Raw genomic sequence first — 57,671 nt, forward strand, 5'->3', positions numbered from 1 at the left:
TCCTCATTTTATGTATGATGTTTCTAGGTGGCGTCCAGTTGAGGAGGCAAAATCACGAAAAGAGCCTTTACTAATTCTGCAAGGTGCACGCGATTATCAAGTAACAGTAAAAGATGAGTTTACAAGATGGCAAGAAGGACTTTCAAACCGCAGGAATGTTCAGTTCAAAGAATACCCGAAATTGAATCATTTCTTCACGGAGGGTGACGGAGAATTAAGTCGTCCTAGTGAATACGAAATCCCTGCTAATGTTCCCGAGTACGTCATCCAGGACATTATTACATGGGTCAACGAGACAAAAAAATAAGAAAACATCAAAATCCTTCATGCAATCATCATTGCGTGAAGGATTTTTTGAAAATTCAACAATTTTATTATCATTTTACAAAATAGTTTCCCTGATTTGTACTCTATTTTTTCTCCTGGAAACCCTAGAACGATATTTTTTCCATAAAAAAATCGAACGATAAGCTTGGCCGCAAACTTATCGTCCGATTCAAATTATTTGCTTTCATTTGTGTATAAAAAACAATGTAAACACAAATAAATCAAACAAAGTATGAGTTATAAATGATATTAATATATTCCTAGTATAAATATATACGGCTATTTGCCAAATACAAGGAATTCCGATTATCAAAACACAATGTAATAAATTCCAGTTATACGCTAGTAGATGTAGTAGACCAAAAATTATTCCTGTGGATACAAGAGCAAAAGATACATATATCAACGAATTTTTGATTAATATTTTAAGTGAGGCTAATGAAAACAAAAATGTTCCAATAAGTATCATCTGTTCGCCGAGTAATTGAAGTGGAATGATTACTAATACTATAGGGCTTGAAAATTGAGAAGTAACATTATTGCTAGATAGATTTAAACCTAATGTTTCTAATACGTACAAAAAAATAATGCTGTTTATAATCTCTATACCAACAAAAATAAAACAAATTCTTATATCACCCTTTTTAATACCTCTAAATATAATTAAGCATATAAATAAAATTAGATTTTGGCTGGAATTATCATATTCCCGGTTTTTTTAAAAAAACTTATATTTTAGTATTATAATATTCATGGTAAATAATATGTTGAAATTAAGGAGATATTATAGAAACGAAATCACGGAAAATCATTTTAGCTGGCACCATATGCTATACGATTTTAGTTTTATTTTTTATGTTCTTTGCGTTTAACAGGCTCGATAGTGTAACCAGTGTAGAACGGTACACCTTTATCCTTGTTCCAGAAGGAGTACCACTTAAATTTCCAGAACTAAATTATTCATGGATTGTTGATTTTGGAAACATTGCTGCTTTTATCCCTTTTGGAATACTATTTCCTCTATTGTATCGTGTCAGATTTGGGAAGTTCATATCCTTGTTTGTTTTAGTGATTCTCGTTCTAGAAACCATTCAGGCTTTAACATATCTTGGTAGCCATTTTTTATACATCCCTATCCTGGCGCGGGTTCCAGGGTTCCCGTTTGTTACTGGATTAGCCGGAAAACTGTATAAAATCTTGCATACTCTTAGCGTGGGTTTTTTCCAAAATGCTGGCGTTACCCCACCCCATCGCTATCAAGCTAAAAAGAACGAGTTACCTCAAAGCATACTACACAAAATTTTCGTTTTGGGGTATTTCAAAATCTTAAGTTGATGGGCATGTAAGGTGACCCCTAATAAGAAAAAAACGAAGTTAGTAGCAATTCGGTTTATCTTTTTTATAAACGGTATAATTTTCTTTTAAATCTACATCATAACAGTCACAATAACTCCTCCTATATTGTCCCCTGAAATCTCGTAATGCTTATTCACTGGAACATTCACGTTAATATTCTCTGAAACTTTATAATAAGAAATCGTATATTTTTCACCTTCAATATACGTTGAAATTTCTTTTTTCTCTTTTAAGAAATCCAAATATTCCTCTAAAGTAAAATTATTTTTTTGCATAACAGCACTATGAGGTAAACCGACATAACGTATATGCCATGGCTCATATTGAATTCCTGTAATATTACTTTTATTTTTCGGATAGCGTAAAACAAATCCGTATTTCCATACATTTTCCTCAATCCATTTTCCTTCAGGAGCTTTCTCCATTTTCATTTGAGTAGACCCAACATCAAGTGATAACCCTAAATTATGTTCACTATATCCTGCTGGAAGTGCGTAATCAGAGCCCAGTTTCTCATATAGCTTCCTTTGTTCTTTAAAATCTCGATAACCGCTATTCATCAAAAAATGCTGTACTCCTTCTTTTTCCGCTGCATCTACAATCTTCAAAAATTTTTTCACAATATCCATTGATAAGCGAAGGTTTCTATCAAATATCACATACCCTCTTACTAATTCAGCATTTTGAAATACATTTATAATATCAGACCTTATACTATCTTTCTTAATAGGGTAATCTTTATTAACTAGTAATAAATCCCCTTTATGAATTTGTTCCTTTGTAATCTCTTTCTTTTCAGTATTCACAGTATTTACTTTATCATCTTTTTCTACGATTTTAACATCTATCCCCTTTTGAAATAACGGTGCTATATAAATCCCAACACATACTGTGCACAATATAAAAAGAGAAATAAATACCCACTTCTTCATTCTTAGTTCCTCCTTTATCTAACATACGTATAGGATAGAAAAAACTATTAAAATAAAAAGTGGGGTAAACTTAAAATTTTTATTAAATTCTCGAGCTATCTTCTTTTGGCAATCTCACTTCAAATATTGTTCTTATTACATTACTTTCAGCAGAGATCGTCCCATTATGCTGTTCCACAATATTTTTTGCAATAAATAAACCAAGGCCTGTACCGTCTTGTTGCTCCGTTCTAGCTTTATCACCTGTATAAAACATATCAAAAAGATATGGCAAATCTTCTTCTGGAATGCTATCTCCGTAATTAATAATTTGTACGACAACTTCTCCATTATCAATATATCCATTCATATCAACAAATTGCCCATCATATCCGTAGCGAATAGCATTCGTTAAAAGGTTTTCAAATACTCTAGCTAACGATTTTCCGTCACCATTAATAAGTAAATGCGAATCAACATTCAATCTAGCTTCTAAATTTCGCTTCTCTAATAACGGATATAATTCCTCATCTAACTGTAGAAGTAACTCACTTATATCAATTGTTTTTTTTTCTAACTTTAGTATGCCATAATTCATTCGCGTAATTTCAAATAACTCATCAATTAAACTTTCAAGTCGTTGCGATTTCGTAAATGCAATCGTAGAAAAATGTTTAATCTGTTCCTTTGTCAAATTTTCATCTTTAAGAATTAAATCTAGATAACCTAAAATAGATGTTAATGGCGTTCTTAAATCATGAGCTAAGTTAACAACTAGCTGATCTTTACTACTTTCCGCAAAGTCTCCTCTTTCAACCGCTTCTTTTAACTTTTCGCTCGCTAAGTTAATCTCACGCGCAATATTTCCGAATTCATCATTTGATGAAATATGAACTTTATTTGTAAAATCACCGTTAGCGAGATAATGAATTCCGTTAGAAATTTCATTAAAATACTTTAAGTATGGTTTTGTTAAAAAGAAAAAGAATAAAATAGATAATGGGATAAAGAAAATCAAAAAGAAATTAATATCTCCAAACTCTCTTACTATTGACCTAAATTGAGCTAGAGGATCTTCATAGCGCACCATCGTTTTATAATAGAACTGTAATCCTTTATAAATCATATATGTTACGCCAGCTGCTAATACCATACTTAACATAAACAAGGCGATCATTTTAAAACGAAAGCTTCTCATCATTTTAGCCATTGAAAGTATAGCCTACCCCCCATATCGTTTTTATTAACTTATTCTTCCTTTTATCCTCCCCAAGTTTTTTTCGTAAAGTACGAATATGTACCATAACTGTATTTCCACCTTCGTAATAATCATCTGCCCATACTTGCTGAAAGATATTTTCAACACTATATACTTTCTTCGGATGACTAGCTAATAAATATAAAATATCAAACTCTTTTGGGGTTAATTCAATTTGCTCTCCGTATACATTTACCGTTCGTTGCTCTGGATCAATAATAACTCCACCTACTTCTAAAACGGATTTATTCTCCTCTACTTTCGGCTGATTTAACATAAGAAATCGGCGTAGTTGTGCATTTACACGCGCAACTAATTCAATTGGTGTGAAAGGCTTCGTCATATAATCATCCGCGCCTAGTACAAGACCTGTCACCTTATCAAAATCAGATGTTTTCGCACTTAAGAAAATGATAGGCATATGATGTTTCATACGAATTTGTCGTGTTACTTCATAACCGTCCATTTTGGGCATCATAATATCTAAAACAACTAGATCGATTGGTTGTGATTGAATGATACGAACTGCTTCTTCTCCATCAGTAGCTTTCACAACATGATAACCTTCTTTTTCTAAATGTATCCCAATTAATTCAGCAATTTCCACCTCATCATCAGCTATTAAAATTGAAATACGCTTCATTTTATTCCCCCTCCTTTTTAAGAAAGCTTGCTTTTTCTAAGCTGTATTCGTATTCTTTGACTCTCCTATAAAATGTATTACTCTTCATTCCTACTCTTTGCATTGGTTCTGCAAAATTACCATAAGTTTCTATCATTATATAAAAAGTCAAAATCATCACTTCCTGTTATTTTTTAGGTTTGGCTTGATATGATTTCATTCCAGCTTATTCTACCATATTGTTTAACAACAAGAACTTGTAGAAATCACTACAAGTTCTTTCTATTAAAATGTTAACAAGGCAAACTATTCTTTTATTTTTTCCTCATGTTGTTTAGCGAGCTTATAAAAAGAAGAACGTTTGATGCCATACTTTTTCATAGCTCCTACCGCTGTAATTGAACCAGATTTCCATTCCTTGTAAGCATCCGTAAATTCTTCTGTTATTTCGACAGGAGGACATCCTAAACGTTTACCTTGCTTTCTGGCAAGAGCAATTCCTTCAGCTTGACGTTGTTTAATATCAATGCGCTCTTTTTCTGCAAAGGCAGATAATATTGTCAGTGTTGCTTTTTGAATTGCGCTCTGAATGACATCATTTGTACTTTCCCCAGTGTAATTGACGTTAATGTATGGTTCCTTTATAAATTGTAAATTTACTTTATGTTTTTCGTAATATCTAAATTCTTCTAATGTATCATTTATATTTCTTCCGAGTCTTGTCAAGGAATCAAACACAATGGTATCTCCTGTACGAACAAGACGTTTTAGCATTTGATAATTATCTCACTCCATATTTTTCTAGACTCTTTATCTATGAAAATATCCCGTTCTTCTATCCCTAAATTCTTCATATTCTGAATTTGTCGTTCTTCGTTTTGATCTTTACTCGAAACTCGCACATATCCAAATTTTTTATGTTTCATATGCTACACCTCATTGATAATGATAACAATTATGTCTGTAAAGATATATAAAATAAACGGATGTCTGTAAAGGTAGAAATGAACATTTATAGATGTGGTTTTTTATAGTTTTCTATATATCTGTAAAGGTATACTTTTACAGATGAATTGAGAGATTCACTTAACACTTAATACATGAAAGTAAAAAATGTATCTAAAGGTTCATGCCCATCAACTATGACCATTTGTAACTGCTTATAAATTTCCTGAGTATATGGCGTGCTTTTCGCCTGTTTATGCTCTCGTTTTACTGTCACTTCATTATTCTCTACTAGCATTTCCTCTGCATTTTTTGACGGTACTTGTGAATGTTCAAGTATTGCAACAGAACCATAGACACGTTCTAAGAATCCGTATTAACATCAAACAAATCTCTTCTTTACTCTTACAATACATCGTTAAAATTTTCTAAACGTAAAATAGTTTTGTTCTTTTATTAACAGTCATAAAAATGATCCGTTTGTTTTTATTGATAATACATAAACATTATTATAAACTGTCTGTATATATGCAAACGAAATCATTTTATGTTTACTCATATTTTAAATTGATAGGGGATATTAATAACAATAAAAGAATAGGTATTCCACCAACAAAGTGCTGCAAAATAATGGAACCAGTACGGAAAAGATGCTTTCAAAATTGATATACTAAAAATCGAAAACGAAGCATTATTAGCCCTTGAAGAAAGTATCAACCATACGAGGAACGAGATTATAATCAAAAATAGTTTTAAAAAGGGGATAAAATTATGGGACAAAGAAAGTATCCAGTAACACCTCAAGATCGAATGAATTATATATTAGGTCTTTATTCTGCAAATCAACAAATTAATGCCGTTCTTTATTTTTCTAAAGGTATATCAATGAAAATACTTGAACAATCAGTAAGGATAACGTTACAATTACAGCCAGTTTTGAACAGCCGTTTTGTAGAAAGTGATATTCCTTACTGGAAGGAACATACATCTAGTACTAAATCAACGACTTGTTTTTTTTGCAGAAGGAAATGATCAAGAACTTGAAATGATGGCGATAGATTTTATTAAGGAACCTGAAAATCATATTCAGGGGCCAATGGTTCAAACAAAATTATTACAAGGCACTACAACAAATATGTTAATTGTTAAATTATCACATCTTTGTTCAGATGGTGCAGGAGTCAAGGAATATATTAATTTGCTGGGAGCAATTTATACTCAGCTTTTCCTAGGACAGTCTAAGGATCAAATTATAAAGGGATTTTGTGCGGGGAATGAGGGGTTTCGCGATCAATCACCTGTTTTCAAATATGCTGGAATACCAGACGTAAAAAGTGCGTATCGTCCTAGCCAAGCACAACAGGCAGCGTTATGGTCTTTTCCTTCTCAACCTAACAAAAATTCATACCCAAAAATGTCCGTGCGGCGGTTGAGCTATGAACAAACTCTACGTCTAATCCAATGGACAAAAGCACAACAGGCTACCTTGAATGATGTCATCATGACTGCATACTTCCAATCTTTATCACATTTCACTGTGTATGCAGAACCTCGCACTGCAGAAAAAATGATCGGTTTAACAATTGATTTACGCCGATATCTTCCCAATCATACAACTGGTGCTATTTGCAATTTATCCGGTATGGAAATGCCAGTGATTAAAATGGAAGATAATGAATTATTTAATCAGACTCTAGTTCGAGTCAAACAATCAATGGATAAAATAAAATCTCAAAATCCAGGTCTCTCTTCAGCCGCAGGAATGGAGCTACTGGCAGGTCTAAAGCTATCTGAGGTGAAAGAAATGTATAAGCAGCAATACGAACAGGCTTTACAAATGGGCATGGCGTTGCCGTTACTTACAAATTTCGGGGTGATAGCAGATGAACCTATTAAGTTTGGTGAAGTTCTAGCCGATGACGGGTATATGACATCACCTATTATGTATGCCCCATTCTTTACAATGGGGGTAAGCTCTTATAATGGAAGACTTACATTTACGATTGGTTATCATACGCCGGATACATCAAAAGAAAAAGTAGAGCAATTTTTAGAAAGTGTGGTCAGTCAACTAACATACTTGTAAATGGAGGCTTTTGGTTTGTTGCTAAACCAAAGTTTGATCAGAATTATTGCATCAATAGATTCATACAAAAATACCATCATTTCTGTATATTTCTACAAAAAGAATAGCATTTTTTGTTTATGTGAGTACAAATTTATCTTAGCTGGATAGATATGTGGCCGTATCTCATTGCTATCCAGCTAAGTTCACACAACGTCAATCATAGTAGAGGTTGCTTCTTTTTTCTAAAGGCTACGTGTAGGGAATTTAAAGATTTGCATACGAAATAAACCCTAACGAGTTTCATTTTTTTGAATTAAGCCGATTGATTAAATCGTTGATTCAATCCCTCAGGACTGATGAGCACTTCTGTTGATGCTTCCAAACAGCTAGATAATTGAGTTAAAGAAGTCGTAGCGATATTTTGGTTCATCCATACACATAAAGCGACTAAATCTTTTGCTTGGTATTTACTGGTTCGTTGCACGAAACCAACATCTCTAGCAAGATCTCATAAGATATTTGGAGATAAAAAGCTTTGAATTTCTTGAGCAAATAGTTGTAATTCATCAGATATAGAAATAGACATACAAAAAACGCCATCCTTTCCTATGATTCTACAGAAAGAATAACGTATTTTTTCATTTTGGGAGCTTTATAAAATTCTTAAGTTGATGGATGTGTGTATCTCCTCCCTTCCAAGATATCATTTCCCTCATGAAAGTGTATGTTTGCACCTATTAACATTTGAGAATTAAGTGTAACTAATCGCTTATCAACAACCTTTTCAGAGAAGGTAAAATACTCCTGTTCTATCAGTTAAAAAATATTCATTGGTAATCAGCCCTTTAAAAATGATAGCAGTGCCTCATTAAATTCTTTGGCATGTGTTGCATTGAACCCATGTGGACCACCCTTTATTAAAGCTACCCTAGAATTAGGAATTGCTTCATGTGTCAGTTTTCCACTATATTCAAATGGAACAGTTGCATCTGAATCACCATGAATAACAAGGGTAGGTATATTAAACTTGGCTAAATCTCCTCTGAAGTCCGTTTTGCTGAAAGCAGCGATACAATCTAGTGTTCCTTTAGGCGATGCACCCGCTGCAATATCCCTATTGTAAAGTCGGAACGGTTCACTGACTAAGTCAGTTCGATCTCCAGCAGCAAAAAATCCTCTCGTAAACTCATCAAGAAATGCTAGACGATCATTTTTTACTCCATTTTCAAATCCTTGAATTGCTGCATCATCTAATACTCCCTCAGGATGATCTGCTGACTTGTAAAGGAATGGTGGTACAGCTCCCGCAAATACAGCCTTCTCTACTCTATTTGTTCCGTAGGTTCCAATATAGCGAGCTACTTCTCCACCCCCCATTGAAAATCCGACCAGTGTCGCATTTTGGAGATCCAAATGCTCTAGTAACAGATGTAAATCAGTAGCGAATGTATCATAATCGTAACCGTTCCATGGCTGAGAAGAGTTCCCGAACCCTCGACGGTCATAAGTTATGACTCTATATCCAGCCTCAACGAGAGCAGGAACTTGGTATTCCCAAGATCGACCACTTAATGGCCAACCGTGAATGAATACTACTGGCTTTCCTGTACCATGATCCTCATAATATAGTTCAATGGGTATTTGATTTTCGGTTCCTACAGTAATTTTCGCCATTCTTCTACCTCCAAGAAATATTCTGATATATATCCTTTTCTCCAATAATCCGGATGAATCTCGTAACCTATTTATGCACGTCTATGTTGTGGACTCTAAGCATGAAACTCTATTGTTCCGCTGAATTCATTTTCTGTTTTTGTAACAATTCCCCATCTAATACCTTTTTCATCATGAAATAATTGCTGAACATTCCTCATATTCAATTCTAATAACAAAAATAGGTGACTATCAATATTGTTCTATCTATAGAATGTATAGGTAAAACCAATCAATTTTATGGTGAAAATAACTATAGTTACCATCTATGTAAATTATAGATAATTTAGAATTGATTAACGAATTGGTTTTCAAATACTATAAATTTGTATAGCGCTTCATGTTCTGTGAATGCTGCTATAACTAATATAACGAAACTAGGAATTTATGATAATGTTCCACTGTTTAAACTTTCTTCGATTACTTAATTTTAGGAGGAATACATAATGTCTGATCTCTATTCTCGTATTAACAAAGATGATGCTGTCGTTCTTTTAGTGGATCATCAAACTGGCCTTATGTCCGGACTAGTACGTGACTATGGTGTTGATGAATTCAAGAACAATGTTTTAGCTCTTGCTCACACTGCTAAGTTTTTTGATTTACCAGTTATTTTAACAACAAGCTTTGAACACGGACCTAACGGACCTTTAATGCAAGAATTGGTTGATCTATTTCCTCACGCACCAAAAATAGCTCGACCTGGACAAATTAACGCATGGGATAATGATGATTTTGTAAAAGCAATCGAAGAAACTGAAAAAAAACAACTTATCATCGCGGGCGTAGTTACGGATGTTTGCGTTGCTTTCCCGGCACTTTCCGCTATAAAAGCTGGGTATGAAGTATTTGCTGTTACTGATGCTTCAGGAACTTTGAGTAAACAAGTTGCAGATGCTGCCAATACGCGTATGGCACATAGTGGCGTGCAACTTATGAACTGGTTTAGCGTAGCGTGCGAATTACAGCGCGATTGGCGCAACGATGTCGAAGGTTTTGGCAATTTGCTTGCTAGTAATCTTCCAGGTTATCAAAATATAATTGGAAGCTATATGGGAGCTCAGCGGGATCTTAGTAAACAAAATGCATAAATTTAGCGCTGGCTAAATCAGCGCTCCTTTTTAAATTAAGAAGTATTGCAAAGCTTTTATTTTTACGATTACAGCTAAAACTAATAGAAAATATAATTGTTTCAAAAAACTTTATTTGAAACAATTTTAAAAAAGGAGAGTTTTATTATGAGTAATTTAGAATTGTTAACTCCGGAGAACAGTGCATTAATTTTGATCGATTTTCAGCCTCAAATGACTTTTGGAGTTGCAAGCATTGACAGACAAACATTGATTAATAACGTTATGCTGCTTGCTAAATCAGCAAAAGCTTTTAACGTACCTACTATTCTTACTACAGTTGAAACACGTAGCTTTTCTGGTTATTTTTGGCCACAAATTCTTGATATATTCCCAAACCATGAAATTATAGAACGTAGTTCAATGAACTCTTGGGAAGATTCAAAATTTGTTGAGGCAGTTAAGGCAACAGGTAGAAAGAAATTGATATTTGCAGCACTTTGGACTGAAGTTTGCCTTGCATTCCCTGTGCTTGAAGCAATTAAAGCTGGCTATGAAGTTTATGCAGTTGATGATGCTTCAGGTGGTACTAGTTTGACAGCACATAGCGCTGCTATGCGTCGTGTAGAACAAGCTGGAGCAATTCCAGTGACAGCAATTCAAGTTTTACTTGAATACCAACGTGACTGGGCACGCAAAGACACTTATGATGCTGTTATGGAAATTGTAAAAGAACACACTGGCGCTTATGGTCAAGGCGTGGAATACGCATATACTATGGTACATGGCGCGCTTCCAAGCAGGAAAATATGAAACAAGAAAAAGTAACTGCCGGAGAAACTCATACAGGGAACACGATGAATGCTGGCGGTCCAGTAACAACGATTGTTACATGGGAAATTCAAGAAGGTAGAGAAAAACAGTTTGAAACATGGAGACATGAAATCGAAGCTGCCGCTACTAAATTCCCAGGGCATTTAGGCGTAAATCTAATAGTCCCCAATAACGGATCCAGAGAGTATACTGTTATTTTTCGCTTTGATACGTATGAGCATCTACGTACTTGGCAAGAATCAGATATTCGTCGAGATTTGTTAAAAAAGGCAGAACAATTTCAAGCTACTAATCCAACTTACAAAACTGAAAGCAGTTTGGCTTATTGGTTTGTTACTCCTAAAACGCCAGTTCCACCGCCAAAATGGAAAATGTCTATTGTTACCGTTCTTGGTGTATGGCCTCTTAGCATGTTGGTTCCTAAAGTGATAGGACCTATTATAAAAAATATGAATCCTATTATTTCAGCTTTTTTTGTTTCTGTATGTATAGTGTCCTTGCTATCATGGGTAGTAATGCCGATTCTCGGTAAAATATTTCATCCATGGTTACAGAATAATAGGAAGTAGACGAGGTGTGAACATGAATTTACCGGATATGATCTTATATAACGGAAAAATCACTACCCTTGACCCATCTCAACCTGAGGTATCGGCTATCGCCATAACTGAAGGTTTAGTCACTGCAGTAGGTGGAGATGAACTTCTTGATAGTGCCACAGAAAAAACCAAAAAAATAGACCTTAAAAGAAAGAGAGCTATTCCGGGCTTGAATGACTCTCATATACACGTTATTCGTGGCGGTCTTCATTATAATATGGAATTGCGCTGGGAAGGTGTGCCATCACTTGCTATTGCTCTGGAAATGCTTAGAGAGCAGGCAAGGCGTACACCTGCTCCTCAGTGGGTAAGAGTAGTTGGAGGTTGGTCTGAATTTCAATTTAAAGAGAGACGGATGCCAACTTTGGAAGAGATTAATGCTGTTTCTGAATACACGCCTGTCTTTGTGCTACATCTTTACGATAGAGCACTTGTAAATCGTGCAGGGCTGCGTGCACTGGGATACACAAAAGATACTCCAGACCCTCCGGGCTGTTTAATTGAGCGGGATAAACGAGGTAATCCAACGGGTCTTTTAATTGCCAATCCTAACGCTTCTATTCTTTATTCAAGTTTGGGTAGAGCTCCAGTACTTGATTTTGACGACCAGATTAACTCAACTCGCCATTTTATGCGCGAATTAAATAGATTAGGTATCACAAGTGCCATTGACGCAGGTGGTGGATTCCAAAATTATCCTGATGATTACAAAGTTGTTGAACATTTAGCCGAGAAGGATCAATTAACTTTGCGTATTGCGTATAATCTATTTACGCAAAATCCAAACCATGAATATGAAGACTTTGCTTCATGGGCAAAAATTGTTTCTCCGGGTCAAGGAAATGATAAGTATAAAATGAATGGTGCCGGAGAAATGTTAGTATTCTCGGCAGCCGATTTTGAAAAATTTCAAATGCCGCGACCCGAACTAGCTACGGTGATGGAAGCTGACTTAAAGAAAGTAATTTCTCTATTGGTGGAAAACCGTTGGCCATTCCGTTTACATGCAACTTATGACGAGTCAATAACACGTTTCTTAAATGTTTTTGAAGAAGTCAACAGAGAAATTCCTTTTAATGGTCTACGCTGGTGGTTTGACCATGCAGAAACAATCTCAGATCGTAGTATGGAACGTGTTAAGGCTTTAAATGGCGGTATTGCCATCCAAGACCGCATGGCTTTCCAAGGTGAATACTTTGTTGATTTATACGGAAAGGAAGCTGCAAAGCGTACTCCTCCGATTTATCGTATGCTAGACCTGGGTATACCTGTTGGCGCCGGTAGTGATGCAACCAGGGTTTCCAGCTATAACCCTTGGGTTGCTCTTTACTGGATGGTTGCCGGAAAAACCATTGGTGGTCTTTCGATATACGATGAAAAAAATAGACTTGACAGAAAAGTAGCCCTGGAACTATATTCCAAAGGAAGTGCGTGGTTCTCTGGTGATGAAGGTAAAAAGGGAACCCTTGCAGTAGGTCAGTTTGCTGATATTGCTGTATTGTCTTCTGACTACTTTACTGTGTCAGAAGAAGAAATCAAGGACCTTGAATCATTACTCACCATTATGGGTGGGCAGGTTGTTTATGGAAATGATGAATTTAAAAATTTATCACCTGAATTGCCGCCAGCATCACCTGACTGGGCACCGACGGGAGTTTATGGTTATGGTGGTGCCAACTTAGCCCAAAATATACTTTCTCACGATGCTCATGATCACAAGTTACATAGTTGCAGTAACCCTCTCCATCAACATACTCATACCGTAATAGGAAAAGATGGAACTAAATGGGGTATTGGTTGTACTTGCTTTGCTTTCTAAGTCAGAACCACCGGTCTAATGCCGGTGGTTTTCTTTCTACAATAAGGGTTTGGGGCCGAGGACGGACCCAAATAGTAATGGTATTAAGATCATAATGGTAATATGGGTCTTGGTGCAAATAATATGTAGATCTGAAATAGCAGTGTATCCCTAACGGAATCTATTACTATACGGTAAGACCGAAGAGTTGATTGATTAACTTGATTTGTTTTTTGACAGACTTCGCTCCTTGCAAAGTCTGTCCTTTTTATATCCACTATCTTAATCGCCTATTTTATACCAAGGGATGCAAATAAGAAACCTGAAGGATCTGTTTTCTCTTGTTTTATTAAAATTGGAGTAATATTTAATAAAAAAGACTTACCTATTTGCTATATTATTCCCTCTTCCAATCACCATATATTTCCAGTGTACTATTAACTATAAGGAGGGAGTGCAGAAATGGAAGAAAAGAAAGTGACGTGGTTAGAACTCTTTTATGATTTGTTATTTGTGGCGGCGGTGACGGCTGCGACTCATGTTTTACTTCATGTTGAAGATGGTCATATCCATGCAGAGTATTTAGTAAAGTTTGTCTTAATTTTTATTCCGATCTGGTGGGCTTGGGTAGGGCAAACCATCTTTGTTAACCGGTTTGGAAAGGATTTATTTCATCAACGAATCTTTTTGATCCTGCAAATGTTTTTTGTCCTAATAATGACATCAAGCTTATCAGCTGATTTTGATCCTTATTATCTTTCTTAATTGGCTATATTGGCTTAAGGGCCGTGACTGCAATCCAATATCTTGTTGTCCAGCGTATAGAAGAGGGAGCTCGAAAAAAAGCAGCACTCTTTTTAGGAAGATATTTTTGGATTGGAGTCGTTATTTCATTATTATCCGTCTTTTTTGATTCTTGGATTCGATATGCTGCGTTGTATTTGGGAATTCTTATCGATATTATTGTCCCACTGCTTGGAAGAAAGTGTTTAGAAAAGGTTCCGACAAATACAGCCCACTTGTTAGAGAGATTTGGTCTATTTTCCATTATTCTCTTTGGGGAAGCTCTTATAAGCACTCTTGTGGTCATTCAACCCAAACAAGGAAATTGGGATTCAATAAGCTTTGCGATCATTTCATTTATCCTCATTATTTCGATGTGGTGGCAATATTTCGATAACATGGAGAAGAAACTCGACAAGTCTAGACAAACTTCCGGTCAAATTATTATTTACGGTCATCTGTTTATTTTAATGTCTTTGAGTATGGTTGCAGCATCCATTAGACTATTATTTTTACATGAGGTCTATTATTCTTTTATCCTATATTTTGTTTTTGGTTCTGTATTGCTCTATTTCCTGTCAACTACAATTGTTTTTCATCAATACAGGTTTGAACAACACCGTTTGAAAATTTATCATTTATGCTTGTTTTTAGGGATTTTAGCAGTCTTTTTTGTTATTAATTTGATTGTAGTAGTACCAAATATTGTGTAGGACAATTAACCCTATTTTTTATCATCTATGCTAAATTAACAACTACATAAATGGTTCTGGTGCAAAGATAAAATAAAAGAGAATATAGCTTATATATTTCTAGCTGGATTCTTATCGACTGTTATAACACGAGGCTTTGAAACATGAAAAGACCGCAAAGCTTTCTTGAAAAAGCGCTTTGCAGCCTTCTGGTCTCTTATTTTGCTTAGGAAAAAATAGATTGTGTTTCCTCTCGAATCAACAGCACGATACAGGTACATCCATTGACCTTTTACTTTAATATATGTTTTAGCGACCCCGCCCCCCTAAAGGGGATTGTACTTTATGCTGAAACCCCAACAATTGATGGATGAATGCTTTCTGATTTTGAACAGACTGATCTCGTAAATTAATCTGTTCTTTTTTGATCATATGCATGACTGCTAATCTCAAAATAATAGATGTAGCCGTGTCAAAAGACTTGAACCTTAACATTGGAAGGGCTCAGCTCTTAATAAAATGAGGAACAGGTGCATATGAAAAGATACTTGGCTGATTTGATTTTTCCATTTTTCCTTAAATAAAAAGTCAATGATATTCCCTTTTGAATCGACTACACCACACATATAAATCCACTGCCCTTTGACTTTAATATAGGCCTCATCCCAAGACTTATAGTTTATTTTCAATTTTCCTGAAATTTTTACACTAGAATCATTATTGTTTCTATTATACTGATACTTTTTCAGGATCATTTAACTTCTGCATAAAGATACGTGCTGCAAAACTTAAAAATTTATCATCAAAGTGAATAAGATTAATATCTTGACTTGGTGTTGGATCAACAATACGAACTATGCTCAAGGAATCATTATTAACAAAATCAACCAGTGAGAGTGGTATTATGGCAACCCCATGTCCATTGCATACAAGACTCAATAGAGAAATAGAAGATTTTGTTTCTATATTTGCTACAGATAAAGATAACCCTAAATTTTCACAATATATCTTAATTGATTCACGACAACTGCTTGAAGTCATTATTCTACTCAGCCCTACTAATTCTCGAAAAGAAACAAATGATTTTTTATTCAAAGGATGATTTTTTGGAATCACAAGGACAAGCTCTTCGCTATACAAAAGAGTGCTTGTTAATGTGTCTGGAGTTTGAAAACTACGTGTGATCCCTATATCAATATTATTTTCAACGATTTGATTTACAGTAACTTCTGATTCTATGATTTTTACTAAGATGTTGGGATAATGTTGTTGAAATTGCATAATATAAGGTGTTAAATAGGTGAGGTCCTCTAATAACCCTCCTATAGTAATCACGCCTCTTTTCACACCCTTTAATTCAAAGATCTCATTATGAACCTCATCAAATAGCTGCATGATAAATTTACCTTTATCCAATAGTAACTTACCTGCTTCTGTAATTTTGATACCCCTTCCAACTCGATGAAATAAAGGTGTATCAATTTCACCTTCTAACACACGTATTTGTTGACTTAAAGTTGGCTGTGAAATACCTAGAACTTCCGCAGCTTTAGTAAAACTACCATTATTACAAACTTGAATAAAATACTCTAAATGACGTAGTTCCATTCTTAATATCCACCTTCCGCTTTATGAAAGATTCACACTTAAAAGAACACTATGTATGCATTGTTATAACAATTATCTTTTCTTCTTATACTAATTGTAATTCCATGATTTCTCTATTTTGGATACTATTAAATATACTATATTTCTTGATTTCCCCCCTCCTGTTCATTTATTTTTAATTAATTTATATTTAATTAGGATATTACTAATTCGAGATATTTATCAAAAAATTTATAGTTCTTGCGCATAATAGCCTAATTTTTTCAACTGTTCGATCATCACTTTTTTCTCACCAGAGTCCAAACCACCAAATATTTGTCGAATCGCCTGTTTATGCTTAGGGAAAATAGTATCCATCAATTCAATACCTTCTGGAGTAATTGACGCATACGTGACACGGCGGTCTTTAGGACATGGTTTTCGTATTAATAACCTCTTCTTTTCCAACTTATCAACTACATACGTGATACTGCTACTTGCAAGTAATATTTTGTCTCCAATTTTTTGTATAGGCTGATCGCCTTTATTGTATAGTAACTCAAGAACTGCAAATTCAGTTGGATTAAGCCTATAACTTTTTATATCTTCTTCAATACGCTTTGTGATTGACTGTGCTGCTCGTGATAATATAACAAATAACTTTAAAGATAAATTCTCATCATTAATCAAACTCATAATTACCAATCATTTACAAAATATCTCGAATTCAAGATTTATTATATGATTATCAAAATATTATGTCAATAATTCAGTTTAGTTTGATCAAACCACTTATAATTTATTTCTCAACATGAGACGTACGGAGGCGTAATAAATCAATTGGTAATATATAGACATCTCAATTGCGTTATTTCTTTTAAAGAGAGCTTGTTTTCTGACACAAGCTCTTTTTTATCATAGCCTACATAGAATTCAGAAACATTTTATATGGTGAGTTTTGTACCCTTACAGTGATAGAGACAAAAAATCTGGTTCTGGTGCAAAAACCTCAAAACAATTGCAATTAATCTCTAAAGTTTAATTAAAGAACTATTTTTCTGTGGCAAAATAAAGCAGTGCTATGACCGGAAAAGCGATTCCCATCCATAATGCTGCACTCCATCCACCTGAGGCGTATGCCCATCCTCCAACAGAGGATCCAATAGCACCACCCAAAAAGAAAATAGCCATGAATAATCCATTTAATCGACTACGAATTTCCGGCTCCAAAGAGAAAATCAAACGTTGACTAAGCACAAGGTTTGCGGATACTCCCATATCCAACAGAATAGCTGCAACTACTAGAACAGCTATTCCGACAGGCGAACTACTCCGAATCATGAGTGGTAGTAATAAAGAAGCGATGATAACAGCGAGAGCTATCCCAGTGGCCATCCGAGTCCATCCACGATCAGCTAGACGTCCACCAATTGGCGCAGCTATCGCACCCGCAATCCCGACAAGTGCATATAGTGCTATAGCTTTCTGAGAAAAATGAAAAGTAGGGCTAGACAATAATAACGGAACAGTAGTCCAGAATAAGCTGAAAGTCCCGAATACACACGCATGATAAATCGCGCGACGGCGTAAGACCGGAGTAGTTCGCAGCAGTTGCCACATTGAACCGAGTAAGGCGGTATAGGTTGTGTTTGCCATTGGCCTCCTAGTAGGAAGTACTTTTGATAATATAATCGCTAAGAGAACGATTACTGCTGCAGACAAGGCAAATATTGCATTCCATCCCCAGATCTCAGCTACTAGGCTTGATATCGGACGAGAAAGCATGATGCCAAGTAACAGACCACTCATAACATTGCCAACAACGCGGCCACGTGTAGCTTCTGATGCAAGGTATGATGCAAAAGGTACGAGCACTTGTGCTGCGACCGATCCCAACCCGATGAAGAATGAAGCTGCTAAGAACAGTATTCCGTGTTTCACAAATACTATGGCAGTCAAAGCGACTGCACTTAGAAGTAACGATATAACTACCAGCTTTCGGTTTTCAACAATATCTCCTAAAGGTACAAGAAATAGTAAACCGACAACATATCCAATCTGGGTTAGCGTTACAATCAACCCAGCACTACTAGTAGAAAGCCCAATTGCAGAGCTAATTAACCCAACCAAGGGCTGTGCATAGTAAAGATTAGCTACAATGATACCACATGCAGTTGCTAGAAATATGGTTAACCCTGCTGAAATATCTTTATCAATTGTTTGATTTTTTAAATTAGACATAGTTAACTCCTCCTATACCATTATCCCGAAGTTCTTGAATCATCTTGGCAAATGCTACGGCAACATCAGTGGCCATTGTACTAAATTGAGTCTGAACTGCATCCCACTCTTCTTTCAAGACTTTCAATTGGGCCATCTCTTTCTTCTCCCTTTCCATGTATTTTTAGTAGTAAGTTCTTGTGAAGTCTTAGGCTTAGTTACATCAGTTAACATTGCAAGATTTCTTAACAATTAAATACTAAACGTTTAGTTCATTAATTAAAATAAATAATATACTAAACGTTCAGTTTTGTAAATGGGTTATTTTATTTTTTATTCAAATTAAGTATACTAAACGTATAGTTTATATTTTTGGAAGGAATGATTCATGTGCAAAGTAAAAGAGGTCGGCCGCGTAATGTCGAAACGCATAAGTCTATCCTTTCCGCATCCTATGAGTTATTGTTGGAAAAGGGCTTTAAAGCGGTCACGGTCGATAAAATTGCAGATCGTGCTAAAGTTAGCAAGGCCACGATTTATAAATGGTGGCCTAACAAGGCAGCCGTGGTAATGGATGGTTTTCTTTCTGTTGCCGCTGCCAAATTGCCTGTGCCTGATACGGGCTCGGCATTGAATGATATTCTAATTCACGCCACGAGTTTAGCCAGGTTTTTGACAAGTCGGGAAGGGACCATTATTACAGAGTTAATAGGCGAAGGGCAGTTTGATTCAAAATTGGCGGAGGAATATCGCACCCGATATTTTCAGCCCCGTCGACTCCAAGCTAGGCATCTTCTGGAGAAGGGAATTCAGAGAGGAGAATTGAAAGAAACTCTCGATATTGAATTAAGCATCGATCTCATTTACGGACCGATTTTCTATCGTTTGCTCGTAACTGGCGACAAATTGGATGATTCCTATGTGCATCATTTGGTGATGAACGCATTTGAAGGAATCCGATTGACCTGAATAACATTCGAACAAAAATTTATTTACCACCGGAGCATCGAAGAGCACTTTTTGAATTTATACCTGACCGATAAACTGAGTTTCCAACCATATTAATGAATTGGATGGTGTGAATTTAGGAAACCCGAACTTTCATCTCCTCAATTTATTGAGGAGATGAAAGTTCGGGTAGATGCGGTAGGTATTTACTACCTATCAAGCATCTGAAAAGGTTATACTGTACTTGTAGTCCAACAGCCTATGCATAGGTGCTTCTTATCATGATTCGTGCATGGATTATCATGGTACAGGCTAAATAGTTGGGTAGCTACATTCTATTTGTTCTTCGACAAACTGAATATATGAGGTTGTTGTAGGAAATGGTCTACCATGTAAAATATTCAGCCTGTGAGAATCCCAAGTATCTGGAAGTCTTGTGACAACCAGTAGTGGTGTTGGGTACGCCCGTGATGTACCGACTTTTGTTGGGAATCCGAAGCTCTCCATTTTAATGGAGATGTAGTTCACAGAGTATTGAGGAGCATTATACGGATACAAATTTATCTTAAGTTGATGGGCATGGGGCGGTACCTCATCTCCATTAACTTCAAATTTTATAGCACCTCCAAAAACAAAAAGCGCTCACTTTGAAAAAGATTGAGCAAAGCAACCTTTTAACTTCATGCATGAAATACACCTGTTTTCCAAAAAAATAACCTCTTACGGATATCACATCCGAAGAGGTTATTTTTGATTAAACTTTATTTAAAATCCACATATTTAGCACTTGGTCTCACAGACAATACTATGCATCAGCATATTGAATAAAATCTATCATTTTCTCCTTTAATTCAGAAACAAATTCTGTACGTGTACTGAGATAAAATTGATTATTACTAGATAGATGTACACGTATAAGGTTTGCTGATCGCAATATCATCAGGTGATGATGGAGGTTTCCTTTAGCTCCGCCTATATAATTTAAAATATCCGTAAATTTATATTTATCTCTTGAAAGAAACTGGAGTATATCTAAACGTTTTTGATCTGCAAGGGCTTTTGAAATGTTACATATTTTTTCTCTTGATTCTTCAAAACTTACAGGATACCACACAAACATTTTCTCTTTAAAAATGCTAAAAGTATGGAGCGGACAAAAGTGAAGAGAAGGAATTAGAACAACGTGCTTAATTGTTGGAATTTCTATTTTAAGGCCAGTCGCAAACTCTTCTACCAATTTTTCTGGTGAATATGTTTCAGCTTTTTCACTAAATTTTGAAGCCTCGTTAACTATTTTTTTCTCTATATTCTCAAATTTAAAGTACTGGTTATACCACTCCGACAGGAAATAAAAATAATTTTTTTTTTGATTTTCTAAATCAAGCAAAAGATGAGAATCCTCTTTTTTTAAGTGTGGCGCTAGTAATGCATACAATGTGGTTATTGATGCTTTCTGGAACCAATTTAAAAATGAATGAATATCCTCTTTTTGAGGACATCCTTCAATTATCAAGCATAGCACATCCCCAAACGATACATCTTCAAATTGTTCAAGTTTATTTTTATATTGATCAGTTAGTTTAGCATTAACTGTTTCAATCCAACTAGTACCTTTATACAAATATTTTAGATTTTTCCTTCTTTTATATAATAAAAAACTTAAAAGTAATTCATAAACTAATGAATCATCCACTGCTACACGATATGACATTATTTACCTCCTATTAAGCTATTAAGTATAGAATATCAGAATATACAACATTCGAACAAGAATAATCATTCTGAATTTATTTTCATTTTTATATTTTTCTGATAATATTGAACTGTAATTTAGTTCTTAATTTGAAGAACTGATACTATAATACTATTGGAGGTTGTATTTATGAATCAAATTCCTCATAAACCTACACGCTGGGACTTACAAAGATTATATCCAAATGAATGTGATCAAACTTTATCTAATGAATTAAATGAAATTAAAATTTTAATTCATTATTTAAAAGAAGAAACGTATTCAAAATTTAACACTGAAAGTTTTATTGATAAAAAAATGCTGCAGAGCTTCTCCGATGTCCGCAGTAGGCTTAAAAAAGCGGAATACTATTGTTACTGTCTTATGTCCGAATCAAAAGATTATTCTACTCCTACTTCATTGCATAACAAAATAACTTCCCTCAAAGATGAAGCTCATTCTTTATTATCAGATTGGCAAAAATATATAAATAAACTTCCTGCTGAAATCCAAAAGGAATGGTATAGCCTTCCTTTTGTGCAACCCTTTATTTCTGATTTATCTACTAACATTTATACTGGTATTGAAGAACAAGTGATAAACTTTACAAGAAATGAATTGAATCATTGGAAAGACATGTACACTCAGCTTAAAAACAAATTAGAGATTGAATTTATTGATGATGATAATAAAAAAGTAGTTTCTTTTAGTGAAGTGAATGATTTAGCTATGAATCATGATGACCCTATCAATAGAATGAAAGCGTTTGAGCTTCTAACAAGTAAATTGGACAAGGAAAAGGATCTTTTTGGTACCGTTTTTAATAACTTTGCACGATTACGGTTGTCTCAAAACGATGCCCTACAAAAAGACGATATATTATCAGATTCTCTTCATTTAAATGGAATTTCTCGAAAATCACTCTTTACAATGTGGGAGACAATAGATAAGAATTTTAAAAATTTAACTCGTTTTCTAGACTTTAAAAAGAATAATGTAGAAAAGCTAACATGGCATCAATTAATGACTTCTCAACAAAATGAGCAAAGAAAAATGCCTTTTTCAAAAGCCGTAGAAGAAATATTCAATTCATTTAAAATTATTGACGATGAAATTGCTCAATTTGCACTTCATGTAATAACAGATGGTTGGGTAGATGCAGAGCCAAGAGCGAATAAACCTCCTGGAGGTTTTTGTGCTCCTTTTCTAAGTGAGGGAGAATCTAGAATTTCTTTACGATACGACGGAACGATAGAGAGTGCAAGGATACTAGCACATGAGATCGGACATGCATGGCATTTTAAACAGTTAAAAGATGCTCCTTCACTTTCTTTTTTAAAAGAACATTTTCCAATGAGTATCGCAGAGTGTTCATCTATTTTATTTGAATTAATTTTTGTAGATCATTTAATTACCGTTACGAGTGATTTGGAAGTTAAACAATCTTTGCTTAACTATAAAATACAAAGTAGCTTAAATTATTTAATGGCAATTCGAGGATCATTTATATTTGAACAACTTTTCTATGAAGAAAGTAAAGGTGGTCCATTAAGTCCTATTCAGATAGAGGAATTATCAATCGAATCTCAGAAAAGAGCCTATGGTGATAGCCTAGAACAGTATCAACCTTTTGTTTGGATAAAATATGGGCATTTTTATGAACCTAACATTCCTTTTTATAATTATCCTTATACTTTTGGCTATCTATTAAGTCTAGGTCTGTTAGCCACTGCAAAACAGGATGGTAGTGAATTTAATTCGAAATATAAAAGGTTCTTAGGTGAAACTGAAAAAAGGCCAGTTGAAGAATTAGTATACGACTACTTTAATATTGATCTTTCTAACCCAAAATTTTGGCAGCAATCTATTAATCAAATTATTAAGGATATAGAAGAATATATTCATCTTTCAAATAGTTAATTTAATCCAGTTCATTTCAAAGGTAGCATAATTTTTTTGTGCCCAAGATAGTAAATTTCCAAGTTCCATAAACGGTCGTTTATGGAATTTTATTTATTTCTACTCAAATAGAGCAAAATACTATTCAAATCTAGTTTCAAAATTTATTGCCAAAAACAAAGGGCTTTAACATATTATACATGACTAATATGTTAAAGCCCTTATATCTCTCACTCTCTACTTATTTCCTACTTACAATTCCAAAAATGAATTTGAGTTCATTTCGGTTCTTTGTCATTTTCTTAAAACCTTCTTTTGTATCTACAATAAAACATGTTTTTCCTACCCAACATCTCATATACGCCGATTCAAAATGAATTGGCTTCACAATACCACGCTGCTCCGTTTCAGTTCCATCGTCATGTTCAATTTCTGTTCTAACAAGCCACTTATTTCCGATTCCAAATTCGATATACTTCAATTGTAATTCCCCTTATCAAAATATCTATCAATATAAGTAACATAATTATATTATGTTACTTATATTGATAGATATTTTGGCCATACTACTTGTTCTATGAATGAAATGTAGAATCCTTCTTTTATCATATCTGGTGAGAAGACCCCCTCATCATGGACTTTTTTAAGCATTCACGCTTCGGGATACAGGTCACCTAGCTTTTCTTCTAAAAATTAGTAACAATTATATTAGCACATTCTACTCATCTTCTAAATCTTGTCCTTGTTTCACTCTTAAATTATATACATAGTAAACTGGTATTAAACCACAAATAAATAAAATAGCTCCTAATAATAGACCATCTTTCCAGCCAAAGTTTGGTGTAATGGAAGTAAGATATGCAACACCTGTTCCAAATACAGTTAGTACTACCATGCTAATAATAAATGATTTCTTAGGATCTTTTATTTCTTTTTCGTGTTCTACACTAATACTCATCGATAAATAGGCAGCTACAATAGCGGTTAACATAAATACCATCCAAAGGGGATTTTCACGCATTCTCTCCATTCCCCCTTGAATGAAGTCGTAGCCAAGAATACATAAAACCCCTATTGTTTGGACGATATATGCAATTTTAATATTTTGCAAATTCCTTACAATCAGTCTTTCATCTGTAATTTTTTTCATTCAAAATCCTCCTTATCCACCCAAAATATTTCATCGAGTTTGGCATTTACGGTATAGCAAATTTGTAAACATAGCTTTAATGACGGATTATATTTTCCTTTTTCAATAAGGCTAACCGTTTGTCTTGTAATACCGACTGCATCCGCAAGCTGTTGTTGTGTCAAGTCTGCTTTTACACGAGCAACCTTTACATGATTTTTCATTTAACACCCTCCACTTAAAGTGTAATATATATGTTCCTTTATGTAAAGTATAAGTTACATAAAAATGACAGTTCCTCCATATCTCGCGAGATAGGTGGAACTGTCATTTTGAATTGGATTAATTTCATAAAAGTTTTTCCGAAACTGGGGAATAATCTCCAGCAATCATTATAAATTGAAAAAAATATCTTTAGATACACCCTTATCTATTCAAGCCTTCTTTGTATTAATAATCCAATAAAGCAAGCATTCGCTCAACCCCTACCGCTTGAATCAACATCGGCAACCGCGGTCCATTTGAACTATTCAAAACGAGTTTATATATCATATTAAATAATAATTTTTGATTCGCTCTCATAGTTTTCTTGTCATCATCATGACAAATTGCATATATTTTCTCCATTAATTGATCAGCCTGCCAACTTTTACGAATTACGTCACAAAATTCTTTTAACCAATTTTTCTGAATCTCATTTAATGTTTCATAGTATTCGTTATCTTTCCTATCATTTATACGAATCATTTTTTGTGGATACCAATTTTTAATCCAAAATTCTACTCGATCGCTTATTTGCTTGATGTCTGTGACGGTATATTCCTCATCTGTTTTACTAAGCACACTTTGTAATGCCTGCACATGAAAGTTTACTAATGGTAAGACACCTGCTACTTGGTTAAATTTCGGTAATACTTCATTTTCACCGTGAACTTTTGATAATTTAAGTGAAGAACATATATCTTTATCTTGTAACGTTCCATTTCGGTAACTGTCTCTAAATCTTTCATATTCAGAGTAATTTCTAATCACATCTTCATCTAAGCCAATATTGAAAGGTGCATTGGGCTTATACTTCGAAAACATAAATAGAATGATTTCAGGTAAGTATATGTTCAGTAGCTCATTTGGCGTTATAATATTTCCAGCTGAGCTAGACATTTTTTTATGATCGCCTTTTATTCCTATAAATTCATAAGCTACATAGCTAGGGGCTTCATAGTTAAAAATCCTCCTAGCAATTTCTTTTGATACGTTATAACTTCCTGTTTCTGATGAGTGATCTCTTCCTCCAGGTTCAAAAATGACATCTTCAACCATCCATCTCATTGGCCAATCTATTTTCCAATTCAGTTTCATATTATTTGCACTCATCACTGATAATATTGAATGGTTTCCACAACTACAAACATATTCAATCGTTTTATTTTCTTCATCAAACTTTTTTATTTCTGTATGATCTTTTCCGCAATTCTCGCAATATAGTGCAATTGGGTAGAAAGCATTTTTCTCTTCTTCTGAAATATCACTCGTTTTAAATTTCATGACTATGTCATATATTTCTTTTCTTTGTTGTAATGCATGAAGAATGTGTTTGTTATATCTACCAGTTCTATATTCCTTACTCTGATATAGAAACTCCACTTCAATCCCAAAGGCTGCTAGAGACTTTTCAAATTCTTTTTCAAAGTGTTCTGCATACGACGTATGACACCCAAAAGGATCCGGAATATCTGAATACGGCAAACCAATATATTTTTCAAAAGAGGGATCAACATTTTTAGGAACTTTCCTAAAACGATCATAATCGTCCCAAGAGAAAATAAAACGTGTTTTCTTCCCTAAGTCTTGCAGCGCCTTCACTACAAAATGTGTTGTTACAATCTCCCGAAAGTTCCCTATATGAACTGATCCCGAAGGACTAATTCCTGACGCACACACAAAAGTATCTTTATTTGGATACGTATTAATTAATTCATTTGCTATTTTATATGCCCAGTGCATACTATCACCTCTTCATAAAATCATTTCAATTCTCTTTTTCCTTTTTCCCAAATAAAAAAACTCCCACCCCCAAGACTATACATCTTGAGGACGAGAGTTGTGCTCATCGTGGTACCACCTCAGTTTATTGATATGTCACCATACCAACCTCTTCGGGTACGGCAAATTGCGTATACCCTATCTCTATAACGGGAGAATCCGTCGTATTATCCCTAATCAACTTAGTTCCATACGAAGCTCCAAGTCTTTTTTCATTAAGATCGCTATCTCTCCTTCTCAGCTATCGGAGTTCTCTGTTACATATCAATTCTTAATTACTCTTCTCTTCATTGCTGCTAATATTTTCATTTTTTTAATTGCATTAATAATAATCAGAAAAATGATTATTGTCAATCATCTTTCTGATTATTATTTGTATCAAGCTGCATCGCTTCACCAGTGGCGTACTTAAGTTGAATAAAAAATTACATACCAAATCTTGACAAAACAGAACTTATTCAATATGCTTACATCAATACTAAATGTTTAGTATTAAATGTTTTCTATTTTAACGGAGGGATACTAATGACAAGATTAATGGTACTTGGTTTATTAATGCAGTACGGTCCTATGTCCGGCTATGAATTACAGCAAGCAATGCAATCTGCGCAAACTGATACGTGGGCAGGTGTTTTCCCCGCTTCTATTTACCACGCTTTAAAAAAAATGGACAAAGAAGGGTTAGTAGAATTAGATACTGTTGAAAAAACAGGAAATCGTTCCAAGGCAATTTATAGTGTCACACCTGCTGGAAAAGATGAATTTCACAAGCTAATGATTGAATCTTTTCAGCAATCTTCGGTAACTTTCCCAACTCATCTATACACAGCACTAACTTTTTTCACAGCTGATGCAGTTTCTGTCGAGAAAATCATAGTTGCTTTGCAGGAGCAAAAAAAAGGAATTGTTGACATGTACGAAAATATGAAAGCAGGACAATCGATTAAAGAGAAAATGATTGACCTTCCTGAGCATGTAACTCTTATTTTTGAAAATATTTATGAACAATGTGAGATGCAGCTTCAGTTTATCGAAAAGCTAGAAAAGAAGTTATCTATATTAGAAGAAAAAAGCAGAGAGGAGGACAAACAATGAAATCTCAAATAAAAATGTCTCGAATACAAAAAGCTGCTTTATGGGTTGTCGCAGTAGCCGTCTTTACTGACATGCTTATTTACGGAATGATCGTGCCAATCATTCCAAGCTATGCAAAAACACTTGGGGCCACACAAGCTGAAATTGGCTTTTTATTCGGCAGCTATGCCATTACGTTACTTCTTGCAACTCCAATATTAGGAGTACTCTCTGATAAAGTAGGAAGAAGACTCCCTATGATTCTAGGTTTATTTGGATTAGCAGCTGCAACTTTGTTATTTGGATTTGCGAACAATTTTTGGTTATTGGTTCTAGCACGAATGCTACAAGGTATATCCGCCGCTGCAACATGGACAGCTGGGTTAGCCCTTCTTGCTGATGTATTCCCGCTGCAAGAGCGCGGGAAAGCAATGGGGATTGCTCTATCTGGCCAAGCAATTGGAATGCTATTAGGTCCAACTATCGGTGGTTTTCTCTACCAATGGGGCGGCTATCACTTACCATTTATCTTCGCAGCAGGAATCGCACTTATTGATGGTATATTACGAATCACATTGCTTCATGATGAACCGAAACAGGATACTGACCAACGTATTTCTTATCGTTCCATCTTAAAGATGCACTCTTTATTTATGATTATCGGAATTATTATAATTGGATCTGCCTTGCCTAGCGCTTTAGAGCCGACTCTTCCTTTATATTTACATAATGTTTTAAACGCAAGTTCAGGAACAATCGGACTTTTATTTGCTGTTCCCACACTCGCTTATGGATTTACTGCTCCTGTAATAGGAACACTTTCAAACAAGCTTGGCAGAAATCAAACAATGATTATTGGACTTATAATTGCTGCTCTTTGCTTTCCATTTACAACACTTGCTCCTAATATGATCACTGAAATAATTGTTTTGGCTGTCCTAGGAATTAGCTTCAGTTTCTTACTAGCACCTGCCCTGCCAGAACTGACATACATCGCAGACAAAAATGGAATTCGTGCATACGGTACACTCTTTGCAATCTATAATACGGCATACTCAATTGGCATGTTCTGCGGTCCAACGTTAAGCGGCAGTCTATCGGATTTATTCGGATTAACAAACACACTATACATCTTTAGTCTTATTCTCCTATGTTATCTTGGACTGTATTTTTGGAAAACAAAAAAACAAGCATGAATATCCTATAACGTATTTTAAAAAGCTTTAACGTTAGATTAAAAATGTAGCCAAGAAATTATCTTTTCTTCTTTGTTCATTACAGTATATTTAAGTGCAATTTGGGATGTACTACGATTCAGTATTTCTTATAACATGGCTACATCTTTGGTTTGCTTATAGGGGGCCTGCCATATTGCCATCAAGCTAAAAGAACGAGTTATCCCAAAGTTTTGGGGTATTAAAAGCTCTTAACTCAATCGGCATGGGACTGTACCCCTATTAAAATTTTTTAAACCTAATTGGACTTACCATTAAGAAAGCGAGGATTAAGGTAATCCACGCATTGCTATATGAAAAAAATGCCATACCAGCCAATGGTAATCCAGCAGCTGGAATAGGTAATCCCTTAAAATATCCAACGGTTGGTTTAACACTAAACTTAGCTAACCTTAAAGCACCCATCGTTGGGAAAAGGATAAATGCCAAAGAAGTTAAAATTGATGGTGCCGCTATCGAATGAAATAAAAGTGCAGGAGCAACTCCAAAACTAACAATATCAGCTAAAGAATCCAATTCTACGCCAAACTCACTATTTACTTTTAATTTCCTTGCAATCCTTCCATCTAAGAGATCTAAAACAGCCGAAAAGAAAATAAAAATGGAGGCTGTTTCCAAAAAGCCGCTCATATTTAAGGTAATTGAAAAAACACCGCACAATAAATTTCCAATTGTAAATAAATTAGGTACAGATTTTACTATCCAATTGTACAAAGTTGTCCCTCCTAAGTTGATCAAACTTCCTATTTATGTAGCATTTTCTATATATTCTCCTGTTATTCTGAAAAATACATGACTAGTGTACGCTAAGCATATTTGACAAGAAAAAAACCGACTTTCTGTACATTAAGGAAAATCGGCTTTTTATTATTCTAATTGTTGTATTCCTCTTTTAAAGGTTAGTACTAACATCGGTAATGGCCGGCTTTTAGTAAACCTCTAACGACTTTGATCTCATTTTTGTCTTGACTCATAACGTTTTTCAAAATATAACTAATTAGCCCCGTTTAAAACAGCAATTCAAGATTCACTGACTAGGTAAAAAAGTGACGACTCCTTACAAACTAAAAACTTCCATTGTATGTTTAATTTTGTTTATAAACATCTGCCGCCAACTCTTGTAGTAAAAGCTTATCTATTACTTCAAAATAACTCCCCTTCTTTTCTAACACTCCTTTATCACAAAGAATATTTAATGTTCGCAGTAAATGTCGGTAACTTGTTCCTAACAACTCGGATATCTCGGTTAAATTCCCTTGAAATACCATTGTATTCTTTTCATTTTCAACACTTTCACCTGTCGCAAGAATATAACTCGCTAAGCGATTCTCAAGTGGATAAAGTAAATTAATGGAGCTATTTTGAGCAAGTCTTGCAAGTTTATGTGCTAAAGAGTCACAAATAAAACTTAAAAAGGTTGCATCATGAAGTAAACGCAATCTAATTTTTTCTAATGGAATTCCAATGCAATAAGAGTCCTTTATTACTTGGACATTCGAAAACGTTTTTTGAGAACGAACCAATTCAACATCTCCCATAACTTCAAACCCATTATAAAAAGTTAATAATAACGATTTACCGTTACTTAAAGTCGTATATACCTTTGCTTTTCCATCTACAAAAAAGTAAAGATGATGAAGCGTTTCATTTTCTCTACATATATATTCATTCTTTTTAAATAACAGCAACTCCATCACAGACTTTATGTCATGACTAAAAAAATCTTCAATATTATTCTTTTGAATATACTCATCTAACTTCTTTGAATCATATATTTTTTTCATAAATTCTCCAAATCCCCTCTTTACTATGACATATGTCATAATACACGATACTTCAATCATGATAAATTAACTTTAAAAATGCAAGGGGGAAATGCTATGTATAAATTACTTTCCGCATTTATCGGTGCTCTCATCGCGCTGATGATTCCACTAAATGGCATATTAGCAGAAGTTATAGGAAATTATAACGCTAGTGTTCTCATTCATATCGTTGGATTAATTGCGGTTATTATCATTTTATTAGTGGGTAAATTTAAAATTAAGATTCGTAAAGGAATTCCGCTTTACTTATATAGCGCGGGAGCTATCGGTGTATTCACCGTATTGTTTACCAATGTTAGCTTTTCAACACTCGGTGTATCCTTAACAATCGCTTTAGGCTTACTCGGCCAGTCGATTACTTCTATTGTCATCGATCATTTCGGATTATTAGGAATGAAGGCTGTGAAGTTTGAAAAAAAGAAAATGGTCGGTTTATTACTGATCGCTTTTGGAATTATTGTAATGAATATTTATTAATGGAGGAGAAAAGATGTTATATATATGTATCGCGATTTTAGCTGGCTGCTCTATTGTAATTGCTAGAGTGATAAATGCAAATTTAGCAACTCAAATCGGAATTTTCCAAGGTACTTTTTTCAACTATGTTACTGGTCTCGCTTTTTCGCTGCTGTTTTTAGTTTTTAGTAATGAATCTTTTAACATGTCCTACACCACATTGCAGTCCATACCGTTTCTTGCTTATTTAGGTGGTTTAGTAGGTGTTGTAGTAATTGGGTTATCGAACTATATTATTCCTAAAATATCTTCCTTCTATTTGACATTACTCATTTTTATCGGTCAATTAGGTATGGGTGTTATCCTTGATTTTTTCAATTCACATGAAATATCAATTGGTAAAATAATAGGTGGACTGTTAGTATTAATGGGACTGACATATAATTTAGTCATTGATCGGGCGGATATACCTGTTCAAAATAAGAAACAAGCTTATTGAGGCTTGTTTCTTATTAATTTATTTGCATAATATTTTCTAAATCTGAACTGGATAACACCAACTGACCGCTATCCAAATTCTCTGTCCTCAATCGTTCTAAATTTAAATCATAACAGAGACGTCCTTTAGTAATTCCAATTCTCCTCTTCTTACAAACAGTTTAATTTTTCCAAATGACTTGAACAACGATTATTAAAGAAGGATTAAACCAGTATAAAAATTAACATCTTTTTTGCATATGCTACAATTCTATTTAGAGATTCTAGTCAAATGCATTTATTTTTAATACTGTCTTAGAAAGAAAAAATATACTGTTAATTACTAGGAGGATTAATGTGAAACGTAGCGAAAAAATGTCTATTCAAGAGAAAGAGCAGTTTGTTCAATTTAGTGGTTTCAAATTATTTACAAAGTTGTATGGGGAGAAAACAGACAAACCTACTATTGTAATGGATGCTGGGTATGGAGACTATTCTAAAGCCTGGAGTTCCATAATTACTGAAATTTCTATGCTAACGGAAGTACTTGTCTATGATAGAGCCGGATTAGGAAAAAGCGAGAAAAGTCCTAATCCTAGAACGAGCCAAGAGATGGTAGAAGAATTGAACCAACTTCTAATAAAAATGAAGATACACCCCCCATACATATTAGTAGGCCATTCTTTTGGTGGAGTAAACATGCGGATATATGCTACAAAGCATCCTAACAACGTCGCTGCATTACTTTTAATTGATTCTACACCAGAAGATTATAAAGAAAGATTTCTTCCAACAATGTCAAAAGAATTTCAACAAGCATATAACAACCAATTTATTTATGAAAGTACATACGATGAATTCACCGCAAGTCTAAAGCAGCTAAAACAAACAAAACAACAATTAAATGTTCCCTTAATTGTTTTATCAGCAGGAAAAAAAGATCATTATTCTAAAAAATCTCAAGAATTATGGAATGAAATGCAAAAAGAGATTCTTGAGATATCTACAAAAAGTGAGCTTATAATAGCAAAAGATAGTGCCCACTATATACAAAATGATGAACCATTTGTAGTAATTGATGCAATAAAACGATTAATTAATAACTTCTAACTTAAATTGGTTATGTTTTTTATTAATCTCTCAGGCTCTTTAGTTTAGTAAAAGGAGAACACATAGTATACATGAAATAATATACGCTCTCCTTTTATTTTTTTAACAAAAAAAATTTACTCTTTCTTATTTAATAACTTCTTTCCCTCATAATCGAATTCTCTTTTATTGAGAAATGAATAATTGGCAGTACTAAGAAGCTAGCAATTGCACACAATATACCAATATCTAAAAATGTTTGTCCGCCTACCAATAGCCAAGAAGCACCTGCAGAGGCAAACATCATTCCCATATACATTGCTGAGCTATTCAGAGCCATTACGGTCCCCCTTGCTTTGGGGCTTAATTCTGAAATTAATGCTGTTAATGAAGATTGACCAAACCCAATTGATGTACTCCATAATACATGTACAATCATTGCAAATATTACATGTTCAGTTAACAAAGTGAAACTAACAACTCCAATTGCTGCAATAATAGTAGCAATTGAAACAACTGCTTTTTTACCGATTTGATCCGCTAATTTACCACCTATGACGTTGCCTATAATACTACCGGCTCCTGCCAAAAAAATTACCATTCCTGTTTTTTCTACACTAAAATCAAAATTCTCTTTGTAGTAAACTCCAATATAAGAAAATATACCTTGTAAACTAACAGTCCATAAGAAAGTAGATAATAATGCAAAGAACACAGATGTATTTGTAAAGGCTGTCTTTATCCCGGAAACCATTGCCGCTGGTGCAGAAACTGGAATTTCATTTGTTGGTGGCGTTTTAGGCAAGATGCCCATTATAATAAAGGCAACCAACATTGCTAAAACCCCTATACCATAAAAAGTCCACTGCCAATTACCAACAGAAGTTAAAAAAGCCCCAATTGGTACACCTAACACGGTAGAACCAACCATAGCCCCCATGATCATTCCCATTGCACTGCCCCGCATGTTATAAGGTATTTTATCACCTATTAACGCAAATATACTTGGCATCACCATAGCCCCTGATAAGCCTGTTAATGCACGAAAAACTAAGATTGTATTAAAATTTTCTGATAGTCCTGTACAAAAAGTTCCAATTGAAAATATAATCATTCCTGTCACAATCATTTGTTTGCGCCCAAATTTATCAGAAATCGGGCCAAAAAATGGAGCAGTTAATCCATAGAATAACGCATAAGAGGTAATTAACCACCCTCCCCTTTCCATTGGTGTTGCAGTAGCTTTAGCAATATCAGGAATTAAAGGTGATACCACTAAAGAATCCATTCCAATAAAAAATGCTACAATTGCTAGTAGAATTAACATAGGTCTCATTCCATTATCACTCACTTAAATCTCTCCCTTAGCTTCTAATTTTATTTCATATATGAAATAAATGCCCGGAAATATATTTCATATATGAAATATTTATGTAAACAAAAATACAACTATTATATTATATAAATCCATTTTGATTTTTCAGCATCTACATTGCTGCTATGCAGAAAAAAAAGAGCCCACACTTGCTTTCTCCCTTTATTTTTACTTCGCATGTGGCAGAACTTCTATGCATGGCCAGATGCTTTCTTCCACCTAAAAAGAATGGTTTTATGGCGTTTTTTTAATTTGGATTTATATAGTTACACTTTTGTTATTTCTTTTCAACGTTTAATAAATGACGTTTATAGTCTTCAAGAATTTCTGATAATGTTATAAATTTTTCTTCATCAAAATAAGAAAAATTTTCTTTAAGAAATGCTTTGTATTGAACATTTACTTTTTCTTTCGTTTCTTTACCTTTTTTAGTTAAATATACGAATGTTTCTCTTTGATCTGCTGGGTTTTTAGTAGTTGTTACAAAGCCATCTCTCTTCATCCGTTGAATCATAGTAGTAACATTACTAGGAGCACAACCAATTTTTTGTTTTAATTGAGACATCGAAGTTTTTTCTGATTCTGATAACACTTGTATAACTCCAAATTGAACTATACTAATATCGAATTGTTTCAATTGATTCTCGAGATTATTTTGTAATTGATGATATACATCTCTAATTAAAGCATATAATTCCCTTGCTGTTATTTGCATATTAAACACCCTTTCTGCAGAGAACAAATTCTACACTAAACAAGTCAAATAGAAATAAATTTATTCCTAATCGTTCATCTGACGTTATACAACTATTTCTATGTATCTTCCTTATTTCTCTAAAAGTTAACAAATATTTCATATATGAATTATATGTTACCAATACATAACTGTCAATAATTCGTTATATTGTAATATAACTCTTTACAAACTTATCTATCTTTAAACTAACTCATATATTAGAATCTAGCAAAAACAAGAACCAGTAGCTTAAAACCTCTTATTTTATGTAAAAAGGTCCTTCATTAAATTGTACATAGACCATAAACCAAACATTAATATAATAAATCCAGAAATACGATTCACAATATTAAAAGGGAAATTTCCCATTCGATTCATCAATATTCCTGTTACACTGCTAAGAAAGAACCACCATAATGCAGAACCTAAAAATACTCCTAATACTACGACCAAGTTAGTTATCGTATCATCATTCGAATTAGATATTCCAAGTCCAGAAAAAATGGCCAAGAAAGACAATATGGTTACTGGATTTGTAATGGTTAAAAAAAAGGTTGAAGCATATGCACTAAAAACATTATTACCATTGGCTTTAGCTGCTATTTTTGACGGTTTCGAAACGAAAATTTTTAATCCTAGATATAATAAAAACACACTACCAATTAAATGAATCCATCCTTGTTGTTCAACTAAAAAATTTGTTATAAATGTTAAACCAAGTCCAGCAATCAGCCCATATAGACCATCAGCTGTCGCTGCACCTAAACCTGACATAAAACCAATAAATTTTCCGTACTCCAATGTGCGTCGTATACATAAAACTCCAATAGGTCCAACAGGAGCAGCGATACTGAGCCCCATGATTAATCCTTTGACAAACAATTCAATTGCCAACTTATTCTCCCTCCGATTTTAATACTATCCTTTTATATGTCTTATTCTCATTACTGTGAAAAGCTATAAAACTGAAAGTAATGAAAGAGACCGTTATCAACGGCCTCTTTCATTGACATTGTACTTCACTCATTAATGCATGTGTATTACCTTCCGTATCTTTAAAGAATGTCATCCATGTTTCTAATTGTCCCATTTTCGCTACAATATGTGGTTCATCGATGAAAATAATTTCCTTACTTAATAGATTTCCGTAAGTTTCTTTCATGTTTTCAACTTGAAAATAAATGACTGAACTAGATTGAGAAAATTCCTCTTTTTCTGGAAGGCTTAAAAAGAGACGTAACCCGTTACATTCAAAGAATGCCATACTATCATTATTAAATAGAAGTGATAACCCAAGCTTGTATTTATAAAAATGAATTGCCCTATCTAAATCTTTAACCGGTACCCCAATTTGTCCGATTTTTTGAATCATAGTAGTTTTCAATGAGAATTCCCCTTTCAAATATCATTTCATTCTCAGAATATACGATTATACTTTGTATTTCTTATCCAAAATCACCTTTTTTCGAAATTCAATAGGAGAAATCCCAACATGTTGTTTGAACATTTTGCTAAAAGATACAGGATTTTGTAATCCTAGTTCAAATGTTATATCAGTCATATTGAAATCTAGTTGTGTTAAAAGCTTTTTCGCTTTCTGAATTCTAAACTCTGATATATGTCGATGAGGTGTTTTATCATATATTTGTGAGTATATTCTTAACAAATGGTTTGGCGATAAACAAGCAACTTGGGCAATTTCATTTAATTTAATCGGTTTGTCATAATAGGCCCTTATATATTCATGTGCAATACTAATCCTTCTATACAATTCTTCTTTTGTCGAATTACGTATTGCACTTAATGATTCAACTTCTTTCCATGCGTCAAAATGTTCAAAGAGAATGATTTGCATTAACTTGTGAAATTGTTTTTCATATCCAACTGGGTCATTCTCAAGAATAGATAATCTCTCTTTAAATTTTATTATTTGAGACCGTAAAGTTTTACTTGTATCATAAGTTTTTTCAAAGAATCCGATATCGCTCATATCCCTAAAAGGATCGCTAAGAAGTCTATTATTTGATTCACTTAGTGAGTTTAAAATCCCCTCTGCAAATCCCTCTCTAAAAAAGATACAGAAAGATTCTACTTCCTTATTCTCATCAATTGAAATTGTATAATCCCCTTCATTAAGAAGTAAATATCTGCTTTCCTCGACAGCAAAAAAACCTTTAGTAGTCTTGTAATGTGCTTTTCCGTTAGAAAATGTTTTAATAGATAATTGGCCATTCCCTTCCCAATAGAACTGCTTACTTTTTTCATGTAAAGCAAAATTAGTAGAATCCATACCATTCATAATACCGTCTCCATTAGCATGTAATTATAACTTTCAGATAATTCAATTATACATAATAATGAAAGTTGAGTATAAATTTTTTTACTTTCCTAATGAATTTTATTAAAACCTATCATAAATAATTACAAAATAAAGTGGAGAGGAGTGATCAAAATGACCACTCCTTTCCACTTTATTTTTTTCAAACTATGATTTTACTTATTTCCAAATTGCATTTACCCATTCCGGATGATCAATAAATGGATTCCGGTTATGCTGATACTTTGTATAAATGATTTCATTACGCTTTCTCTCAATATCATCAACAGGATCTTGTTCATTCCATTTTAATAATACAGATAGTTTTCCCATATACGGAGCTTTGTTATTATTTACTTTATCATTTAGTTCCAAATCTACTTCACCGTTATCCCCTTCATAACGAGTAGCCATGTAAAATAACATTCTAGCAATATCACCTTTTACACTATCACGAGGCTCCCAGGAATCACTATCATATTTACATCCTGTTGCTTCTGAATGATTCACACCACCGTTATCAAAATCCAAATTTCCGCGTGAGCTATTTACAGATACATCTGTGGCTCTTAAATGATGAAGATCTGTTCCAGGTCCTGCAGCCGTCCCAAATTCTCCATGAGATTTTGCCCAAACGTGCTCTCGGTTCCAATTATCGACCCCTGAACCATTTGTAAATTTCCCTTGCGAACGCCCAGTATATAAGAGAAGTACATTATTTTTATTATTTGGATCTTCATCAGTATCTCTTAGCGCTTCCCAAACTGCACTGTATGATATCTTTGTATGATTATCAATAATATTATGAAGTTCCTTTTTTAGCTCTAGGCCTGTTTTCCCCTTCACACTATTATAATATGTATCATCATAATTAGTTGAAGTTATCCCTTGAGTTACTTTTGAAGATGTAGAAGCTCCTTCACCATACACGGTATCTGTAAATGATAAGGATGCAGAACCTAAAATAAAAAATGAAGAAATGGTAAAAATAGCAAGTTTTGTATTTCGGAACATCATATACACCAATCCCCTTTAAAATTTAATTTTCTCTATATATAATAGAAAATCCTATTCCGCCTGTTGAAATTTCCACGCTTTTGGTTTATCCGTTTTCTTTCCTAACACAATCCAGCTCTTTCCATTACCATTTTCTTGATAATTTACCGGGTATCCATCAGTATATAGGAAATATTCAGATGAGTTATCCGGATTTGGATACACTTTAAACTGTGAAGTATTTGTTTTTCGTTTCGCAAGATGTAACCAATTTGTCATATTAGAGTAATTAAGAAATACATAATCATCATAGTTAGATTGCGTCATTTTCAGCAGTACACTCTCTCCCCGATGAACAATTCCGTTATTCTCTTTATCAAAAACAAACTGAACAGGTGTACCATGAACTTTATTATCATCTACGTGATTAGATAATAGTGCGTAGTCATTCGAAGCATATACCTCAAAGGTCAAACCTCTATTTAAAAACTCACTAGGCACAACGTAGTATTTTTTTTGTTCTTGTATTGCTTCTCCATTAGAATCTTTTACCTGTGTAGTTTCAATATCTTCAGCTGCAGTTTTGCCAACATATGTTTTAAACCATAAATGAATAAATCCCGCCGTGTTTCTTTGCGCTTTCTCTAAACTCCTCTGGACAGCTGGCATAACTTCTTGTTGCCAAAGATCTTTGTTTCCTTTATTATATTGAGATTTAATATTATCACTAGTAATATTCATAATTTCTGCTTTTGCGAGTTTCGCTGTTTCATGTATCCACTGCTTCGGATCATCAGAATTGACCAAATTATATGTTCCCTTATCATCCTTCACTTCAAACGGTGTCTGAACTGTCGTTACATAATTTTCAAAAGCGCTATGAAACTTTATTGCACTCATGTCGACAGCTGTAAAATTAGCAGCATGCATTGGCTGAGTAGCATCTGTGAAGTAATGCGTCGCAACACCTAAATAATAGAAAGCTTGTTTCCAATCTTCTTTCTTAAAATAATCTCCTGCTAATTTAAAATATTTATCTCCTTGCGAAAGGGCTGTTGGTTCTTCTTCTCCTTTATAGTTCTTTTTCGTATCAGGATCATAGAAATGAGATTTCCAGCCTCCTTTAATTAGCCCATCAATACCGATTGTACCTGTACCTCCATCGTTAAACTCATCAAGATAATCGGCATCATAAAGCCCTCTTTCAAATAACTCCTTATATTCAGGTATTTTTAAGAATTGTAATTCATTTTCTTGAACCGTCTTATCTTGATTACGGCTCATAATTTGAATCGCATTTCGAGCAATCCATAAGTGCGTGCTTTCATTAGAATGGTGCGGATGCTCCGCAGACCATCTCTTCACACGTTTGTGCTCTTGATCCTCCTGTTTCATTACTTCACCCATTCCGCAAGCAGATGCTACGGTTGGAATCGCAACAACTCCAGAAGATATCGCTGTTACGAGAGCCCATGTACATAATTTCTTTTTCATATTTATTCTCCTATACAAAAGTTTCATCAAAAATGCAAACGACTTCACATTTAAGTGAGAATACTCATCTACATTAAAAATGTAGTTTAATAATAACCTATATTTCTCAATTTATTTATGCAATTATACATATTTAGTTGTTAGTTAAAAACCTTCAGAGAAAACCACACAACAAAACGTATATCATTTAGAACCGAAATAATAAAAACGAGAGTAACTCTCGTTTTTCATGTTATGAGGTGAATTGATGATTAAAGTTTCACTATTATTAACTTTTGTTGGTGAGTCTCTTTTATACGCTAGTTATTCAACAATCGTAGAAAACAAAAAATTACTTAACCTTGAGAACACTTGAAATACAAGAAAAAGACGCTTTCTCTATAAAAGAATAGCGCCCGTTTGTTGAATAAAGAATCTAATCGTACAGTGGATATCTGTATATTTTTTACTCCGATTATTAAAAAGAATTGATAATGTAAGCTGTTATTACAACATATTGCCACTTTCAACTTAGTTGTCATTAGAATGTTGTTCTACAAAATCAAGGATTTTAGCATTAACTTCGTTAGAGAACTCACCATTGATTGCGTGAGATGCATTTTTCCAGTTAACGATATCGATATTTTTAACATGTTTTTTCCCAGTTTCAACTGCTTTTGCTGAATCGTGCATTGTACTTTTTTCAGCCATTAATGCAAGAACTGGAACATTGATATTCTTTAAATCCTCGTTAGTAAATAGATCAGGCGCTGGGGTTTTAAGTTTATAATTACGCATACCCGACTCGATTAATTTAGCAATAGGCTCATCGTCATTTGCTTTTGCTCCTCCAGAAACATAGCTTAACATCTTTTCTCTTATAAACTTAGGTACAACAGGTACAGAAGCTGGAATAGATGCAAGAATCATCTTTATGGACATTTGTGCAAATACAAAGACTGGGTCCAACAAACTAGCCGAAGCAATATGCTCTGGATTATACCTGGCCAAATTCATTGTTGTCCAACCACCAACTGAGACACCCACGATATGCACTTTTTCTAAACCTAATCCTTCAATCGCTTCATTTAACCATTTTGCTTGTTGCTTTTGGTTTTCAATCACCTTCATTTGCACACTCATACCAGGTTCACCAAGTAAATCTATCGTGTAAACTGGTCTTTCCTCCCTTAGTCCTTCTAAATTCGGTCCCCACATTGGAGTAGATGCACCACGGCCAGGGAGTAAGAGTATTGGGTCTTTATGTTTGTTTTCCTCTTTAGTAAAGTAATAAGCACGAACTGTGCCATATTTCGTTTTTATATCTTTCGTTTCGTTAGGCTTTGGAAGAAGTGCCATTGATTCATCGTAAGCAATTTGAAAGTCTTCCTTCCCTTCTTTAGATGTAAAGTGACCAATCTTGTTATCATCTCTCTTCATTTTAACTCCTCCTCTTTTGACAAAAATATTGATAAGCTCTATCAATTAGTTTTAATAATCACCTAAAAGTACAAATTTTTAAAACATTCAAATAAGTTATACCCTTTATATTCTTATTCAATATTAGAGCCTTTTTATTCTTTATATCCTTTAAGTGAATTACATAATAGGCACGTACTGGTTGGGCTATATATTTGTACCTTATTCAACAACGTATTTAACAACGATGACTTTTTCTGGAACAAATTACAATTTAAAGATTGTTCATATAAATTCTTTCCTTATTCAAGAATATGGCACGATTGCTGAATAAGGAAAAATCCTGCACATCAACATAGGATTTTGATCAAACTTTTTTACATATTATCAATCTTTGTTTTAAAACCACACTGAGCATAATAAAAAGCATGACAATTATATATCATGCTTTTTTTACTTTTATGTATTATTTTCTCTTAGCTTCACAATAAGTTTATAGTTATAAATTCTACAATCTTCATTTAATTACACAACGAATGTATTCTTCAATGTACCACTTTGTTTTGAATTGTACTACTTTCTTTTGAATTCACACCTTTATTACACAATAATCAAACCATTCGGACGAAAACGACTCATCATAATTTCATCAACAAATTTACCGTTCGCCTTCAAACTTCCCTTCTTTATACCTTCTTCTCGAAATCCAAATTTTTCGTATAATATTTTCGCACCAGGATTTGTTTCAAGAACACCGAGTTCTACCCTTTCAAGCATGAGCCAATTGTCTGTAAGATCAAGAATTTTTGTGAGTAATACTTTCCCAATTCCTTTTTTATGATATGCACTATCTACACCAATGAATAGATCTCCGGAATGTGATCTTCGGCCTTGCCCTTGTGTTAAACCTACAAATCCAACAACATTCCCATCAAGCTCTGCGACAAATTCAAATTGATTGGGTCCTAAATTGCGAATCCTATTTTCCATAGCATCTACCCGCATACTCGGCAGAAAAACCATATATGGCAAAACAGCACCTTGTATACAAATTCGATGAATTGCACTAGCGTCTTGTATTTGAACGGGACGAATAGTTATTTCCATGACAACATCTCCTTCAATAAAAAATAAAAGTATGTTGGAATATTCTACAAAACGTCCAAAGATTCCTATTTAGTCCTAACGCATTCTTTTTATTTCTTATCAAATTCGACAGATTTTTTCTTTTGAGATGAAGGAACATTATTCATACTGTCGAATATCCAAACGGTTTAAATTGTTTATTAAAACTCAAAAAATCTTGAGAAAAAAACTATTTGAATTTTCAGTATTTTAATATTGAAAACTTAATGTTACTATAAATCTACTCTTTTAAAAATTTTTGTTAGGGGGAAAAGAATGATGAAAAAAAAGAATCTAGCGTTTGTGTTCGCATTGGGAATGGCAGTGACAACACTTGGGGGGACAAGCTCCGCCTTTGCAGATTCAAAAAACGTCCTTTCCACAAAGAAATACAATGAGACTATTCAGTCTCCAGAGTTTGTATCAGGAAACCTAACAAGCGAATCAGGAAAGAAAGCAGAATCTGTTGTATTTGATTATTTAAACGCTGCAAAAAATGATTATAAACTAAGCGAAAAAAATGCAGAAGAATCTTTTAAAGTACAAAAGGTTGTAAAAGATCCTATCGGAGACGCAACAGTTGTCCGCCTACAACAAATGTACGAAGGTGTGCCAGTATGGGGATCTACTCAAGTTGCTCATGTCGGGAAAGATGGTGTATTAAAGGTTGTATCTGGAACAGTTGCAGCTGATTTAGATAAGAAAGCGAAATTAAAAAATAAAAATAAAATTGACGGAAAAGAAGCAATTGCAGCTGCACAAAAAGATTTAGGACTAAATCCAAAATATGAAGTAGAGCCATCGGCGGACTTATTTGTATATCAAAATGGTGCAGACACAACGTACGCATATGTTGTAAAGTTGAACTTTTTAGATCCAGAGCCAGGAAACTATTATTATTTCATTGAAGCTGATAACGGTAAAATACTGAATAAATACAATACAATTCATAATGCTAATACTGAAAATAATGCGCAGGCGAAACCGGTAACTGGAACAAATAAAGTTGGGACAGGTAAAGGGGTATTAGGCGATACAAAATCTATTAATACAACATTATCTAAATCTAGTTATTATTTACAAGATAATACACGCGGTGCAACCATTTACACATATGATGCAAAAAATCGTACGACCCTTCCTGGAACTTTATGGACAGATGCGGATAATATCTTTAATGCTACTCGTGATGGAGCAGCAGTGGATGCACATTACTATGCAGGTGCAACATATGATTACTATAAGAAAACATTTAACCGCAATTCTTATAACGATGCTGGTGCGCCGTTAAAATCCACTGTTCATTATGGGAAAAATTACAACAATGCCTTCTGGAATGGATCACAAATGGTATATGGTGATGGTGATGGATATACATTCATTCCATTTTCTGGAGGGATTGATGTTATCGGACATGAGTTAACGCATGCCGTTACAGAATATAGTTCAAATCTTATTTATCAAAATGAGTCTGGTGCATTAAACGAAGCATTTTCAGATATCTTTGGAACATTAATAGAATACTATGATAACCGTAACCCAGATTGGGAAGTTGGAGAAGATATTTATACACCTGGTACAGCTGGAGATGCACTTCGTTCGATGAGTGATCCAACAAAATATGGTGATCCAGATCATTATTCTAAACGTTATACAGGAACGAGCGACAACGGCGGCGTTCATACAAATAGCGGTATTATCAATAAAGCTGCGTACTTATTGGCAAATGGCGGTACACATTACGGCGTAACCGTAAATGGTATTGGTAAAGATAAAGTAGGCGCAATTTACTATCGTGCTAATTCAGTATACTTAACTGAATCTACAACTTTTAGTCAAGCGCGCGCTGCCTTAGTACAAGCAGCAGCCGATTTATACGGCGCAAATTCAGCTGAAGTAACAGCGGTAAAACAGTCATATGATGCAGTTGGTGTGAAATAGGCTCCTCTCCCCTTTATATAGCGAAAGAGGCTGATCCAAAAGTTTCACTTTTGGATCAGCCTCTTTCATCTCTAGGTACAAATTTAATGATACCAGGATTCTCACTTAATCGAAAATCCACAAGATAAACCTCTTTGCTTGTGTCAGTAATTTAATTTATTCTAATAAAATACAGTTTACTACTCCTTAATATAAAAATACTTTGTTTTTACAAATAATACTCAAACATTTTTGCAACCTTTTCTTTCATTTTTTCTTTTATAGATAATTTATTGACGTCAGAGGATGTTACTCGCTTTGAATTTTGTAAGTCTGTATTAATGACTGGCTTTATTTTCGAAATATAGACAGGGTCATGGATATAACAGTTCATTTCTTCATTTAAATGAAACGAGCGCGAATCAAAATTCACGGTTCCAACCATCAATACTTTTTCATCAATCAAAAATACTTTACCGTGTAACACTCCCTTTTTATAACCATATACTTCTATTCCCTGTTTTAATGCTTTTCGGATATATGGATACGCTGCTTCTTTAACTAACAGTGCATCCGAATGAGGTGAGAACAAAATTTTGACACGGACTCCCCTCTTTCTTGCATCTACTAATGCGTTCCAAATCGTTCTGTCATTTGGTATAAAATAAGGTGTTAATATAATGATGGACTCTTTTGCTTGTTGAAACAGCATTGCATAATCTTGCCCAAGTTTTTCTCCGCTATAATATGCAGTAAATCGATGCGAGGTTGCTCCCTTTTCCTTTATCGCACTGTGTATCGGAATCGGTTTCTCTGAGTTTTTCTTCCAATCTAACACAAATTGGTGTTCTAGATCTTGGACTCCTTCTCCTCGTATTTGAAGGTGATAATCTCTCCAGTAGCCAAGTTTTTCTTTTTCTCCTAAATACTTCTTGCCAATGTTAAATCCGCCAATGTACCCAATCTTTCCATCAATAACTGAAATACGACGATGATTCCGATGATCCAAAGAAGCAGAAAGATAAGGGAAAGCAGGCTTATTGTAATACGTAAAATGTACTCCTTTTTTAACTAATAATTCTCTTTCCTTTTTCTTTAGTAAAATTCCACCTAGCCTGTCCACTGCATAGTATACTTCTACACCTTCCTGACTTTTTTGCCTCAATAACTCTAGAAACTGATGACTTACTTTATCATCAGCAATAGAAAAAAAGTTAATATGCACGTAATGTTTTGCTTTCTTTATATCTGAGAATAATTGATTGTTTAACTGTTTCCCGTCTGTATACATAGTAATATCACTTTGACGAATAGGGTATTGGCTAGGCTGCCGGCCAAATCTCCCAATTTTTTCAGCTGCTGTTCTGTCAATTTCATCCCAAACAAACAAAACAAAACATACGCCGATAAATACAAAGAGGAGTACCCGGAAAGTTTTCCCTATCTTTTTCAACATATTTAATCTCCTTTATATATTATCGTGTTCTTTCTGTTAGTTTTTGTTATCGGGACAAAACTATTCCATATCCATCCATGAAGCTAATCTTTACCATAGAATACATAAATAAATTACGTTCTTACATGGTAGATTTTTCTTATGAATATTCTATTCACGTTAGGTTAACATAACACCACTTAACGGTATTCCATGTAGCTATTAGCTAAAAAAATCCTCCTTCGAATAATTAAATGTAAAATTTCTCATTCACATAACCCTAAAATTGGAAATCGTACTATGATAACAAAATAGACATTCTATATTTTGAAGTACATTTACAAGGAGGAAATACTACATGACAGTAAGCACTAAACTTAAACAAACTATCGCTGGATTAAAGAGTGCTCAAGCATGCCTAGAAGGATTTGTTCTTGATACTGATAACCAGCAAGCAAAACAATTATATAAAGGTGCAGCACAACAAACTCAAGAAATTATTGAATCTTTAAATCCTCGTCTTAAGCAAATTGAACAAGAAGAGCCTCAGTACAAGTAATAACATAATACCTTTCACATAGAATATCGTCCACATAGAAGAGTGCTCAGCTTAGATAACGATTATCAAAATGATGATTACAATTAAAGGGTCTCACCACATCACTATCAAGATAAGAAAAGCAAGTATCCCAAAACAAAAAAACGTACATTTTCATCTGGAGATGTACATTTTTTCGTTTTGGGTGCGTTATAAAATTCTTAAGTTGATTTTGGAGTTATTTTTGTTTACTTCACTTTTTTTCCCCTTCTGTGATTCGGATAAAGCTTTTAAGGCTTCATCAAGCTTCCGTCTGGCATGCGCCCAACATCCCACAAGGGTGACATCCAGTACTTGATGATAACCACTATATCCATCTACCTGTAAATACCCTTGAAAACCAGTTAAAAAATGTTTCGGATGTTCCCCTGCTCTTGTAGGTTGATAGTCATAGAGAACGATAGGGATATCTCCTGTACGGTATAACCACAGTTTGCTGTGATAAGAAGATCCCCATTCGTTCAAAATGCTTTTCCTGACGATAAAGAGGCAATCCTTCTACATATTTTTGTGTCATAATATATGCCATAATCGACGGAGAAGCGATACTTTTAGGAAAGATAGGAGCTGGCATATTGGCTGTTACAATCGGCGTGGATATCTCATTCACACTTACGACAAGCGTATACATAAATGCTAATTTTCACTATGTATTCTACTCTGTTATCAATAATAAAACCTTTTCTTGATTTTATCGGATACCTTCAAATGCATAAAAAGCCTGTATGTTATCCTTATCACAATTCATTTTTAACATCTCAAATAAAGACGGCATCAATTCCTTTACGGTTTCACCATTTGCCCATCTAACTTCAACAATATCATGATCTGGATCATTAATGTTTATTTCACCATCAATAATCTTTGCATAAAAAGTAATGATTAAAGCATGATGGCCTCTCTCTTCAAAGAGCATTTCCCTAACAGAATGTAATCTATCCACAGCAATATTATATCCTGTTTCCTCTTTTACTTCGCGAATTACAGCCTGTTCTAAAGTCTCTTCTCCTTCAACCGCTCCGCCTGGAAGACCCCAATAAAAAGAATCCCCCTTTATGTTTTTAACGATTAATATATTTTCATTATTATCATAAATGAAAGCTGAAACTACATTCACTCTTTTCAAAAACAACCCCTCCTCTGAATTTTATTTCATAATAACAACTAAATCGATTATACTAGAAGCAAAATTAAGAATAAATAAATTATTTATTCAGAGGAGGCTCAAATGATAGTTAGACAAGTTATTTCAAGTGATATACCTAAATTAGCAAACTTAATGAAGTAACTCGGTTATCTAACTTCTATCGAACAAATGCAAGTTAGATTGAACAGTATTCAAGCTATTCCTAGTCTCTATACTCCTAGTTATACCAAAAAGATTATCGGAATGATTGGATTTCATACTGATTTTCTTTATACACAAAACGAAATTTATGCTGCTGGAATTGCCTTTATAGTTGACGCCAACTATCGCAATAAAGGAATGGGAAGGCTTTTGCTAACTGATTATCGGGTATATATCACAACGGTGTAGGAGTATTAATTTGTTCATCAAAATTTAATTCTAAAAGTTGTCCAGCATGAACTAAACCGGATCCAAAACCGTACATAAGAACTCGATCTCCATTTTTGACTTTTCCCTCACGGATTCCAAGATCAAGAGCTAAAGGAATTGTTGCAGCAGAGGTATTTCCAAAGTTAACTAAGCTATAAAGGGTTTTTTCCAATGGATATTCTAATTTTTCGCAAATCGGTTCTATTATCCGTAAGTTAGCACTATGAGGTATAAACCAATCAACCTGATCTAAACTCGTTTGCGTTTTTTCTAAAATTTGTATTATACTATCTGGAACATTCCTTACAACCCATCGAAAAACTTCTCTACCATTTTGTACAAGATATTGAGTATCGATTAATTCAATTCCATTGACCTTTTTTGATAGTCCAGGACGATATACATGTTGTGCTCCTCTCCCATCACTTCCTAGGTGGAATCCAATAAAGCTTTTTGATTGTTCATCCCTTTCAACTAATACCGCGCCAGCACCATCACCAAATAAAACACATGTACTTCTATCTGTATAATCCGTAATTTTTGAGATTGTGTCTGCTCCAATAACTAGCACCTTTTTGTGGAGCCCAGAAGAAATTAAACTGTTTGCTGTATGCAATGCATAAACAAACCCTGCACACGCTGCACTTAAATCTATGGCACCAGTTTGGGATATATTTAATTGGTCCTGTATTATACTGGAGACAGATGGGAACGGAAAATCTGGTGTGCTAGTAGCCACAATAATCATATCTACATCTTCGACTTTTTTATTATATCTGTACATTAAATCTTTTACGGCAGATACACATAAATCACTAGTAAATTCATCAGGACGAGTTATTCTGCGTTCATGAATTCCTGTTCTTTGAATAATCCACTCATTATTTGTTTCAACCATTTGCTCAAGTTCAAAATTTGTTAATTTCTTTTCAGGTACATAGGTACCAATAGCTGTAATTCTTGCTTTTGACCTCATTTGTTTGTCCTCCTTTACTATTTTCACACTTGATATTATAATCTAATATTAGTACCACATACCAATTTATGTCAATCATTTAAAATGAAAATAATGGTTATTAAATAATTAATTGTGAAAGTATAAGGGAGAGGGATTCATGTTCAATACTCAACAAATTAAAGAAATTATTCCACATCGTTACCCTTTTTCTATTAAACAAAAAATCACCTCTTAAGATAGTAATATCTCACGAGGTGATTTTTATCAAACTTTTTTATAAACCTACATTACAACTTAGCAGAATTCTTGGTTATTACCATCATTACTAATGTATAAAAGTTAAAGATTCTTTCATCCACACTATTCTTCCGGCGTGATCCAAACAATTTGCTGCATCCGAATAAAGAACGGTGTATCTTCCTCTTCAATTACAATATGGTCTGGTTTAACAGCCCTTAACATCCCCTGCAAGCTGCCACGCATTGTGTCGACAACAACATTTTTCCCAACAATCATTTGTAACGTTTGCACAACATATGGATCAACACTAGAAACCATTTCTCCGCTCAACTTATAGCCATTTCGAAAATCTCCGTACACATCTTCGTTTGAATAATCCATTATGATCCCCCTCTTTCTACAATTCGTTTGTATTGTATGAAAGGAATTAGCTAGATGTGCCTATCTAAAAAAGAAACGAGATGCCATCATTTTCAGCATCTCGTTATGTTTCATAAGCTAGAAGGTTTGTCTCTTCTAGTTTATAATTTCCATTTATACGTCCAAAATTGCTCAATTTGCAACCGTTTTGTCGTCGCTGGGTCCTGCTTTTTCAGATTTGCTTCCATTTCTTCTAACATCGCTTCTGTTTGCGAACGATGCGCACGAAGCGCCGCGAATTTTTGCGGTAATACATCGCTTATATCGTTGACTACATCTGGCTTTCCTAATACTTCCTCACGATTTTTCGTGATAGCCACCGCATGAATAACTGGACGCTCTTCTTTTTGCATACGTTCTACTGCGCGAACAGCTGCGCGTCCAAATGCATTGTGATCGGGATGTACACCGTGCTCAGGATAAAATGTGATAATTAAAGACGGATTTACATCACGAATTACTTCTTCAATTTTATCTGCTACATAATCAACGTCTTCAAATTCCAACGTTTTATCATGAAAGCCAAGTAAACGTAAATCTTCAATTCCTATTGCTTCGCATGCTTCTTCTAATTCACGCTTACGAATGCACGGAATCGTTTCGCGATTGGCAAATACATTTTTCCCCATGTTCCGTCCCATTTGACCAAGTGTTCCACAAGCATACGTAACAGGGACTCCATTATTTCGATATTGACGAATTGTTCCTCCCGCCGCAAATGATTCATCATCTGGATGCGGAAATACTACAAGTACGTGTCTTTCCATAATCTCCACTCCTTATGCAAATGGCGTTAAACTTAATTGCAGTGCAACTGCAAGACGCCCTTTTTCATCATGGCCTGCTAATAAAAGACGATTTTTCTCATCTTTTTCCCAATGTGTCACACCTTCTGCATACACCCAGCCATGCTCCATTTTTAAACCTATACGATATGGATTCGTTCCTGTAATTTTACCGCGTTCAAAACGAATCACTGCATTACGGATGAACGCCCCAACTGTCATCGTTTTTTCATTTACATGCGAAGCATATGCACCATTTGTCGTTTCTAAATGAAGGTATACCTCTTGATTTAGAAAACGTTCAATTTCACTTTGTACGACAGAAGTATCTGTAATTATTTCCATCGAATTTCACCTCTTTTAACCAGTTTACGAAAAAATAATATGAATTGCTATCTCTTATAATAGTGGACAATGTTTACTTTGCATAATTTTTTGCTTTTTTATTTTATTTTTAATACAGTATGTGAAATTATCCACCTTTTTTTTATGTGTTTAGCATTTTCATTTCTTTCTGTATGCGAATTTGCTACAATAAAATTTATGCAGAGGGATACATTTCGACATTTTTATACACAACTATGTATAGGATACTTAAAAAGAAGGTGAACACATTGGATCATTCAGCACATGAATTAGCAAACTGGCAATACTATTTTGCCATTGCTGTATTTTTAATTACATACGGTTTTATTATCTCTGAAAAAATCAATCGTGCTGTCATTGCTTTACTTGGCGCTGCCATTATGGTAATTATGGGAATTGTAGACTTACATACTGCCTTTACTACACATATTCAATGGGAAACGATCACACTGTTAATTGGAATGATGATTCTCGTACATATTACAAGTCAATCTGGTGTTTTTGAATATGTAGCAATTAAAGCTGCTAAAGCTGCGGGCGGAAAGCCAATTCGAATTTTACTACTTCTATCCCTCTTAACCGCAGTTGGGTCTGCATTTTTAGACAATGTAACGACGGTTTTATTAGTTGTGCCTGTTACATTATCAATTACACGTATGTTAAAGGTACCTCCTGTTCCGTTTTTAATTTCAGAAATAATATTTTCTAATCTCGGTGGAACAGCAACGCTTATTGGGGATCCTCCAAACATTATGATTGGATCTGCAAATAAGCATCTTGATTTTAATGCATTTTTACTGAATTTAGCACCGATTGTTGCTATTATTTCTGCCGTTACGTTACTTATTTTATATTTCATGTATCGTAACAAATTAAAAACAACAGACGAACAAATTCAGAAACTGATGTCTTTAAACGAAACTGAATATATTCGCGATCGCACTTTACTCGTTAAGTCTTTATCCATTTTAGGACTCACAATACTTGGATTTATTTTCCATTCTATTATTCATGTTGATGCTGCCGTTATCGCTCTACTTGGCGCTGTCCTTTTAATGCTAATCGGTGTAAAAGAGCACGAAATAGAAAATGTATTTGCGCATATTGAATGGGTAACGATTTTCTTCTTTGCAGGTTTATTCGTTCTTGTCGGTGCACTTGTTGATATCGGGCTTATTTCCTCACTTGCCAAAAAAGTATTGGACGTAACAAATGGAGATATCGGCTACGCATCTATCTTAATTTTATGGGTATCCGGCGGCGCTTCTGCCACAATTGATAACATTCCATTTGTCGCAACAATGATTCCGCTTATTCAAAACTTAGCAAGCGGGCTTGGACTCGGGGCAGATTCTCCGCAAGTCGAAGTATTATGGTGGGCGTTATCACTTGGAGCTTGCTTAGGAGGAAACGGTACGCTAATTGGTGCTTCTGCCAACGTCGTTGTAGCAGGAATTGCCAAACGTGAAGGATGCGGTTTCTCTTACATGGATTTCTTAAAAATTGGGTTACCACTAACAATTGTTGCACTACTTTTATCACATGCATATATTTATTTACGTTATTTAATGTAAAAAGGTTTGCGGCATAAGCTGCAAACCTTTCTTTTTCACCAAAAGATACCGATAATTGCAAGAGCACCTAAAATTAAGCCTCCAACTTCTCCAACCATTTTTGGTGTCCATTCGATTCCTTTTTTCATTTGCACAACTGGCCTTTCATGCCGCAGTTGCTGCACCTCTGCTTGGAGTTGATGAATAGAACCATGCAACTCTTTCACAAGCTCCTTTAGTTCTACAATTTCTTCTTCAGCTGACTTCCTTTTTTCTAAATTCATTTTCAAGACTCCTTTTAAATTAATAGATTAAATAATGTCGGATTGTGATTGATTTCCATATAATGTATTCCCTTTTCTTCCATCCTTCTAATAAGAGGCTCATAATCTTCTTTCTGCTGTAACTCAATTCCAACTAGTGCCGGACCATTATCTTTATTATTCTTCTTCGTATATTCAAAACGAGTAATATCATCATGTGGTCCGAGTACGTTATCTAGAAACTCACGTAACGCCCGGGGCCGCTGCGGGAAATTAATAATAAAATAATGCTTTAATCCCTCATAAATTAAAGATCTTTCCTTTGTTTCTTGCATCCGATCAATATCATTATTGCCGCCACTTACGATACAAACAACTGTCTTTCCGCGAATTTCATCTCTGTATAAATCAAGCGCCGCAATTGGCAATGCACCAGATGGTTCTGCTACAATCGCATTTTTATTATAAAGTTCAAGTAATGTTGTACATACTTTCCCTTCCGGTACAGCAACAATATCATCCAATATGCGTTTACAAATTTCATATGTAAGATGACCAACTTGTTTAACCGCTGTTCCGTCCACAAATGAATCAATGTGTGGAAGCGTAACAACCTCTCCTTGTGCAAATGCCTCTGTCATCGAAGCCGCTCCTTCTGGTTCCACTCCAACAATTTTCGTTAAAGGACTAATCCCTTTTATGTATGTTCCAACTCCCGCTGCTAAGCCTCCTCCGCCAATTCCCATAAACATATAATCAATCGTACAATCCGTATCATGTAAAATTTCTACACCAATCGTTCCTTGTCCTGCAATAACCCTTGGATCATCAAACGGATGAATAAATGTTAATCCAAACTCTTCACAATATTTGACAGCTTGCCTATATGAGCTGTCAAATGTATCTCCTTGCAATATTACTTCTACGTAATCTCCACCGAAAAAGCGTACTTGTGATACCTTTTGACTTGGTGTTGTATTTGGCATAAAAATCTTTGCTGGAATTTGTAATTTATGACATGTATAAGCTACGCCTTGTGCATGATTACCAGCGCTAGCGCAGACAATCCCTTTTTTTAAATCTTCTATCGGTAAACTACTAATACAGTTATAGGCACCTCGTATTTTAAAAGAACGAACAACCTGTAAGTCCTCTCGTTTTAAATAGACGTTACATTGATATTTCTCAGATAAAATGGGATCACGTTCTAAAGACGTATTTCGAATCACATCTTTTAGCGTATTATAAGCTACGAGAATATCTTCAATTTTGATCATTTCTTTCACATTTTTCATATCTTTGACCGCCTCACTGTATAATTTAAAAAAGTTTTGCTTTACATTATACAGAATAATCTAAATTTTTAAAACGTTGTTCAAATAAAAATAAATCAACATACTCACTATGTTGATTCATCCTCACATGATGGCGTTTCCACTTTTATTATATTACTCTTTGAAATGTAAAAAATTATTTCCCTTATCTATTTAGTCCAGCTTAAGTAAAGTCTTAATCCGACAGTACCTATTCTACCCATTGGCGTCTTTCGTCATTTCCGGGCAGTTGCCCCCACCTATCTTCTTCGTTTCTCTCTCAATCCTAAGGTAGGGGTCTTACTGCCCACGAATAGCTGGGTAAGGGTGGACCTACACCTTGTTACCTTTCTTTGTTTTAAAACTGTGCGCGTGGCAGGAAAAAACTCTGACCGCTCCTATCCATAGCCAGTCCCTCCCAGGCCATTAAAAAAATGCTATTCTGTCGTTTTTTTCATAGAGTGACTGAGTAGTTACTAAGTTTTTTAATTTTTTGTTCGTTTCGTTAAAATGATAAAGCTAAGCATCGCACCAATATGACAACAAACAATTGTTACTCCCATTGGTACAGCTGTCTGCTCTCCTTGAATGCCAACTAAAGGTGCTACTACAGCGCCAGAGATAAAAGGTAACAGTCCTAATAGTGCTGCAGCGCTTCCCGCCGCTTTTTGCTGATTTTGCATCGCTAACGTAAATCCAGTTGTCCCAACAATCCCTACGCTAGAAACAATCATAAAGAAGCAGATTAATACTCCTATTAAAGAAGGGACCAGCAAAATAACCAGAAGTAGCATTGTACCCCCGAATAAAGCCAAAAGAAGTCCTGTTACTAATAAGGTACGTTCTTTCATTTTTCCTGCTAAACGCCCTGTGACTTGCGATGCCATGATTATCCCAAAACCGTTAATTGCAAAAAATAAACTATATAATTGCGGCGAAGCACCAAAAATATTTTGAATGACAAACGGTGAACCTGAAATATAAGCAAACATCGCTGCTGTAATAAATCCTTGCGAAAGTGCATAGCCCATAAATATACGATCTTGTAGTAAGCGTTTATAATGTGATAAACTCTCTCCCCATCCACCTGCGGTTCTTTTTTCTTCATGCAACGTTTCTGGCAATATAAAAATAACACTTAACAACATAAGCCCACTTACTATACTTAATACAATGAATACCCAGTGCCAAGAAGCAAAGCTTAAAATTTGTCCCCCAATAATAGGTGCGAAGATTGGAGCAGCTCCGTTCACTAACATTAAAGCAGCAAAGAATTTCGTAAGCTCTGAACCCGTGTATAAATCTCTCACAATCGCACGTGAAAGTACAATCCCCGCTGAACCAGCTGCCCCTTGAATAAAGCGTAATACAATAAGTATCCAGACAGACGGTGTTAGTGCACAAAAGAATGAAGTAACTGCATAAATAACAAGACCAATTATAAGCGGTTTTTTCCTTCCTTGACGATCACTCCAAGCGCCGACCCACAATTGTCCTAACGCAATCCCTAACAAACATGCAGTTAAACTTAACTGTGTAAGTGCACTTGTCGCATGCAAATCGTCTGTTAAAGCCGGAAAAGCAGGAAGGTACATATCAATAGAAAGCGGTCCAATCGCAGATAAACTTCCGAGAATAATTGCTAAAATGATTCGTTTATCTTTTGCGACTTGTATTTTCATTTGTAATTCTGTTTGCAATTATATAACCCCCTTTTTCTCCCTTATTAGCGTGCAGAATGAAGCGAACTCCCTTTTCTAGAAGCTTCGTTTTATACTTCAAATTACATATATCCCTTTCACCTGCATCACTTGACAAGAATTTAGAATAAAGTGAAACTTTAATCAGTAGGGGTTTTCTTCATCCCCCACTGATTATCAGCCCTCACCAATCGGGCTTTTACGGGCAGTTTATCTCCCACCTAACTTCTTAAGAAAAGCGGAAGCGGCTCGTTCAGAATCGTAGGACGTTGGAGCCCCCGACAAAGAGGCGCTTTTGGCCTCGTCCGAGGGGGCGAAACGACCGGAGATTCTAGCCGCTAGAGCTGGACTATGCTTTCGCCGAATTTTGAGGTGGGAGTATTACTGCCCACGAATAGCGGCATAAAAACAAGATGTAATCATTCTAGTTACAATAATATTTATTGTCAATAAAATTACCCGATATTTTTCCAATCCAAACATATATAAGAGGATATCAACAAATGTCAATATCCTCTTACCTTCTATATTTCTAAATCTATTCCCTTTAAATTCACTATTTTACAACGATTTATTTTCTAATTTGTACTGATCCCCCGTGCTGTCCAAATACGATCAATTTCTGCACCGTGCTGTCCTCCATAAAGAAGGGCATCTGCTTGCTTAATCGCTCTAGCTCCGTCACGGAATGTAGCGTTAGGAGTAAGCGACCAATGCGATTGTAAAATAATTTTTGTCGCAATATCTCGGCCAAAAGTTTGCGCCATGTCGTACTCACCTTGCGACCAAATTTCACCATCGTCATGAACTTCATTTACTATATCTTTTGGGTACACTTTATTATTATCTAATCTACGAAGACAAGTTGGATTCGTACTGGAATAAGAAGTCGAATCCCATTCTCCAATACATGCTTTTCCATAACCTGTATCTGATACAGCATCTTCATAAGTAGCTCCTAAGAAATCTCCAAACCCTTCTCCCATAGCTCCGCCTTCTTGTGAGTTCCCAAATCCAGAAACTTGATTATCTTGAATAGAATGACCATATTCATGAGCGATCACCCCTGCATCTTCCGCATCATCAACTCCGCCGGAACCAAATGTCAGCGCCTTAGTTGAAGGAGAATAAAAAGAATTATCAGCTGTAGATGTATTTACATTCGCTTTAATAGAGCGATTATTAATATTTTTGAAGCCGAGCTGTTGTATATATCGTTGCAAAGTATCAATGTGATAATACACCATAACATCTTCAAACCTATCATTTGAACGTGTGTAATTATATTGAAAAGAGGCAGAATACGTTTTTACTTTCGACGCAATCGTCACATAATCACCAGCCAAATACCCTGACCCATTGAGACCTTTTAAAGTGACCGTTTTCAATTGGTTATTCAATGCAGTAGAATCTGCGTCATTTTTGTCAACCAATCCAGCCAAGCTTCCACTCGTTACTACAGGATTTGGCAGGAACACTTTCCCTTGCCCTTCTACTTTTCGGTTTAAGTCTTTTTTCTTAAGCAATTTCCCGTTTTCCGCATCAATAAATGTTTCCCAAGCACCAAACGGCTTTTGAGAATGAATAACAACTCGATACACAGGAGTTGCCACACCTTCTTCGATTATATATCCAAACTCACGCGTAGTCGGAGCCCATAAAGTCTTATCATCAGCTTCAAGATTTTGGATAGACTTATCTTCCGCTTCCTTTTCACTTAGCTTTTGCTTCATTTCCTTGACGCTCTGCACGGGAAGGTAATCTGATACTGCTAGTACACCTTGCCCTCCTTTATTGAGCGTTACGGTTAATTGCCTGGAGAATACAGGAAATCCATTCACTGTTTGTTGAAACCTAACATAAGATGCCACCTCTGTATCTGTCGTAGAAATATATTGTAAATTTGATATATCCGATTTCAAAGAGTACTGCGCCGCATTCGCTTTTAAATATTCGGTTGCCTTGTCTTGTAGTGAAACATTTTGGACCATTCTTTGTGTCTCTTCTACTGCTGAAACAGTATGCATCATACCAAAAATTAATGGAATTACGGTAGCAACTGTGACAACTTTTTTCAACAAAACTATCACTCTCCTATTTTAGAATTATTTCGAATGTACAAGTAATTCTAGAGGAGGGAATATTTTACCTTTCTATTTTATATAAACCTAACAAAGGAAAGATTTTCTCAATAATTTCTTAGAAAAAGAGAATATTTTTAAATTTATTATTCACATAACTATACACTTTCGCTTCAAAAAAGGATAATATCATTTAAAATTCACACTATATAACAGTTGAATTGTATTATTATTATAAATATTCAAATTAAAAGGAGCATGAACATGAATGTTTCATTAGTAAAACCTACACTTGAACTACAAAACGAATACATAAGCTTCTATCAAGAATGGAAAGATAGCTGTGAAA

The 57,671-nt window shown here is 34.7% G+C and carries 52 protein-coding genes, 9 pseudogenes, 1 riboswitch and 1 other annotated feature (1 of these 63 only partly in view); of the genes and pseudogenes, 20 read left to right on the forward strand and 41 right to left on the reverse strand.

The genetic code is table 11. The annotated features are described in order from the left end of the window. Nucleotides 1-307 (forward strand): annotated as a pseudogene (locus tag BR72_RS05385) (alpha/beta hydrolase); the annotation flags it as partial. Nucleotides 308-511: 204 nt separating this feature from the next. On the opposite strand, the gene BR72_RS27570 reads toward BR72_RS05385, so the two are convergent. Then, entirely contained in the window at nucleotides 512-907 is a 396-nt protein-coding gene (locus BR72_RS27570) for a CPBP family glutamic-type intramembrane protease (RefSeq protein ID WP_442852835.1), read from the reverse strand. 257 nt (nucleotides 908-1,164) lie between these two features. Here BR72_RS27570 and BR72_RS26980 point away from each other — a divergent pair, with 257 nt between their 5' ends. Next, nucleotides 1,165-1,662, forward strand: a complete 498-nt coding sequence (locus BR72_RS26980; protein ID WP_269320422.1) for a VanZ family protein — start codon at nucleotides 1,165-1,167, stop codon at nucleotides 1,660-1,662. A gap of 92 nt (nucleotides 1,663-1,754) precedes the next feature. On the opposite strand, the gene BR72_RS05395 is transcribed toward BR72_RS26980, so the two are convergent. From BR72_RS05395 to BR72_RS05410, 4 genes and pseudogenes are all read right to left on the reverse strand, one after another. Next, on the reverse strand, nucleotides 1,755-2,615 hold the full coding sequence (locus BR72_RS05395) for a D-Ala-D-Ala carboxypeptidase VanY (RefSeq protein WP_035430727.1): 861 nt from the start codon (nucleotides 2,613-2,615) through the stop codon (nucleotides 1,755-1,757). 82 nt (nucleotides 2,616-2,697) lie between these two features. After that, a complete protein-coding gene (locus BR72_RS05400) occupies nucleotides 2,698-3,804 on the reverse strand; it encodes a HAMP domain-containing sensor histidine kinase (protein WP_035430729.1) in 1,107 nt (368 codons plus the stop codon). Beyond that, nucleotides 3,797-4,495, reverse strand: coding sequence for a response regulator transcription factor (locus BR72_RS05405; protein WP_035430730.1), 699 nt, complete (start codon nucleotides 4,493-4,495; stop codon nucleotides 3,797-3,799). The genes BR72_RS05400 and BR72_RS05405 overlap by 8 nt, the downstream gene beginning before the upstream one ends. Nucleotides 4,496-4,780: 285 nt before the next feature. Then, nucleotides 4,781-5,400: pseudogene (locus tag BR72_RS05410) on the reverse strand (recombinase family protein). A 790-nt stretch (nucleotides 5,401-6,190) separates the two neighbouring features. On the opposite strand from BR72_RS05410, the pseudogene BR72_RS05415 reads away from it, so the two are divergent. Further along, a pseudogene (locus BR72_RS05415) lies at nucleotides 6,191-7,505 on the forward strand (condensation domain-containing protein). Nucleotides 7,506-7,803: 298 nt separating this feature from the next. Here the strand turns inward: BR72_RS05415 and BR72_RS25315 are convergent. Beyond that, nucleotides 7,804-8,073 (reverse strand): annotated as a pseudogene (locus BR72_RS25315) (IS4 family transposase); the annotation flags it as partial. A 251-nt stretch (nucleotides 8,074-8,324) separates the two neighbouring features. After that, nucleotides 8,325-9,161: an alpha/beta fold hydrolase gene (locus BR72_RS05420; RefSeq protein WP_035430731.1), complete on the reverse strand. Its 837-nt coding sequence runs from the start codon at nucleotides 9,159-9,161 to the stop codon at nucleotides 8,325-8,327. A 485-nt stretch (nucleotides 9,162-9,646) separates the two neighbouring features. Between BR72_RS05420 and ycaC the strand changes: the two genes are divergently transcribed. The 4 genes from ycaC to BR72_RS05440 all read left to right on the forward strand — a co-directional run bounded on the left by ycaC (nucleotide 9,647) and on the right by BR72_RS05440 (nucleotide 13,522). Further along, complete coding sequence (gene ycaC, locus BR72_RS05425) at nucleotides 9,647-10,291, forward strand: isochorismate family cysteine hydrolase YcaC (protein WP_035430733.1); 645 nt, start codon at nucleotides 9,647-9,649, stop codon at nucleotides 10,289-10,291. A 147-nt stretch (nucleotides 10,292-10,438) separates the two neighbouring features. Then, complete coding sequence (locus BR72_RS05430; protein WP_035430735.1) at nucleotides 10,439-11,083, forward strand: hydrolase; 645 nt, start codon at nucleotides 10,439-10,441, stop codon at nucleotides 11,081-11,083. Then, nucleotides 11,080-11,673: an antibiotic biosynthesis monooxygenase gene (locus tag BR72_RS05435; protein ID WP_035430737.1), complete on the forward strand. Its 594-nt coding sequence runs from the start codon at nucleotides 11,080-11,082 to the stop codon at nucleotides 11,671-11,673. The genes BR72_RS05430 and BR72_RS05435 overlap by 4 nt, the downstream gene beginning before the upstream one ends. Before the next feature lie 13 nt (nucleotides 11,674-11,686). Further along, nucleotides 11,687-13,522: an amidohydrolase gene (locus tag BR72_RS05440; protein ID WP_035430739.1), complete on the forward strand. Its 1,836-nt coding sequence runs from the start codon at nucleotides 11,687-11,689 to the stop codon at nucleotides 13,520-13,522. A gap of 166 nt (nucleotides 13,523-13,688) precedes the next feature. On the opposite strand, the pseudogene BR72_RS27575 reads toward BR72_RS05440, so the two are convergent. Continuing rightward, nucleotides 13,689-13,769, reverse strand: a pseudogene (locus BR72_RS27575) (IS6 family transposase); the annotation flags it as partial. Nucleotides 13,770-13,963: 194 nt separating this feature from the next. Between BR72_RS27575 and BR72_RS05445 the strand changes: the two are divergent. Beyond that, a pseudogene (locus BR72_RS05445) lies at nucleotides 13,964-15,047 on the forward strand (low temperature requirement protein A). A gap of 51 nt (nucleotides 15,048-15,098) precedes the next feature. Here the strand turns inward: BR72_RS05445 and BR72_RS25320 are convergent. The 6 genes and pseudogenes from BR72_RS25320 to BR72_RS26250 all read right to left on the reverse strand — a co-directional run. Continuing rightward, nucleotides 15,099-15,293, reverse strand: a pseudogene (locus tag BR72_RS25320) (DDE-type integrase/transposase/recombinase); the annotation flags it as partial. Beyond that, nucleotides 15,286-15,647, reverse strand: a pseudogene (locus BR72_RS26985) (DDE-type integrase/transposase/recombinase); the annotation flags it as partial. The pseudogenes BR72_RS26985 and BR72_RS25320, both read right to left, overlap by 8 nt. Nucleotides 15,648-15,705: 58 nt before the next feature. Continuing rightward, nucleotides 15,706-16,584: a LysR family transcriptional regulator gene (locus BR72_RS05460; RefSeq protein WP_035430743.1), complete on the reverse strand. Its 879-nt coding sequence runs from the start codon at nucleotides 16,582-16,584 to the stop codon at nucleotides 15,706-15,708. Nucleotides 16,585-16,815: 231 nt separating this feature from the next. Next, complete coding sequence (locus tag BR72_RS05465) at nucleotides 16,816-17,259, reverse strand: MarR family winged helix-turn-helix transcriptional regulator (RefSeq protein ID WP_035430745.1); 444 nt, start codon at nucleotides 17,257-17,259, stop codon at nucleotides 16,816-16,818. A gap of 354 nt (nucleotides 17,260-17,613) precedes the next feature. Further along, on the reverse strand, nucleotides 17,614-18,804 hold the full coding sequence (locus BR72_RS05470) for an MFS transporter (RefSeq protein WP_035430747.1): 1,191 nt from the start codon (nucleotides 18,802-18,804) through the stop codon (nucleotides 17,614-17,616). Then, nucleotides 18,797-18,940 carry a hypothetical protein gene (locus BR72_RS26250; RefSeq protein WP_156107900.1) on the reverse strand — a complete coding sequence of 48 codons (144 nt, stop codon included), beginning with the start codon at nucleotides 18,938-18,940 and terminating at the stop codon, nucleotides 18,797-18,799. Before BR72_RS26250 ends, BR72_RS05470 begins: the two co-directional genes overlap by 8 nt. A gap of 233 nt (nucleotides 18,941-19,173) precedes the next feature. Between BR72_RS26250 and BR72_RS05475 the strand changes: the two genes are divergently transcribed. Next, nucleotides 19,174-19,752, forward strand: a complete 579-nt coding sequence (locus BR72_RS05475) for a TetR/AcrR family transcriptional regulator (RefSeq protein WP_035430748.1) — start codon at nucleotides 19,174-19,176, stop codon at nucleotides 19,750-19,752. Between the two features lie 784 nt (nucleotides 19,753-20,536). On the opposite strand, the gene BR72_RS05480 is transcribed toward BR72_RS05475, so the two are convergent. Further along, nucleotides 20,537-21,442, reverse strand: a complete 906-nt coding sequence (locus BR72_RS05480) for a winged helix-turn-helix domain-containing protein (protein ID WP_051957225.1) — start codon at nucleotides 21,440-21,442, stop codon at nucleotides 20,537-20,539. Nucleotides 21,443-21,613: 171 nt separating this feature from the next. Between BR72_RS05480 and BR72_RS05485 the strand changes: the two genes are divergently transcribed. Further along, nucleotides 21,614-23,383 carry a M3 family metallopeptidase gene (locus BR72_RS05485; protein WP_035430750.1) on the forward strand — a complete coding sequence of 590 codons (1,770 nt, stop codon included), beginning with the start codon at nucleotides 21,614-21,616 and terminating at the stop codon, nucleotides 23,381-23,383. Nucleotides 23,384-23,603: 220 nt separating this feature from the next. Here the strand turns inward: BR72_RS05485 and BR72_RS05490 are convergent, their stop codons facing one another. From BR72_RS05490 to lysS, 4 genes are all read right to left on the reverse strand, one after another. Continuing rightward, nucleotides 23,604-23,843 (reverse strand): DUF3977 family protein, encoded by a 240-nt coding sequence (locus BR72_RS05490; protein WP_035430751.1) that lies wholly within the window; start codon nucleotides 23,841-23,843, stop codon nucleotides 23,604-23,606. A 237-nt stretch (nucleotides 23,844-24,080) separates the two neighbouring features. Beyond that, nucleotides 24,081-24,512 (reverse strand): hypothetical protein, encoded by a 432-nt coding sequence (locus BR72_RS05495; RefSeq protein ID WP_035430752.1) that lies wholly within the window; start codon nucleotides 24,510-24,512, stop codon nucleotides 24,081-24,083. Further along, the gene (locus BR72_RS05500; protein ID WP_035430753.1) at nucleotides 24,509-24,715 is read right to left on the reverse strand and encodes a helix-turn-helix transcriptional regulator; all 207 of its coding nucleotides are present in this window, start codon (nucleotides 24,713-24,715) and stop codon (nucleotides 24,509-24,511) included. The genes BR72_RS05495 and BR72_RS05500 overlap by 4 nt, the downstream gene beginning before the upstream one ends. A gap of 226 nt (nucleotides 24,716-24,941) precedes the next feature. Then, a complete protein-coding gene (gene lysS, locus BR72_RS05505) occupies nucleotides 24,942-26,495 on the reverse strand; it encodes a lysine--tRNA ligase (RefSeq protein WP_035430754.1) in 1,554 nt (517 codons plus the stop codon). Nucleotides 26,496-26,578: 83 nt separating this feature from the next. After that, nucleotides 26,579-26,834 (reverse strand) — a binding site (T-box leader). Between the two features lie 225 nt (nucleotides 26,835-27,059). On the opposite strand from lysS, the gene BR72_RS05510 reads away from it, so the two are divergent. Both BR72_RS05510 and BR72_RS05515 read left to right on the forward strand, forming a co-directional pair. Next, nucleotides 27,060-27,629, forward strand: coding sequence for a PadR family transcriptional regulator (locus BR72_RS05510; RefSeq protein ID WP_035430755.1), 570 nt, complete (start codon nucleotides 27,060-27,062; stop codon nucleotides 27,627-27,629). Beyond that, complete coding sequence (locus BR72_RS05515) at nucleotides 27,626-28,804, forward strand: MFS transporter (protein ID WP_035430756.1); 1,179 nt, start codon at nucleotides 27,626-27,628, stop codon at nucleotides 28,802-28,804. The genes BR72_RS05510 and BR72_RS05515 overlap by 4 nt, the downstream gene beginning before the upstream one ends. Before the next feature lie 261 nt (nucleotides 28,805-29,065). On the opposite strand, the gene pssA is transcribed toward BR72_RS05515, so the two are convergent. Both pssA and yeiL read right to left on the reverse strand, forming a co-directional pair. Continuing rightward, nucleotides 29,066-29,557, reverse strand: coding sequence for a CDP-diacylglycerol--serine O-phosphatidyltransferase (pssA, locus tag BR72_RS05520; protein ID WP_035430757.1), 492 nt, complete (start codon nucleotides 29,555-29,557; stop codon nucleotides 29,066-29,068). A gap of 371 nt (nucleotides 29,558-29,928) precedes the next feature. After that, nucleotides 29,929-30,627, reverse strand: a complete 699-nt coding sequence (gene yeiL, locus BR72_RS05525) for a transcriptional regulator YeiL (RefSeq protein WP_035430758.1) — start codon at nucleotides 30,625-30,627, stop codon at nucleotides 29,929-29,931. 96 nt (nucleotides 30,628-30,723) lie between these two features. Between yeiL and BR72_RS05530 the strand changes: the two genes are divergently transcribed. From BR72_RS05530 to BR72_RS05540, 3 genes are all read left to right on the forward strand, one after another. Beyond that, nucleotides 30,724-31,146 carry a DMT family transporter gene (locus tag BR72_RS05530; protein ID WP_035430759.1) on the forward strand — a complete coding sequence of 141 codons (423 nt, stop codon included), beginning with the start codon at nucleotides 30,724-30,726 and terminating at the stop codon, nucleotides 31,144-31,146. 13 nt (nucleotides 31,147-31,159) lie between these two features. Then, nucleotides 31,160-31,624 (forward strand): DMT family transporter, encoded by a 465-nt coding sequence (locus tag BR72_RS05535; protein ID WP_035430760.1) that lies wholly within the window; start codon nucleotides 31,160-31,162, stop codon nucleotides 31,622-31,624. A gap of 353 nt (nucleotides 31,625-31,977) precedes the next feature. After that, a complete protein-coding gene (locus BR72_RS05540) occupies nucleotides 31,978-32,712 on the forward strand; it encodes an alpha/beta fold hydrolase (protein ID WP_035431022.1) in 735 nt (244 codons plus the stop codon). A gap of 130 nt (nucleotides 32,713-32,842) precedes the next feature. Here BR72_RS05540 and BR72_RS05545 read toward each other — a convergent pair whose 3' ends face one another. The 9 genes from BR72_RS05545 to BR72_RS05585 form a co-directional block, all read right to left on the reverse strand. Next, a complete protein-coding gene (locus BR72_RS05545) occupies nucleotides 32,843-34,018 on the reverse strand; it encodes an MFS transporter (RefSeq protein WP_051957235.1) in 1,176 nt (391 codons plus the stop codon). A gap of 325 nt (nucleotides 34,019-34,343) precedes the next feature. Then, nucleotides 34,344-34,781 carry a MarR family winged helix-turn-helix transcriptional regulator gene (locus tag BR72_RS05550; protein WP_035430761.1) on the reverse strand — a complete coding sequence of 146 codons (438 nt, stop codon included), beginning with the start codon at nucleotides 34,779-34,781 and terminating at the stop codon, nucleotides 34,344-34,346. Nucleotides 34,782-35,066: 285 nt separating this feature from the next. Continuing rightward, nucleotides 35,067-35,696: a LysE family translocator gene (locus BR72_RS05555; RefSeq protein WP_035430762.1), complete on the reverse strand. Its 630-nt coding sequence runs from the start codon at nucleotides 35,694-35,696 to the stop codon at nucleotides 35,067-35,069. Between the two features lie 109 nt (nucleotides 35,697-35,805). Continuing rightward, nucleotides 35,806-36,186 carry a VOC family protein gene (locus BR72_RS05560; RefSeq protein ID WP_035430763.1) on the reverse strand — a complete coding sequence of 127 codons (381 nt, stop codon included), beginning with the start codon at nucleotides 36,184-36,186 and terminating at the stop codon, nucleotides 35,806-35,808. A 45-nt stretch (nucleotides 36,187-36,231) separates the two neighbouring features. Next, on the reverse strand, nucleotides 36,232-37,101 hold the full coding sequence (locus BR72_RS05565; protein ID WP_035430764.1) for a helix-turn-helix domain-containing protein: 870 nt from the start codon (nucleotides 37,099-37,101) through the stop codon (nucleotides 36,232-36,234). A 198-nt stretch (nucleotides 37,102-37,299) separates the two neighbouring features. Next, nucleotides 37,300-38,136 (reverse strand): endonuclease I family protein, encoded by an 837-nt coding sequence (locus BR72_RS05570; protein ID WP_035430765.1) that lies wholly within the window; start codon nucleotides 38,134-38,136, stop codon nucleotides 37,300-37,302. 51 nt (nucleotides 38,137-38,187) lie between these two features. Then, on the reverse strand, nucleotides 38,188-39,609 hold the full coding sequence (locus BR72_RS05575; RefSeq protein WP_035430766.1) for a zinc dependent phospholipase C family protein: 1,422 nt from the start codon (nucleotides 39,607-39,609) through the stop codon (nucleotides 38,188-38,190). A gap of 510 nt (nucleotides 39,610-40,119) precedes the next feature. Further along, nucleotides 40,120-41,028, reverse strand: a complete 909-nt coding sequence (locus tag BR72_RS05580; RefSeq protein ID WP_035430767.1) for an alpha/beta fold hydrolase — start codon at nucleotides 41,026-41,028, stop codon at nucleotides 40,120-40,122. Between the two features lie 579 nt (nucleotides 41,029-41,607). Continuing rightward, on the reverse strand, nucleotides 41,608-42,114 hold the full coding sequence (locus BR72_RS05585; protein ID WP_035430768.1) for a GNAT family N-acetyltransferase: 507 nt from the start codon (nucleotides 42,112-42,114) through the stop codon (nucleotides 41,608-41,610). A gap of 297 nt (nucleotides 42,115-42,411) precedes the next feature. On the opposite strand from BR72_RS05585, the gene BR72_RS05590 reads away from it, so the two are divergent. After that, a complete protein-coding gene (locus tag BR72_RS05590) occupies nucleotides 42,412-44,073 on the forward strand; it encodes a M4 family metallopeptidase (RefSeq protein ID WP_035431028.1) in 1,662 nt (553 codons plus the stop codon). A gap of 208 nt (nucleotides 44,074-44,281) precedes the next feature. Here BR72_RS05590 and BR72_RS05595 read toward each other — a convergent pair whose 3' ends face one another. After that, nucleotides 44,282-45,508, reverse strand: a complete 1,227-nt coding sequence (locus tag BR72_RS05595; RefSeq protein ID WP_035430770.1) for a phospholipase D-like domain-containing protein — start codon at nucleotides 45,506-45,508, stop codon at nucleotides 44,282-44,284. Between the two features lie 337 nt (nucleotides 45,509-45,845). On the opposite strand from BR72_RS05595, the gene BR72_RS05600 reads away from it, so the two are divergent. After that, a complete protein-coding gene (locus BR72_RS05600) occupies nucleotides 45,846-46,046 on the forward strand; it encodes a DUF1657 domain-containing protein (protein WP_035430772.1) in 201 nt (66 codons plus the stop codon). 243 nt (nucleotides 46,047-46,289) lie between these two features. On the opposite strand, the pseudogene BR72_RS25325 reads toward BR72_RS05600, so the two are convergent. Both BR72_RS25325 and BR72_RS05610 read right to left on the reverse strand, forming a co-directional pair. Continuing rightward, nucleotides 46,290-46,735, reverse strand: a pseudogene (locus BR72_RS25325) (IS66 family transposase); the annotation flags it as partial. Between the two features lie 41 nt (nucleotides 46,736-46,776). After that, complete coding sequence (locus BR72_RS05610) at nucleotides 46,777-47,202, reverse strand: NUDIX hydrolase (RefSeq protein WP_331280386.1); 426 nt, start codon at nucleotides 47,200-47,202, stop codon at nucleotides 46,777-46,779. Nucleotides 47,203-47,400: 198 nt separating this feature from the next. On the opposite strand from BR72_RS05610, the gene BR72_RS27580 reads away from it, so the two are divergent. After that, a complete protein-coding gene (locus BR72_RS27580; RefSeq protein ID WP_081904791.1) occupies nucleotides 47,401-47,622 on the forward strand; it encodes a GNAT family N-acetyltransferase in 222 nt (73 codons plus the stop codon). On the opposite strand, the gene BR72_RS05615 is transcribed toward BR72_RS27580, so the two are convergent. From BR72_RS05615 to BR72_RS05630, 4 genes are all read right to left on the reverse strand, one after another. Then, a complete protein-coding gene (locus BR72_RS05615) occupies nucleotides 47,609-48,619 on the reverse strand; it encodes a ketoacyl-ACP synthase III (protein ID WP_035430776.1) in 1,011 nt (336 codons plus the stop codon). The genes BR72_RS27580 and BR72_RS05615 overlap by 14 nt on opposite strands. A 342-nt stretch (nucleotides 48,620-48,961) precedes the next feature. Next, nucleotides 48,962-49,222 (reverse strand): YuzF family protein, encoded by a 261-nt coding sequence (locus BR72_RS05620; protein WP_051957226.1) that lies wholly within the window; start codon nucleotides 49,220-49,222, stop codon nucleotides 48,962-48,964. Between the two features lie 140 nt (nucleotides 49,223-49,362). Further along, nucleotides 49,363-50,028 (reverse strand): bacillithiol biosynthesis deacetylase BshB2, encoded by a 666-nt coding sequence (bshB2, locus tag BR72_RS05625; RefSeq protein ID WP_035430778.1) that lies wholly within the window; start codon nucleotides 50,026-50,028, stop codon nucleotides 49,363-49,365. Between the two features lie 12 nt (nucleotides 50,029-50,040). Further along, complete coding sequence (locus tag BR72_RS05630) at nucleotides 50,041-50,391, reverse strand: YojF family protein (protein ID WP_035430780.1); 351 nt, start codon at nucleotides 50,389-50,391, stop codon at nucleotides 50,041-50,043. A gap of 269 nt (nucleotides 50,392-50,660) precedes the next feature. Between BR72_RS05630 and BR72_RS05635 the strand changes: the two genes are divergently transcribed. Further along, nucleotides 50,661-51,986: an ArsB/NhaD family transporter gene (locus BR72_RS05635; RefSeq protein ID WP_035430782.1), complete on the forward strand. Its 1,326-nt coding sequence runs from the start codon at nucleotides 50,661-50,663 to the stop codon at nucleotides 51,984-51,986. A gap of 35 nt (nucleotides 51,987-52,021) precedes the next feature. On the opposite strand, the gene BR72_RS05640 is transcribed toward BR72_RS05635, so the two are convergent. The 4 genes from BR72_RS05640 to BR72_RS05655 all read right to left on the reverse strand — a co-directional run bounded on the left by BR72_RS05640 (nucleotide 52,022) and on the right by BR72_RS05655 (nucleotide 57,271). Further along, complete coding sequence (locus BR72_RS05640) at nucleotides 52,022-52,249, reverse strand: hypothetical protein (protein WP_035430783.1); 228 nt, start codon at nucleotides 52,247-52,249, stop codon at nucleotides 52,022-52,024. A gap of 14 nt (nucleotides 52,250-52,263) precedes the next feature. After that, entirely contained in the window at nucleotides 52,264-53,523 is a 1,260-nt protein-coding gene (gene ilvA, locus BR72_RS05645) for a threonine ammonia-lyase IlvA (RefSeq protein WP_035430784.1), read from the reverse strand. 201 nt (nucleotides 53,524-53,724) lie between these two features. Next, nucleotides 53,725-53,790: riboswitch (M-box (ykoK) riboswitch) on the reverse strand. A 236-nt stretch (nucleotides 53,791-54,026) separates the two neighbouring features. Next, the gene (locus BR72_RS05650; protein ID WP_051957236.1) at nucleotides 54,027-55,223 is read right to left on the reverse strand and encodes a multidrug effflux MFS transporter; all 1,197 of its coding nucleotides are present in this window, start codon (nucleotides 55,221-55,223) and stop codon (nucleotides 54,027-54,029) included. A gap of 596 nt (nucleotides 55,224-55,819) precedes the next feature. After that, nucleotides 55,820-57,271, reverse strand: coding sequence for a M36 family metallopeptidase (locus tag BR72_RS05655; RefSeq protein WP_051957237.1), 1,452 nt, complete (start codon nucleotides 57,269-57,271; stop codon nucleotides 55,820-55,822). A 315-nt stretch (nucleotides 57,272-57,586) separates the two neighbouring features. On the opposite strand from BR72_RS05655, the gene BR72_RS05660 reads away from it, so the two are divergent. Next, on the forward strand, nucleotides 57,587-57,671 hold the start of the coding sequence (locus BR72_RS05660; protein ID WP_035430786.1) for a GNAT family N-acetyltransferase. Its footprint extends 434 nt past the window's final position; only the first 85 of its 519 coding nucleotides appear in the window; the start codon lies at nucleotides 57,587-57,589; its stop codon lies off the right edge, out of view.

This window comes from Bacillus sp. UNC322MFChir4.1 (assembly GCF_000746135.1).
Classification (GTDB): domain Bacteria; phylum Bacillota; class Bacilli; order Bacillales; family Bacillaceae_G; genus Bacillus_A.

What these genes read in the sequence shown, in the direction of transcription:
- BR72_RS05485 (WP_035430750.1), top strand. Translation starts at nt 21,614, where the DNA reads ATGAATCAAATTCCTCATAAACCTACACGCTGGGACTTACAAAGATTA.
- ycaC (WP_035430733.1), top strand. Translation starts at nt 9,647, where the DNA reads ATGTCTGATCTCTATTCTCGTATTAACAAAGATGATGCTGTCGTTCTT.
- BR72_RS05565 (WP_035430764.1), bottom strand. Translation starts at nt 37,101, where the DNA reads ATGAATGGTATGGATTCTACTAATTTTGCTTTACATGAAAAAAGTAAG.
- BR72_RS05420 (WP_035430731.1), bottom strand. Translation starts at nt 9,161, where the DNA reads ATGGCGAAAATTACTGTAGGAACCGAAAATCAAATACCCATTGAACTA.
- ilvA (WP_035430784.1), bottom strand. Translation starts at nt 53,523, where the DNA reads ATGAAAAATGTGAAAGAAATGATCAAAATTGAAGATATTCTCGTAGCT.
- BR72_RS05500 (WP_035430753.1), bottom strand. Translation starts at nt 24,715, where the DNA reads ATGAAAAATCATGTAAAGGTTGCTCGTGTAAAAGCAGACTTGACACAA.
- BR72_RS05460 (WP_035430743.1), bottom strand. Translation starts at nt 16,584, where the DNA reads ATGGAACTACGTCATTTAGAGTATTTTATTCAAGTTTGTAATAATGGT.
- BR72_RS05595 (WP_035430770.1), bottom strand. Translation starts at nt 45,508, where the DNA reads ATGTTGAAAAAGATAGGGAAAACTTTCCGGGTACTCCTCTTTGTATTT.
- BR72_RS05650 (WP_051957236.1), bottom strand. Translation starts at nt 55,223, where the DNA reads ATGAAAATACAAGTCGCAAAAGATAAACGAATCATTTTAGCAATTATT.
- BR72_RS05405 (WP_035430730.1), bottom strand. Translation starts at nt 4,495, where the DNA reads ATGAAGCGTATTTCAATTTTAATAGCTGATGATGAGGTGGAAATTGCT.
- bshB2 (WP_035430778.1), bottom strand. Translation starts at nt 50,028, where the DNA reads ATGGAAAGACACGTACTTGTAGTATTTCCGCATCCAGATGATGAATCA.
- BR72_RS05480 (WP_051957225.1), bottom strand. Translation starts at nt 21,442, where the DNA reads ATGTCATATCGTGTAGCAGTGGATGATTCATTAGTTTATGAATTACTT.
- BR72_RS05550 (WP_035430761.1), bottom strand. Translation starts at nt 34,781, where the DNA reads ATGCAAATAACAGCAAGGGAATTATATGCTTTAATTAGAGATGTATAT.
- BR72_RS05540 (WP_035431022.1), top strand. Translation starts at nt 31,978, where the DNA reads ATGTCTATTCAAGAGAAAGAGCAGTTTGTTCAATTTAGTGGTTTCAAA.
- BR72_RS27580 (WP_081904791.1), top strand. Translation starts at nt 47,401, where the DNA reads ATGCAAGTTAGATTGAACAGTATTCAAGCTATTCCTAGTCTCTATACT.
- BR72_RS05545 (WP_051957235.1), bottom strand. Translation starts at nt 34,018, where the DNA reads ATGTTAATTCTACTAGCAATTGTAGCATTTTTTATTGGAATGGATTCT.
- BR72_RS05400 (WP_035430729.1), bottom strand. Translation starts at nt 3,804, where the DNA reads ATGGCTAAAATGATGAGAAGCTTTCGTTTTAAAATGATCGCCTTGTTT.
- BR72_RS05535 (WP_035430760.1), top strand. Translation starts at nt 31,160, where the DNA reads ATGTTATATATATGTATCGCGATTTTAGCTGGCTGCTCTATTGTAATT.
- BR72_RS26250 (WP_156107900.1), bottom strand. Translation starts at nt 18,940, where the DNA reads ATGGCCCAATTGAAAGTCTTGAAAGAAGAGTGGGATGCAGTTCAGACT.
- BR72_RS05590 (WP_035431028.1), top strand. Translation starts at nt 42,412, where the DNA reads ATGAAAAAAAAGAATCTAGCGTTTGTGTTCGCATTGGGAATGGCAGTG.
- BR72_RS05585 (WP_035430768.1), bottom strand. Translation starts at nt 42,114, where the DNA reads ATGGAAATAACTATTCGTCCCGTTCAAATACAAGACGCTAGTGCAATT.
- BR72_RS05600 (WP_035430772.1), top strand. Translation starts at nt 45,846, where the DNA reads ATGACAGTAAGCACTAAACTTAAACAAACTATCGCTGGATTAAAGAGT.
- BR72_RS05620 (WP_051957226.1), bottom strand. Translation starts at nt 49,222, where the DNA reads ATGGATTATTCAAACGAAGATGTGTACGGAGATTTTCGAAATGGCTAT.
- BR72_RS05435 (WP_035430737.1), top strand. Translation starts at nt 11,080, where the DNA reads ATGAAACAAGAAAAAGTAACTGCCGGAGAAACTCATACAGGGAACACG.
- BR72_RS05515 (WP_035430756.1), top strand. Translation starts at nt 27,626, where the DNA reads ATGAAATCTCAAATAAAAATGTCTCGAATACAAAAAGCTGCTTTATGG.
- BR72_RS05640 (WP_035430783.1), bottom strand. Translation starts at nt 52,249, where the DNA reads ATGAATTTAGAAAAAAGGAAGTCAGCTGAAGAAGAAATTGTAGAACTA.
- BR72_RS05615 (WP_035430776.1), bottom strand. Translation starts at nt 48,619, where the DNA reads ATGAGGTCAAAAGCAAGAATTACAGCTATTGGTACCTATGTACCTGAA.
- BR72_RS05495 (WP_035430752.1), bottom strand. Translation starts at nt 24,512, where the DNA reads ATGAAAAAAATTACAGATGAAAGACTGATTGTAAGGAATTTGCAAAAT.
- BR72_RS05430 (WP_035430735.1), top strand. Translation starts at nt 10,439, where the DNA reads ATGAGTAATTTAGAATTGTTAACTCCGGAGAACAGTGCATTAATTTTG.
- BR72_RS05530 (WP_035430759.1), top strand. Translation starts at nt 30,724, where the DNA reads ATGTATAAATTACTTTCCGCATTTATCGGTGCTCTCATCGCGCTGATG.
- BR72_RS05470 (WP_035430747.1), bottom strand. Translation starts at nt 18,804, where the DNA reads ATGTCTAATTTAAAAAATCAAACAATTGATAAAGATATTTCAGCAGGG.
- BR72_RS05465 (WP_035430745.1), bottom strand. Translation starts at nt 17,259, where the DNA reads ATGAGTTTGATTAATGATGAGAATTTATCTTTAAAGTTATTTGTTATA.
- yeiL (WP_035430758.1), bottom strand. Translation starts at nt 30,627, where the DNA reads ATGAAAAAAATATATGATTCAAAGAAGTTAGATGAGTATATTCAAAAG.
- BR72_RS05570 (WP_035430765.1), bottom strand. Translation starts at nt 38,136, where the DNA reads ATGATGTTCCGAAATACAAAACTTGCTATTTTTACCATTTCTTCATTT.
- BR72_RS05440 (WP_035430739.1), top strand. Translation starts at nt 11,687, where the DNA reads ATGAATTTACCGGATATGATCTTATATAACGGAAAAATCACTACCCTT.
- BR72_RS05580 (WP_035430767.1), bottom strand. Translation starts at nt 41,028, where the DNA reads ATGAAGAGAGATGATAACAAGATTGGTCACTTTACATCTAAAGAAGGG.
- BR72_RS05395 (WP_035430727.1), bottom strand. Translation starts at nt 2,615, where the DNA reads ATGAAGAAGTGGGTATTTATTTCTCTTTTTATATTGTGCACAGTATGT.
- BR72_RS05510 (WP_035430755.1), top strand. Translation starts at nt 27,060, where the DNA reads ATGACAAGATTAATGGTACTTGGTTTATTAATGCAGTACGGTCCTATG.
- BR72_RS05655 (WP_051957237.1), bottom strand. Translation starts at nt 57,271, where the DNA reads ATGATGCATACTGTTTCAGCAGTAGAAGAGACACAAAGAATGGTCCAA.
- lysS (WP_035430754.1), bottom strand. Translation starts at nt 26,495, where the DNA reads ATGCACTGGGCATATAAAATAGCAAATGAATTAATTAATACGTATCCA.
- BR72_RS05630 (WP_035430780.1), bottom strand. Translation starts at nt 50,391, where the DNA reads ATGGAAATAATTACAGATACTTCTGTCGTACAAAGTGAAATTGAACGT.
- BR72_RS05575 (WP_035430766.1), bottom strand. Translation starts at nt 39,609, where the DNA reads ATGAAAAAGAAATTATGTACATGGGCTCTCGTAACAGCGATATCTTCT.